At 60.8% G+C, this 57,671-nt stretch carries 43 protein-coding genes and 1 pseudogene (1 of these 44 cut by a window edge); 30 read left to right on the top strand and 14 right to left on the bottom strand.

The genetic code is table 11. From position 1 onward, the window contains the following. Positions 1-1,669: the 5' portion of a stalk domain-containing protein gene (locus BCM02_RS09070; protein ID WP_148928717.1), read on the bottom strand. 56 nt of this gene lie to the left of the window's left edge; only the first 1,669 of its 1,725 coding nucleotides appear in the window; it begins with the start codon at positions 1,667-1,669; the stop codon falls past the left edge of the window. An 86-nt stretch (positions 1,670-1,755) separates the two neighbouring features. Continuing rightward, complete coding sequence (locus BCM02_RS09065) at positions 1,756-2,121, bottom strand: AAC(3) family N-acetyltransferase (protein ID WP_281288162.1); 366 nt, start codon at positions 2,119-2,121, stop codon at positions 1,756-1,758. Between the two features lie 105 nt (positions 2,122-2,226). Between BCM02_RS09065 and BCM02_RS09060 the strand changes: the two genes are divergently transcribed. Beyond that, the gene (locus tag BCM02_RS09060) at positions 2,227-2,694 is read left to right on the top strand and encodes a copper amine oxidase N-terminal domain-containing protein (RefSeq protein WP_148928715.1); all 468 of its coding nucleotides are present in this window, start codon (positions 2,227-2,229) and stop codon (positions 2,692-2,694) included. 508 nt (positions 2,695-3,202) lie between these two features. Here the strand turns inward: BCM02_RS09060 and BCM02_RS09055 are convergent. The 3 genes and pseudogenes from BCM02_RS09055 to BCM02_RS09045 form a co-directional block, all read right to left on the bottom strand. Next, positions 3,203-3,970, bottom strand: a pseudogene (locus tag BCM02_RS09055) (NAD(P)-dependent alcohol dehydrogenase); the annotation flags it as partial. Further along, the gene (locus BCM02_RS35910) at positions 3,906-4,100 is read right to left on the bottom strand and encodes a helix-turn-helix transcriptional regulator (RefSeq protein WP_246183266.1); all 195 of its coding nucleotides are present in this window, start codon (positions 4,098-4,100) and stop codon (positions 3,906-3,908) included. The pseudogene BCM02_RS09055 and the gene BCM02_RS35910, both read right to left, overlap by 65 nt. 1 nt (position 4,101) lies before the next feature. Continuing rightward, entirely contained in the window at positions 4,102-4,548 is a 447-nt protein-coding gene (locus BCM02_RS09045) for a hypothetical protein (protein WP_148928713.1), read from the bottom strand. 278 nt (positions 4,549-4,826) lie between these two features. On the opposite strand from BCM02_RS09045, the gene BCM02_RS09040 reads away from it, so the two are divergent. Further along, positions 4,827-5,273 (top strand): GNAT family N-acetyltransferase, encoded by a 447-nt coding sequence (locus tag BCM02_RS09040; RefSeq protein ID WP_187434090.1) that lies wholly within the window; start codon positions 4,827-4,829, stop codon positions 5,271-5,273. A 195-nt stretch (positions 5,274-5,468) separates the two neighbouring features. Here BCM02_RS09040 and BCM02_RS09035 read toward each other — a convergent pair whose 3' ends face one another. Continuing rightward, positions 5,469-6,686 carry an MFS transporter gene (locus tag BCM02_RS09035; protein ID WP_148928711.1) on the bottom strand — a complete coding sequence of 406 codons (1,218 nt, stop codon included), beginning with the start codon at positions 6,684-6,686 and terminating at the stop codon, positions 5,469-5,471. A 225-nt stretch (positions 6,687-6,911) separates the two neighbouring features. Here BCM02_RS09035 and BCM02_RS09030 point away from each other — a divergent pair, with 225 nt between their 5' ends. The 5 genes from BCM02_RS09030 (at position 6,912) to BCM02_RS09010 (ending at position 11,236) form a co-directional block, all read left to right on the top strand. Then, positions 6,912-7,349 carry a Dps family protein gene (locus tag BCM02_RS09030; protein WP_148928710.1) on the top strand — a complete coding sequence of 146 codons (438 nt, stop codon included), beginning with the start codon at positions 6,912-6,914 and terminating at the stop codon, positions 7,347-7,349. Between the two features lie 199 nt (positions 7,350-7,548). After that, positions 7,549-8,499 (top strand): ring-cleaving dioxygenase, encoded by a 951-nt coding sequence (locus BCM02_RS09025; protein WP_148928709.1) that lies wholly within the window; start codon positions 7,549-7,551, stop codon positions 8,497-8,499. A 45-nt stretch (positions 8,500-8,544) separates the two neighbouring features. Then, positions 8,545-9,498, top strand: a complete 954-nt coding sequence (locus tag BCM02_RS09020) for an alpha/beta hydrolase (RefSeq protein ID WP_148928708.1) — start codon at positions 8,545-8,547, stop codon at positions 9,496-9,498. Positions 9,499-9,619: 121 nt separating this feature from the next. Next, a complete protein-coding gene (locus BCM02_RS09015; RefSeq protein ID WP_148928707.1) occupies positions 9,620-10,219 on the top strand; it encodes a nitroreductase family protein in 600 nt (199 codons plus the stop codon). A 15-nt stretch (positions 10,220-10,234) separates the two neighbouring features. Further along, a complete protein-coding gene (locus tag BCM02_RS09010; RefSeq protein WP_148928706.1) occupies positions 10,235-11,236 on the top strand; it encodes a type I glyceraldehyde-3-phosphate dehydrogenase in 1,002 nt (333 codons plus the stop codon). A gap of 375 nt (positions 11,237-11,611) precedes the next feature. Here the strand turns inward: BCM02_RS09010 and katA are convergent, their stop codons facing one another. Then, on the bottom strand, positions 11,612-13,066 hold the full coding sequence (katA, locus tag BCM02_RS09005) for a catalase KatA (RefSeq protein WP_148928705.1): 1,455 nt from the start codon (positions 13,064-13,066) through the stop codon (positions 11,612-11,614). A gap of 415 nt (positions 13,067-13,481) precedes the next feature. On the opposite strand from katA, the gene BCM02_RS09000 reads away from it, so the two are divergent. Both BCM02_RS09000 and BCM02_RS08995 read left to right on the top strand, forming a co-directional pair. Next, complete coding sequence (locus tag BCM02_RS09000; RefSeq protein ID WP_148928704.1) at positions 13,482-23,210, top strand: fibronectin type III domain-containing protein; 9,729 nt, start codon at positions 13,482-13,484, stop codon at positions 23,208-23,210. Positions 23,211-23,306: 96 nt separating this feature from the next. Further along, positions 23,307-23,486: a hypothetical protein gene (locus BCM02_RS08995; RefSeq protein ID WP_148928703.1), complete on the top strand. Its 180-nt coding sequence runs from the start codon at positions 23,307-23,309 to the stop codon at positions 23,484-23,486. 14 nt (positions 23,487-23,500) lie between these two features. Here the strand turns inward: BCM02_RS08995 and BCM02_RS08990 are convergent, their stop codons facing one another. Continuing rightward, positions 23,501-23,743 (bottom strand): hypothetical protein, encoded by a 243-nt coding sequence (locus BCM02_RS08990; protein ID WP_148928702.1) that lies wholly within the window; start codon positions 23,741-23,743, stop codon positions 23,501-23,503. Between the two features lie 135 nt (positions 23,744-23,878). Between BCM02_RS08990 and BCM02_RS08985 the strand changes: the two genes are divergently transcribed. The 4 genes from BCM02_RS08985 (at position 23,879) to BCM02_RS08970 (ending at position 25,422) form a co-directional block, all read left to right on the top strand. Next, positions 23,879-24,226 carry a hypothetical protein gene (locus tag BCM02_RS08985; protein ID WP_148928701.1) on the top strand — a complete coding sequence of 116 codons (348 nt, stop codon included), beginning with the start codon at positions 23,879-23,881 and terminating at the stop codon, positions 24,224-24,226. A gap of 3 nt (positions 24,227-24,229) precedes the next feature. After that, positions 24,230-24,760, top strand: a complete 531-nt coding sequence (locus BCM02_RS08980) for a hypothetical protein (protein ID WP_148928700.1) — start codon at positions 24,230-24,232, stop codon at positions 24,758-24,760. A gap of 72 nt (positions 24,761-24,832) precedes the next feature. Beyond that, complete coding sequence (locus tag BCM02_RS08975; RefSeq protein ID WP_148928699.1) at positions 24,833-25,129, top strand: hypothetical protein; 297 nt, start codon at positions 24,833-24,835, stop codon at positions 25,127-25,129. Positions 25,130-25,191: 62 nt separating this feature from the next. Beyond that, positions 25,192-25,422 carry a DUF3951 domain-containing protein gene (locus tag BCM02_RS08970; protein ID WP_148928698.1) on the top strand — a complete coding sequence of 77 codons (231 nt, stop codon included), beginning with the start codon at positions 25,192-25,194 and terminating at the stop codon, positions 25,420-25,422. An 87-nt stretch (positions 25,423-25,509) separates the two neighbouring features. Here the strand turns inward: BCM02_RS08970 and BCM02_RS08965 are convergent, their stop codons facing one another. Next, entirely contained in the window at positions 25,510-26,130 is a 621-nt protein-coding gene (locus BCM02_RS08965; RefSeq protein WP_148928697.1) for a hypothetical protein, read from the bottom strand. A 149-nt stretch (positions 26,131-26,279) separates the two neighbouring features. Between BCM02_RS08965 and hfq the strand changes: the two genes are divergently transcribed. Next, complete coding sequence (hfq, locus tag BCM02_RS08960; protein WP_148928696.1) at positions 26,280-26,507, top strand: RNA chaperone Hfq; 228 nt, start codon at positions 26,280-26,282, stop codon at positions 26,505-26,507. Between the two features lie 114 nt (positions 26,508-26,621). Here the strand turns inward: hfq and BCM02_RS08955 are convergent, their stop codons facing one another. From BCM02_RS08955 to BCM02_RS08945, 3 genes are all read right to left on the bottom strand, one after another. Then, positions 26,622-27,092, bottom strand: coding sequence for a DinB family protein (locus tag BCM02_RS08955; protein WP_148928695.1), 471 nt, complete (start codon positions 27,090-27,092; stop codon positions 26,622-26,624). Positions 27,093-27,238: 146 nt separating this feature from the next. After that, on the bottom strand, positions 27,239-30,661 hold the full coding sequence (locus BCM02_RS08950) for an ATP-binding protein (RefSeq protein ID WP_148928694.1): 3,423 nt from the start codon (positions 30,659-30,661) through the stop codon (positions 27,239-27,241). A 4-nt stretch (positions 30,662-30,665) separates the two neighbouring features. Further along, positions 30,666-31,337 (bottom strand): response regulator transcription factor, encoded by a 672-nt coding sequence (locus BCM02_RS08945; RefSeq protein WP_148928693.1) that lies wholly within the window; start codon positions 31,335-31,337, stop codon positions 30,666-30,668. A 221-nt stretch (positions 31,338-31,558) separates the two neighbouring features. On the opposite strand from BCM02_RS08945, the gene BCM02_RS08940 reads away from it, so the two are divergent. The 5 genes from BCM02_RS08940 (at position 31,559) to BCM02_RS08925 (ending at position 38,844) form a co-directional block, all read left to right on the top strand. Further along, the gene (locus BCM02_RS08940; RefSeq protein ID WP_187434089.1) at positions 31,559-35,170 is read left to right on the top strand and encodes a glycoside hydrolase family 44 protein; all 3,612 of its coding nucleotides are present in this window, start codon (positions 31,559-31,561) and stop codon (positions 35,168-35,170) included. A gap of 168 nt (positions 35,171-35,338) precedes the next feature. Next, positions 35,339-36,460, top strand: a complete 1,122-nt coding sequence (locus BCM02_RS08935) for a hypothetical protein (protein WP_148928691.1) — start codon at positions 35,339-35,341, stop codon at positions 36,458-36,460. Further along, a complete protein-coding gene (locus BCM02_RS35195) occupies positions 36,447-36,617 on the top strand; it encodes a hypothetical protein (protein ID WP_187434088.1) in 171 nt (56 codons plus the stop codon). The genes BCM02_RS08935 and BCM02_RS35195 overlap by 14 nt, the downstream gene beginning before the upstream one ends. Positions 36,618-36,929: 312 nt before the next feature. Then, the gene (locus BCM02_RS08930) at positions 36,930-38,060 is read left to right on the top strand and encodes a glycoside hydrolase family 53 protein (protein WP_148928690.1); all 1,131 of its coding nucleotides are present in this window, start codon (positions 36,930-36,932) and stop codon (positions 38,058-38,060) included. A gap of 34 nt (positions 38,061-38,094) precedes the next feature. Then, positions 38,095-38,844 carry an NAD-dependent deacylase gene (locus tag BCM02_RS08925; RefSeq protein WP_148928689.1) on the top strand — a complete coding sequence of 250 codons (750 nt, stop codon included), beginning with the start codon at positions 38,095-38,097 and terminating at the stop codon, positions 38,842-38,844. A 74-nt stretch (positions 38,845-38,918) separates the two neighbouring features. Here BCM02_RS08925 and BCM02_RS08920 read toward each other — a convergent pair whose 3' ends face one another. Beyond that, the gene (locus BCM02_RS08920) at positions 38,919-39,605 is read right to left on the bottom strand and encodes a rhamnogalacturonan acetylesterase (protein ID WP_148928688.1); all 687 of its coding nucleotides are present in this window, start codon (positions 39,603-39,605) and stop codon (positions 38,919-38,921) included. A gap of 127 nt (positions 39,606-39,732) precedes the next feature. Between BCM02_RS08920 and BCM02_RS08915 the strand changes: the two genes are divergently transcribed. Then, positions 39,733-41,979, top strand: coding sequence for a helix-turn-helix domain-containing protein (locus BCM02_RS08915; protein WP_148928687.1), 2,247 nt, complete (start codon positions 39,733-39,735; stop codon positions 41,977-41,979). Between the two features lie 560 nt (positions 41,980-42,539). Here BCM02_RS08915 and BCM02_RS08910 read toward each other — a convergent pair. Continuing rightward, positions 42,540-43,421 carry a carbohydrate ABC transporter permease gene (locus tag BCM02_RS08910; RefSeq protein ID WP_148928686.1) on the bottom strand — a complete coding sequence of 294 codons (882 nt, stop codon included), beginning with the start codon at positions 43,419-43,421 and terminating at the stop codon, positions 42,540-42,542. A 398-nt stretch (positions 43,422-43,819) separates the two neighbouring features. Here BCM02_RS08910 and BCM02_RS08905 point away from each other — a divergent pair, with 398 nt between their 5' ends. The 10 genes from BCM02_RS08905 to BCM02_RS08860 all read left to right on the top strand — a co-directional run bounded on the left by BCM02_RS08905 (position 43,820) and on the right by BCM02_RS08860 (position 57,586). Continuing rightward, positions 43,820-44,677: an ABC transporter permease gene (locus BCM02_RS08905; RefSeq protein WP_281288161.1), complete on the top strand. Its 858-nt coding sequence runs from the start codon at positions 43,820-43,822 to the stop codon at positions 44,675-44,677. 174 nt (positions 44,678-44,851) lie between these two features. Further along, a complete protein-coding gene (locus BCM02_RS08900; protein ID WP_148928684.1) occupies positions 44,852-46,405 on the top strand; it encodes an extracellular solute-binding protein in 1,554 nt (517 codons plus the stop codon). An 87-nt stretch (positions 46,406-46,492) separates the two neighbouring features. Continuing rightward, positions 46,493-47,641, top strand: coding sequence for a glycoside hydrolase family 88/105 protein (locus BCM02_RS08895; protein ID WP_148928683.1), 1,149 nt, complete (start codon positions 46,493-46,495; stop codon positions 47,639-47,641). Next, positions 47,638-49,053, top strand: a complete 1,416-nt coding sequence (locus BCM02_RS08890) for a glycoside hydrolase family 28 protein (protein WP_148928682.1) — start codon at positions 47,638-47,640, stop codon at positions 49,051-49,053. The genes BCM02_RS08895 and BCM02_RS08890 overlap by 4 nt, the downstream gene beginning before the upstream one ends. Before the next feature lie 146 nt (positions 49,054-49,199). Further along, entirely contained in the window at positions 49,200-50,024 is an 825-nt protein-coding gene (locus tag BCM02_RS08885; protein ID WP_148928778.1) for a dienelactone hydrolase family protein, read from the top strand. Between the two features lie 36 nt (positions 50,025-50,060). After that, positions 50,061-51,152, top strand: coding sequence for a pectinesterase family protein (locus tag BCM02_RS08880; protein ID WP_148928681.1), 1,092 nt, complete (start codon positions 50,061-50,063; stop codon positions 51,150-51,152). Between the two features lie 5 nt (positions 51,153-51,157). Beyond that, positions 51,158-52,771: a glycoside hydrolase family 43 protein gene (locus BCM02_RS08875; protein ID WP_148928680.1), complete on the top strand. Its 1,614-nt coding sequence runs from the start codon at positions 51,158-51,160 to the stop codon at positions 52,769-52,771. A 255-nt stretch (positions 52,772-53,026) separates the two neighbouring features. Next, positions 53,027-54,385 carry a hypothetical protein gene (locus BCM02_RS08870; protein WP_148928679.1) on the top strand — a complete coding sequence of 453 codons (1,359 nt, stop codon included), beginning with the start codon at positions 53,027-53,029 and terminating at the stop codon, positions 54,383-54,385. A 116-nt stretch (positions 54,386-54,501) separates the two neighbouring features. Beyond that, the gene (locus tag BCM02_RS08865) at positions 54,502-56,307 is read left to right on the top strand and encodes an ABC transporter substrate-binding protein (protein ID WP_187434087.1); all 1,806 of its coding nucleotides are present in this window, start codon (positions 54,502-54,504) and stop codon (positions 56,305-56,307) included. Positions 56,308-56,347: 40 nt separating this feature from the next. Next, on the top strand, positions 56,348-57,586 hold the full coding sequence (locus tag BCM02_RS08860) for a sensor histidine kinase (protein ID WP_148928677.1): 1,239 nt from the start codon (positions 56,348-56,350) through the stop codon (positions 57,584-57,586). The last annotated feature ends 85 nt before the right edge of the window (positions 57,587-57,671 follow it).

Here is a 57,671-nt window from a genome sequence, read left to right as displayed (position 1 = left end):
CGAGCGACTCGCTAATGAATCGTAGCGGCACATAGGTGGTTCCTTGAATGGATTGGGGCGGAACGGTCAAGTGGACCGATCGGCCCCCGATTTGCGCGGTCGTGCTGCCGACCTGAAGGATGATCGTGCTGCCGTCCTTGACGGCCGTAATGCGCCGGCTCTTGGCATCCCAGTCAACGGGAACGCCCAGGCTGCCGAAAATCGACCGCATCGGCACGAGAAGGCTGCCATGTTGCTGGATGGCCGGTTTCTCCAGGCGGACCTCCCGGCAGTCGATAAGAATCCGGATGCCGGCTGGTTGGCTTGCGGCCGATGCTGCCGTGCAGCTCGACCCCGCGGACGACTGGCCGCCGGTTCCGCCGGAGGCGGCAGGTGCCTTCGGCGGATCCTGCTGCGAAGCGTCCTGCTGCAATCGCGCCAGTTCGGCGGACGTTGGACTGAGCTGGATGATGCCGCGGCGATCGAAGATCAGCAGCTCTCCCGCCGGATTGACGTACAAGGGCGCCGCTGCAGCCATCCCGTCGAGCCCCGTCAGCGTGAAGCGCAGCTTGCCGTGACGGTCGAGCCCCGTCACGCTGCCGTCTTCGTCCAGGTAGTACATATTGCCGTACGAATCGGATACCGGCTGCTGGATGACGCGGCCGCTGCGAGCGCGATAAGACCAATTGACGTCCCCGTTCGGCGCTTCGGACGATACGCCGTTCAGCGTTCTCATATAGACGCTGCCTCTTCCGTCGCCCTGGAGAACGGAGCGTACAGCCGGGTCGGCTGTCGTTTGATCCGTTTCGACTTTGCCGGTGCGCGTATCATATACGTTGAAGGTAGAGTTGAACGGCTCCACGATGAAGCGGTTGTCCGGGGTCAGGAGGAAGTTCATGCCGGGCATCCCGCCCGCGAGTTTCCGCTCCCAGAGGAGTCGGCCGTCAATCGATAGGCCATACATCGTACGCGTCCAATCATTGACCGAGATAATCGTGTTGTCCTTCGTCACATGGACGGCGCCAATGTCGGAAAAGAGGCTGAGGCCCTCCCCTCCCCAGCGATGAGGGTCGAGCTTGGCCACCTTGTCGTTCGTCCAGCGCAGCTTGCCGCCCGAATCGAAGGAGGCGAACCCTAGGCTGGAATCGACGTAGAGGTTCCCGTTACGATCGATCGCGAACTGGCCGGCTTGGCCGGTCGGGACGTAGCGCGCAGCGTCGAGGGTCGCTTCGCTCTGTTTCTCTCCCTTCGTCGTGAAGACGAGTATTCGCGCCGGGAGATAAACGTACTCTTCCGCAGGGTCTGAGCCGGGTATTTGGACCGTCTTGGGGTAACCGGCGCCTTCATAGACGGCTATATTGCCATCCGGCGAGAAGGCCAGATAACGGTCCCGTGAGCCCTTGAACGGGTACGACCATACTTCCGTGCCGGCGGGGGTGAAGGCCGTTAGGCGGTTGCCGTCCACCGCATAGATCTTGCCGTCCGGCCCGACCCGGACGTCGGGAGACTGCCACGAATCGAGCGGGATGGCGGCCTTCAGTTCGACCCGGTCCGTACCTCGCAGCGTAAAGGTCTGGTCGCCGAATTCAAAGGTTTCGCTCCTTCCCGCAGTCGGTTCGGCCGAAGCCCAGGCGGGCAGCACGGCGGCGGTCAGCCATACGAAGATGAGTAAAATGACGAATTTACGCATGATTGGGGCTCGCTTTCTTTCATAGAATAGGTACTCTATTATTATAAAGCGGGACCCATTTTATTTCCAGAAGCCATTTTAAGATGTTAGACCGCACCGTTCCCCCGGTTCCGCTCCATCCAGGCTGCCGCCCAATCCACGAGCGGCGGCTGTGCAAGCAAGCGAACCTGCGCATCACCGATCCTGTGGGGCGTGATGCCGTGCGCCTGCTCGTATTCCGCTCCCAGCTGCACGAAATCGCTGTCGTCTACGTGCTGCGTCCGGTACGTCACCCAGGTGCGCCGGCCTCCGACCAGAATCGCGCTGCTATCCTCTACCTCGTGTTTGGAAGGGAAATCGGCCCGCGTCTCCGCCAAATGCAGGGAGGTGGCCTTGTCATAGCCGACGCCGATCAGGAGCACGTATCCGTTCAGCTCGTACAAGCGATCGAGCGGCGAGTCGTCCCCGAATATATTACGTGGAAACGAAATAAATTCAAACCATTTATTGGAACAAAACTCACCGTTGATGCGTCATAAAAATAGCATCACTTACCTTAAATCATTGGAGGTCAATGTGTGAGAAAAAAAGCTAAGTTTCTATTGTTATGCCTTTCATTTATGTCAATTTTTTGGAGCACTCAGCAAATACCCAGCATCAATGCCGCTAACTCTGATGAATTTACAGCAAAAGTCGTATTGAACGGCAAACAAATGAATTTTGACCCTAATGTAATTGCTTGGAATTCCACAACATTAGTTCCATTTCGTCAACTTTTTGAAGCCTATAGCGCTGAAGTTCAATGGGATTCGGTTACAAAGACAGTGACTGCAAAAAAGGACGATACCACAATTAAAATTACAATGGACAATTTTCAAGCTTGGGTTAATGATAAGGAATATAGACTGACACAGACTCCGTTCATTGCTGAGGGTACTGCATATGTAAACTTGAGATTTGTCAGCGAAGCCCTGGGAGCTACGGTGAGTTATAATAAGAAAGACAATGTGGTTTTGATTGATTGGGTCGATGATGAACAGAAATAGGTCAATCCAACTATAGTTTGTCGGCTTCTGATCGTCTTGCATTTTGGCTACTTTAATCCCTAATACTCATTGCGCTAACGGGAGACGTTAGCGCAAATATCGACACAACAAGGCTGCCACGTATTTGACCGAAAGCCTTGTTATGTCTGCAAAGTCAATGAAGTTTGGAGGTAGCATCAGGGACACCATTGATGGCATTGAATGTACCATCGACTTATGTATCTTGCTGAAGCCGGCCACAAAAATCGGCTGCCTTCTTGAGAGGACTTCGCCATAGAAGAGAGAGCAGTGACGATCCGATACGCCACAAGGCCGCCTCACAGGAGTGCTGACCCTCCCGGAGAAGAAGGACGGCAAATTTGGACTCGTACTTCTTCATCCACGGAGACGGTCCGATTGACGCGACGCTTGACGGCGCCTATAAGCCGCTCTGGGAACGGTTGGTTGCTAGGATACGCATCCTTGCTGTCTCCGTCCATCGCCGATTCCCCCCTGCAGGCTTGGATGATCAGTGGCAAGTTTCTCTTACCGTTACGACGACATTCCCCTTCTTATGTTTTTGCTCGACATAACGATGGGCATCGGGAATTTGTTCCAACGAATAGCGTCTATCGATGACTGGATTAATTTTACCTGCTTCAAGCAGCTCTTGGAGGAAGATAAGGTCTTCAACGCGAGGCTTTTGTGACATATGCACACTTACATATTTTCCGTTCGTACGCAGTGCTTTTTTGAATGTCGATTGTTTGATTTTCGATATCGGTTTCCCGACGGCATCAAAGATTATATCATAGCTTTCTTCAAGCGCCATGAAATCCTGTTTCGTATAATCTATGACTCGATCGGCTCCTATAGATCTTACCATCTCAAGATTGGCAGTACTGCATACTCCGGTTACATCCGCCCCGTAATACTTGGCAAGCTGCACCGCATAAGTACCCACACTTCCAGAGGCTCCATAAATAAGGATCTTCATTCCGCTCGCGATATTCGCCTGCCTTAGAAAGTTCAACGCGGTTATTCCCCCGATGGGAACAGCGGCAGCCTCCTCATAGCTCACATTGACCGGTTTGATGACCACCAGTCCATCTTCAGGCAAACATTTGTACTCGGCATATGCACCGAAACCAAAACCACAAGACGCAAATACTTGATCACCGATCTTAAATCGTGTTACATCTTTGCCTGCGGCTTCAACTTCCCCAGCTAACTCAAACCCCAATATCGTTACTTTTTTGGGCCTTAAGAGACCATTGTACAGTCTTGCAAGGAATGGGTCGGCCTTTTTCAAGAGCAACGATCGTTTGTCGGGTTACACCCACCTTGTCGGCCAGCTGCTGCTGGGTCATTTCATTATGATTGAATCGTAATTTTCTGATGTGATTGCCAACAAGAACTTTACCCATCTTAGACTCCTCTCCTGTAGTGATACAGTCTCGATATTGAACCGGTTACGTCTGAAAGAAATCCAGAGACGATTAGGACGATAAACATCACCTTCAAGGGCTGGTCTATAACTAATGAGCCCATAGCCAGCAGGAAACCAATGACAAACATAGCAAATGAATTTCGATAGGCTAACAAGTCGATACGCTTATCCAGTTCATCCGCGAATGTAGGTTCCTTTTCACCCGTCGTCATTCGGAAGACGAAGTTAAAAATAATGCTGATCATGATATGTGCTGCAATGGAAACCAAGGTCAATACAAGAACGAAAGATCCCCAGTAATGGAAGGTTACTTTTGAATCCAGCACTTCTTTGGGGTACTCTGGGTATTTGTACAGGCAATACACTGTAAAAATGAGTATGGTGCTGATTAGCGATACGATGCTCTTCTTTTCTTGATAAGTCATGTATGACACCGCCTTAATGAGGTAAAATGAACTAATCACATTGTAAAATAAACTATACATTTAGTCAATTTTATTATACATAAAAAGCCGATCACCATCTGAATAGGCAGTTCACGACTAGAGTAATGTTTATGATATGGTTCACACGAACTTAAACATGACCTTCGGCATGGTGGTATGGTTCCCTTACCGGGCAGGAGAACTTAATACTCTATGAGAGAAGGGATCATGAAATATATCCAGAAAATGTATAAGAAAGTATGCTTAGGAGGGAACTAATGCTTATTCGAGAACTCATTGAAGACGATATTGAGCTTTGTATATCCTTATTCATTGAGGTGTTTAACCAACCACCGTGGAATAATGAATGGACATATGAGGTTACAAAGCAAATATTTTACGACTTCTGGAATACACCAAGTTTTAAAGGATACGTAGCGGTTGATGAATCGCAAGAAAAATCCATAGTCGCGACGATTTTAGGGAAAGAAAAGCAATGGTGGAGAGGCAAGGAATTTCTGATCGAAGAGTTTTTCGTTAGAACGGACATGCAGGGACAGGGAATCGGATCCGATATTCTTGATTATGCATGTTCCGATATTAAACTTCGCGGGATCGACAATGTGATTTTGCTTACCAATACTTTTGCACCAGCATATAGTTTCTATTTGAATAGAGACTTCAAAGAAAATCAGACACTGAGGCTGTTGTACAAGAAGATCTAATTAGATCCAAAATTTGCGCTACGTTGGAACGTTATCTCAATAGAACAGCGGTAGTCTAGGACTTTATTTTACAGTCCAAAGCTACCGCTGTTTCTTTATTCAAGGCAGTCTAATATGTGGTGTTGAGTTCGACTGTTAGCGTCAGGCTATAATGGTTGCGATTACAACGTCGGAATACCCCGCTCTACATACGTTTTAAGCCGAATGCTGCGCCTGTCCATGCGCGGCAGTCGGAGCTTCCCCGAGCCGAATGAACAGCGGCACGATCGTGCTCAAGGCGAGCAGACCGGCCAGGATGAGGAACGTGAACAAGTAGCCGCCCAGATCCATCAGGTAGACGGCGACGATCGGACCGAGCGACGCGCCGATGAACAGCATGAACATGTGGAACGACACCGCGATCGCCCGGATGTCCCCCGCGAGCTGGCCGATCAGCGAGATTTGGGCCGGGAGCGCCATGGCGACGCCGGTCGTGAAGACGACGCTCAGCGCGATCAGGAAGGCCAGATTCGGCCAGATCCCGAGCAGACCGAGACCGACGGCGGCTAGCGCGAGTCCGCAGCATAAGACCCTCTTCACGCCGAACCGGGCGACGAGCTTGCCGTCGAAGGGCGAGATGAACATGCCGATGATGCCGACGGCCCGGACCCAGAGAATTTCCTGATGGCTCATGCCGAACGTCGGTCCGGACAAATAGCTGCCGAGCGTCGAGAAATAGCCGACGAGCGCGGTGAACAGCGTCGCCGAGATGATATAGGCGATGGGCAGTCCTTTGCGCTTGAAAATATGGCCGATTCGGGCGAACGGCGCGAAGAAGCTTCCCTTCGCAGAACCGCTCTTGTCGCTCGGAATGCCGAAGACGATCGCGGCGAACGACGCGAGATAGACGGCGGACAGAATGTAGAAGACGTACGTCCAGTCGAACGTCAAGACGATCAAGCTGCTGTACAGCTGGCCAACGATGCTGGCCATCAGGAAGGCCGTGCTAATAAAGCCGATGATCGTCACGCGCTTTTTGGCCGGGAACATCTCCATCGCATAAGCGAGCACGGAGGGCGGGAACATCGAAGCTGCGAGGCCCTGCAGCGCCCGCAGCGCGACAAGCCAAGGCAGCGAATCGACGGCGCCGATCGCAAGCGTGGTCGCGCCGAGCAGCGCAAGCCCCGCCATCATCAATTTCTTCCGGCCGTACCGGTCGGACAGCACGCCGAAGAGCAAGCCGCCGCCAGCGAAGGCGAAGGAGAAGGCGCTGCCGACCCAGGCGGCTTGCGAGGCGGAGACGCGGAAGAGATCCGCGAACAGCGAGATGAGCGGAATCGTTAAATAGACGGCCGACACGACGATCAGGGAACTCCAGAACAGAACGGCGGTCACATGCGGTTTCGGCGCGGATTCGGCCGATGGTTGGCTCACAAGGATAGCCCCCTTCTTGTAGACATTAATCCCATCTTAGGCGCCGCTTCCGAGCCGATCAATATCGCGCTCTCTATACGTCGTATAGCCAACGATTATAGCTAATGTCTATACGATTAAGGCGGAATTCGGTGTGAGAAAAGGTATAGGCAGCCGAGGCGAGGCTGTGATATAGTGGTCCCTGCAAAATACTGCTATTACCTAATTCCGAAAGGGGACACCTGCATGTCTAGTCAATTGCCGCAAGTGCTGAATACGCAAATCGCCAACTGGAGCCTGCTCTTCACGAAGCTGCACAACTACCACTGGTACGTCAAAGGGCCGCAATTTTTCACGCTCCACCTGAAATTCGAGGAGCTGTACACGGAAGCGGCGCTTCACGTGGACAATCTGGCGGAGCGCCTGCTCGCCTTGAGCGGAAGACCGGTAGCGACACTGCGCGAAATTTTGGAGCTGGCGACCGTGCGGGACGCCGAGGGCGGCGAGTCGGCGACCGATATGGTGAGCGCGATCGCGGCGGATTTCGGGCGGATCGTGGACGAGCTGAAGGAAGGGATGCGCATCGCGGACGAGGAAGGCGACGAGACGACGGGGGACATGCTGCTGGCGATCCACAGCTCGCTCGAGAAGCATGTGTGGATGCTGAAGTCGTTCCTCGGCTAATCAGGCGCGAACCGAATATCGACGGGAAAGCCGGGGCTTCGTGCCTCGGCTTTTTTGGCATATCCGGCCCCTCTGGTTCATACCTCAGACTATCTCATCCTATAGCGAATCGTTATATCACGTATAGATAGATCGGAATTGTTCGCGCGAGGCCCATTGACTATAGTTAAAATCAAAACGGCTGGGAGAGATGCGCCACATGCGGCAACAAACGGCAGGCATACACCATATTACGGCTTTCGTAAAACACGCGCAGGAGAACGTCGATTTCTATGCGGGCGTGCTGGGACTTCGGCTGGTGAAGAAAACGATCAATTTCGACGCGCCGGAGGTCTATCACCTGTACTTCGGCGACGAAGCCGGCAGCCCGGGCACGATCATGACCTTCTTCCCTTACGCTCGAGCGGCGAAGGGGCGGATTGGCGGAGGACAAGTCGGGGTAACGACTTTTATCGTCCCTGTCGGGGCGATGGCATTCTGGCAGGAGCGCCTCGCGCGTCTGAACGTGCCGTTCGAGCAAGCCGAGCGGTTCGGCGAGACGTACATCCAGTTCGAGGACCGCGACGGCTTGAAGCTTGAGCTGGTGGAACGGGAGAATGGCGCGCCGAGCACTTGGTCGTACAGCGGCATTCCGGCCGAGCAGGCGATCAAGGGCTTCGGCGGCGCCGTCTTGTACAGCACCGCGCCGGAGAAGACGCGCCTTGTGCTCGAGGACGTGCTCGGATTGGAGCTGGCTGCGCAGGATGAGACCTTCGCGCGTTACAAAGCGACGGGCGACCTCGGCAATCTCATCGACGTCAACCTGGAGGCGATGGCGCATGGCGTCGCGGGAGCGGGCACGGTCCATCATATCGCGTGGCGGGCCAAGGATTATGAGGATCACGAGGCATGGCGCGCGAACGTGGAACGCAGCGGCCATCACCCGACGCCGATCATCGACCGGCAATATTTCCATGCGATCTATTTCCGCGAGGAAGGCGGCATCTTGTTCGAGATCGCGACGGACCCGCCGGGCTTCGCCAATGACGAGCCCGCGGACCAGTTGGGCGAATCGCTGAAGCTGCCGGCCTGGTTCGAGGAGGAGCGCGAGGCGATCGAGCGGAACCTCCCGCCGATCGTCGTCCGCGAGCTGGAAGGCAATCGTTCTTAACGTCATTCATCACGCGATCATTTCATAGAAAAGGAGTTGTTACGCATGACCAAGCAAGTCGTGAGCAAAGTAGTGCTCGAGGAAGCCGCTCGGCAATTCGTGGAAGCGACGGCCAATCCGCCGTATCTGTTCGATCTGGGACCGGCGAAAGGACGCGAGACCGTCGATGAGGTGCAAAGCGGCGATATCGCGAAGCCGGCGGTCGATATTCAGGATCTGACCATCCAAGGCGGGCCGAGCGGGGAAGTGTCGATTCGCATTCTGCGTCCGCAGAACGCGCCGGCGAAGCTCCCGGTCATCTTGTACATCCACGGCGCGGGTTGGGTATTCGGCAATGCGCACACGCATGACCGTCTCGTCCGCGAGCTGGCCGTCGGCGCGGAAGCGGCAGTCGTCTTCCCGAACTACAGCCTGTCTCCGGAAGCGAAATATCCGACGGCGCTGGAAGAAATCTATGCCGTTCTGCAGTGGATCGAAGCAAGCGGCGAAGCGCAGGGCATGGATACGGAGCGCCTGACCGTCGCGGGCGACAGCGTCGGGGGCAACATGACCGCCGTGATCACGCTGCTCGCGAAGGAGCGCAAGGGACCGAAGATTCGCAAGCAATTGCTCTTCTACCCGGTGACCGACGCGGGCAACGACACGGGCTCGTACCACGAGTTCGCGACCGGCTACTTCCTGCGCCGCGACGCGATGGCGTGGTTCTGGGACCAATACACGACGACCGCAAGCGAGCGGGAGACGATCTACGCGTCGCCGCTTCGCGCGACGAAGGAGCAGCTCGAGGGCTTGCCGGAGGCGCTCGTCATTACGGCGGAGGCCGACGTGCTGCGCGATGAAGGGGAAGCGTACGCGAACAAGCTGCGCGAAGCGGGCGTCCGCGTGACGACGGCCCGATTCCAGGGCATCATCCACGACTTCGTCATGCTGAACGCGCTGGCGGACACGGCGGCTGCGCGCGGCGCGATGCTCCTCGCCAACGCTTGGCTGAAGGCATAGTCAGACACGACGCGAGGCATGAACGACATATCCCCCGCGCGGAGGCGGAAGGCTTCCATGCGGGGGATCGTTATGTGATCATCCCCATGAACATAAACATGATTTTTAGGAGGATTTCGCAATGAGCCATGATTTCATGAAAGCCGTCCAAGAAAGAAGATCGTACTACGGACTTAGCAAGGAGCGCGTCGCGTCGGAGGAGCGGATCCATACGATCGTCAACGATGCCGTCAAATACGCGCCGACCGCCTTCAATTCCCAGAGCGCGCGCGTCGTCGTGCTGCTAGGCGAGCAGTCCGACCGGCTGTGGAACATTACGCGGGAGACGCTCCGCAAGATCGTGCCGGCGGCGCAATTCGGCCCGACCAACGAGCGGATGAACGCATTCTCCGCCGGCTACGGGACGATTCTGTTCTTCGAGGATCAATCGATTGTGGAAGGCATGCAAAATCAGTTCGCGACGTACGCCGACAATTTCCCGATCTGGTCCAACCAATCGTCGGCGATGCTGCAGTTCATCGTGTGGACGGCGCTCGAGCAGGAAGGTCTGGGCGCTTCGCTCCAGCACTACAACCCGCTGATCGACGAGGAAGTGCGCCAGTCGTGGGATCTGCCGGCCGATTGGAAGCTGATCGCCCAGATGCCGTTCGGCAAGCCGACGGCGGAGCCGGGCGAGAAGGACTTCCATCCGCTGTCCGACCGCGTCAAGTTCTTCACCTAATTGAAGGAGGCCATCATGGGTAAAATCGCGATTTACGGCTTCGGCCGCATCGGAAGACAGCTGCTGCGCGCGGCGTTGCAAAATGATCTGTTCGTGCCGTATTCGGTATCGGATATTAAAGACGAGGCGACGCTGGCCGCGCTCTTCGAAGTCGATACGAACTACAAGCGTTGGCCGGAGCCGGTAGCCGGTCAAGAAGGGCGCTTCGTCATCGGCGATCGGGAGATCGTCTACTTGAACGCCGCCAAGGAAATTCCGGATTGGGCGTCGCTAGGCGTCGATCTGGTCGTCGACTGTACCGGACGCGCGGTGACGCGCCCGGTCGCGCAGCAGCATCTCGACCGCGGGGCGAAGCGGGTGCTCGTGAGCGGACCGAGCAAGAGTCTAGAAGATTGCGACGCGGTGCTGCTCAAGGGCATTAACCTGGACAGCTTCGATCCGGATAAGCATCGGATCATCAGCATGGCCAGCTGCACGACGAATGCGCTGGCGCCCGTCGTCAAGCTCGTGCGCGAGAACTTCGGGATTCAGTACGGCCTGTTCTCCACCGTCCATTCGTACACGAACACGCAGTCGCTGACCGACCAGCCGATGAGAGACCGTCGCGACTCTTGGGCCGCGGCGGAGAACATCATTCCTTCGTCCTCGGGCGCGGCCAAGGCGCTCAAGTTCATTTGGCCGGATCTCCAAATCACGGGCAAGGCGTATCGCATTCCGACCCGCACCGGCAGCATCGCGGAGCTGAACCTCGTCACGGAGAAGCCGTGCACGGCAGAGCAGATCAACGATATGTTCCTCGCGGCGGCAGTGGAAGGCGAGCTGAAGGGCGTGCTCGACGTGCTGGAAGGCGAGTGGGCGTCCTCGCGCATCGTCGCCGATCCGCATTCCTCGATTATCGATCTGCCGCTTACGCACGTGCAAGGCGGGCTGCTGTCGGTGGCCGCCTGGTACGACAACGAGTGGGGCTATGCGTCCCGGTTGGCCGAAGTGGCGGCATATTTGGCGGAGAAGGGTTAATCGTCAGCGCAGCTTTCATGCCTAGCAAGACCAACGGCGCCCCAGGCTTCATGCCTGCGGCGCTCTTGCGCGTTGTCCGTCAACGCCTCGGGCTAGGCTCACTATCGCCGGACATGCCGAAACAGGGGGAGCCATGCTCCGCCCTGTAAAGTTTCGTTGCTATAGGTATCATAATTGCTCGGACACAGGCGCGAGCGCGAACGCGAACAAGCAACCGAAGTCGATTTGATCCGTAAGAGGCGAGCCTGTCGCAGCTCATAACCCGGTTCAGCCGCTGATAGAGGTAGCGACCGCTTCTATTCGTATACGCTCGAGCATGCAGAACCGGCAGCCCGCATTGACTTGCCGCGCGAAGCTGCCGGTACCCGGCGTCGCTTAAACCAACTGCGGGATGCTCAGACCAAGCCCTTCCGCGACGCGCTGCCCGTAATCGGGATCGGCTTTGTAGAAGTGCGCGAGCTGGCGCAGCTTGATCTCCTCTCTCTCGACCGGCTGCATGGCCAGAACGATGTTGCGCACCAGGCGCGACTTCTCTTCTTCGCTCATGAGCCGGTATAGGTCGCCGGCTTGCGCGTAATGGTCGTCGCGGTCGTAGGCGACGCTATCGGCCAGGCCTTCCACCTCGAACGGCGCCGGCTTGTACGCCGCATTGTCGGCCGCGTCGCCGTAGCTGTTCGGCTCGTAGTAGACGCCGCTTCCGCCGTTGCCGTCCGCCCGCATCGCGCCGTCGCGCTGATAGTGGTGCACCGGCGCGACCGGCTTGTTGATCGGCAGCGTGTTATGGTTGGCGCCGACCCGGTACCGATGAGCGTCGGCATAGGCGAACAGTCGGCCCTGCAGCATTTTGTCCGGCGACGCTTCAATGCCGGGGACGAAGGCGCCGGGCGAGAACGTCGCCTGTTCGACTTCGGCGAAATAGTTGACGGGATTGCGGTCCAGCACCATCCGGCCGACTTGGATGAGCGGGTAATCCTTCTGCGACCATACTTTGGTCACGTCGAACGGATCGAAGCGGTAGGCGCGCGCATCTTCGTAAGGCATGATTTGCACGTACAACGTCCAAGCCGGGAAGTCGCCTTTGTCGATCGCTTGGAACAAATCCTCGATATGGTAATCCGGCTGTTCGCCGGCCAAACGCGCGGCCAGATCGACGTCGAGGTTGCGGATGCCCTGCTCGGTCTTGAAATGGTATTTGACCCATGACGCTTGTCCATTCGCGTTCACCCACTTGAAGGTATGGCTGCCGAAGCCGTGCATATGGCGCAGCGTGGCGGGGATGCCCCGGTCCGACATGAGAATCGTCACCTGGTGCAGCGACTCCGGGGAGAGCGACCAGAAATCCCAGACGGCGTTCGGGTTCTTCAGATGGGTTTGCGGATGCCGCTTCTGCGTATGGATGAAGTCCGGAAACTTGATGGCGTCGCGGATGAAGAAGACCGGCGTGTTGTTGCCGACCAGGTCGTAGTTGCCTTCTTCGGTGTAGAATTTGACGGCGAAGCCGCGCGGGTCGCGCACGGTATCGGCCGAACCGAGCTCGCCGGCCACCGTCGAGAAGCGGACGAACAGCGGCGTCCGTTGGCCGACCTCGGAGAGGAATGAAGCCTTCGTATAGGCGGACATGTTGTTCGTCACCTCGAAGCAGCCGTGCGCTCCGGCTCCCTTCGCATGCACGACGCGCTCGGGCACGCGCTCCCGGTTGAAGTGCCCCAGCTTCTCCAGCAGGTGCACGTCCTGGATGAGGGCCGGGCCGCGGGAGCCGGCGGTCATCGAGTGCTGGTTGTCGCCGACGGGAGCGCCCCAGCTTGTCGTTAACGTTGGTCTTACGTCCATGATCTAACCTCCCAAATCGGATGATTGCATGTCCATCATAGCAAGCTATCGGGATCGCGCAATCCTGCGGAATACGCGCGGATTTACGAGATATAGACAAACATTATAGCTTGCGGATGAGTACGTTTCAGCATCGCCGCGAATTCTGCGTATCGCGTACAATGCGCCGCGATAAATTCGGATCTTGCCAACCTGGAGCTATAGAAAAATCGAATCCGTGCGACTGCCGCTCGTCGTCTCCTCATGCTGCCGAACAATTGTCATCTTTCGTCATGACGGTCGCGGCGGCCGATGACAAAAATGGTGACAGCCGGTCACTGGCTGCCCCTCCTGCGAGCGTTTACGATGAGTAGCATAACAGCGGCATGCGCGGATGACGCGTACATGCCAAGCGTAGACAGGGAGGAACGCGAAAGTGGGCAGGAACGAACGAAAGCGAAGCTTTAAGAATCGATGGAATTGGATCCCGATGTTGCTCATCGGGTGTTTGCTGTTCGGCGCGGTCGCGCAGCCGGATGTATACGGTGCGGAGACCGCGGAGGAAGCGGTCAGTCCGCAGCTGCGGGAGCTGCTGGAAGGGGTGCAGGACATTACCGCGGGCGAAGGGGACGTCATAATCGAACATTCGGAGACGGACGATCCGGCGGCGGGGCAGGCTGGAGGCGAGGCCGAGGCGGAAGATGCCCCGGCCGGGGGCGACGCCGGCGGACAGCCGGAATCGGGCGAACCCGAAGCGGAAGGCTCGGAGGCTGGCGAAGAGGACGGCGAGCCGACAGAAACGGCGCTGCTCGCGAACGTGAACGGCGCGCTGTACAAGGCAAGCCCCGCCGCGGGCGGCGTCTCGACGGGCGATAGCCAGACGGCGTCGGTCAGCGGGGACGGGACGAAATTCGCGTTCGTCTCCAAGGCGAGCAATCTGGTCGAAGGCGATACGAACGGGTTTGCCGATATTTTCCTGCATGACCGGGGGACCGGCACGACCAAGCGGATTAACCTTGGCAACGGCGGACAGCAGGCGGACAACCATAGCTATCTGCCTGTTATCAGTCTCGATGGACGCTTCGTCCTGTTTACGTCGAAGGCGCAAAATATGCCGGGCAATACGGGTTGGCAGGAGGACCTGTACCTGTATGACGACCAGAGCGGCACGATCGAGAAAATCTTCGACAACGTGCAGGCTTCGACGTACGGGGCGGCGGGCAGTCCGTTCCAGATGAGCGCGGACGGGCGCTATATCGCCTTCGCCGGTCCGAAGCCGAATTCGTTCAGCGGCTGGGAAGTGATGGTGAAGGACCGGCTGACCGGCAAGGTGCAGCAGGCGTCGAATCAGGTGTTCGTCTTCGGCCAGCCGCCGCTGCCGCGCGTCTCGATCAGCGCGGACGGCCGCTACGTCGCGTTCGACTCGTATTATAAGAGCCTCGTGAGCGGCGATACGAACGAACGCAGCGACATCTTCCTATACGATACGAAGCGCGAGAGCTTGAAGCGGATTAGCGTATCCGCCGAGGGCATTCAGGGCAACGGCGACAGCCGCTTCCCGTTCATCAGCGCCGACGGCCGCTATGTGGCGTATCAATCGTACGCGTCCAATCTCGCGCCCGGCGATACGGACGGTCAGCAGGACGTGTTCGTCTACGATCGATTGATCGGGCTCACCGACGTCGCAAGCTTCGGATCCGACGGGATCAAAGGGAGGCTGTCCAGCAACGACGCGACGATCAGCGCGGACGGGCGGTTCGTCGCTTTTCATACGGACAACGCGTTCGATCCCGCGGATACGGGCGTGTCCGACGTGTACGTCCGCGACCGCGCGCTCGGCCGGACGTTCTGGGCTAGCCGAGCGGCGACGGGCGGCTCGGGCGACCAGTGGAGCGTGCGCGCGTTCATCAGCGCGGACGGCCGGACGGTGGCGTTCGAGTCCCACGCGACGAATTTGCTCGACCCGGCGGATGCGGACGGGTTCTACGATATTTACGCCGCGGCTCTGCCGGATCCCGGAACTTCGGCGCCGGCTTGGACCGAAGGCGCGGTATTGACGGCGCCGCGCATCGGCGCTTCGTATATCGCCTTATCGTGGCCGGCCGCGGAAGGGGCCGCGCACTACCGGATCTATCGGAACGGAGCGCTCGAAGCGATCACGTCCCGGGCGAGCCACGTCTCGGCGGGCCTCGCGCCGGAGACGTCGTATTCCTTCCGCGTACAGGCGGGAAGCGCCGATTACGTCTGGTCCGCATCCGCGCTCGAACTGACGGACAATACGTCGGCGCAGCCGGAGACGGAAGCGCCGGGGCAAGCCTCGAACGTGCAAGGTACGCCGATTCCGGGCGGGATGCGCGTGTCGTGGCAGGATCCGGACGATCTCGACGTGACCGGCGTCAAGCTGCAATGGCGGAAGGCCGGCGGCGAGCCGCGCGAGACGCCGATGCTGGCCCGCGGAGACGGGTGGGCGGAGGTGCCGGGTCTCATGAACCGGACCGCCTATGAGTTCCGGGTGCTCGCGTATGATGGCGACGGCAATAGGTCAGCCTCGGAGTGGGCAGGCGCGACGACAGGAGCGGGACCGCGCGTGGAGCGGGTCAACGTCCGGCCGTTGAGCGGCAAAATGTCCGCGAGCGACATCGACGAATCGAGCATCAGCGACGACGGACGCTACATCGTCTTCGCGACCGACGCCGCCGACATCGCGGCGCGGGACGACAACCGCGAACAGGACGTGTTTCTGTACGACCGCGAGCTCGGACGCACGACGTTGATCAGCCGGGCGCTGGATAATAGCGGCACAACCGCGAACGGCGCCAGCAGCGGAGTCGAGATCAGCGGCAACGGCCGGTTCATCGTCTTCGGTTCCGGCGCGACCAATCTGACCGCCGCGCCGGATACGAACAAGAACTGGGACGTATTCCTGCATGACCGCGACCCGGATCAGAACGGCGTATTCGACGAGGACGTCGCGGCGCTCGAGAAAATCACGGTGCTGCCGGACGGCACGGAGGCGAACGGGGGCAACTGGCAGCCGTCGATCACGTCGAACGGCGACAGCATCTTATTCACGAGCCGCGCGCGGAACTTGACGCCGGATGCGCCGGACGACTACCACTACGTCCGCTATGAGCGGGCGGATCGCTCGTTCGCCCGGCTGGCGCTGGCCGACGGCACGACCCCGGATCTGTCCAACGGCACGATCAGCGGCGATGGTTCGCATGCCGTGTTCGCCACGATATCGGATATCGTGCCCGGCGACGAGAACGGCAAGCAGGATATTTACGCGTATTCGTTCGCAACCAAGGAACTGACCTGGATTTCGAAGTTCGACGAAGGGTTCCAGCGGGGATGGGCCTCCACCTATGACATGAGCGAAGATGCGCGTTATATCGTGTTCGGCATCGGCGAGCTGGAGAACCGGATGGGCGGCGTCTTCCTGGTCGATCGCGAGGCCGCGCCGGGCACGCCGCCGCAATCCGTCGTCGTCCCTTACGACGGGAGAGCGCCAATGGGCTACAGCGAAGGCGCCTCGATCAGCGACGACGGGCGTTACGTGGCGTTCACCTCGAGCGACCAGACGTTGGTCAAAGGAGATACGAACGCCCAGGCGGACGTCTTCGTGCGGGATTTGGTTAAAGGCGCGAACATCCGGGCTGCGCTGCCGTACGATCCGGCGCAGCAGGGCAACGATTCGGCGGTTCGCGGCGATTTGAGCGGAGACGGACGGTGGATGACGTTCCAGACCAGCGCGAACAACTTCGTGACCGGCGAGCTGCGCAAGCAGCTGGATCTGTTCGTGACGAGCGTCGAAGCGGCGGAGCCGGCGGCGGCCGCATGGCCGTCGGGCAGCGCGCTTACGGTCACGGAAACCGGTCACGACTCGCTTACCGTCGGCTGGACGGCGGCTGAGCGCGCGACGGCTTATCAAGTGCGCTATGGCAGCGTCGTCAAGGACGTACCGGCGGGCACGACAACGGCGAAGTTGACCGGACTTCAGCCGGATACGGCATACGAGCTCAAGGTCGAGGCTTCCGCCGACGGCGGAACGTGGACGACGAACGGTCCGGCGGCAAGCGCGAGGACGAAGGCGGCGCCAGCGCTCGCCGAACTGAAGCTGTCGCTGTCCGCAAGCGGCGGCGTCCGGCTCGAATGGGAGCCGCCGGCGGCGGGGCGGGACATCGCGACGCTTGCGGTCATGCGCCGGGAGGGCGATACGGAGCCGGTGCAGTTGACGGCGCTGGAGGATCTCTCGGTTCGCGCGTATACCGACGATACTACGCAGGCTGGCAAGACTTACCGGTATTCGCTCGTCGCGAAGGATAGCCAAGGCGCATCGGCGCCATACACGCATGAACGCGTCATTACGGTGCGTACGTTGGCCGTGACCGGCGTTCATTATGCGATGCCGCTCTATGCGAATACGTATGCGGGTCTTGGCGACCGGATCGACTTCATCTTCCTGTCGGAGCCGGGGGCCGACGCGGCCGGATCGATTGTCTACGAAACAACCGGCGGCGCGACGCGGGAACTGAGCGTGCCGATCAAGGCGGAAGGCGTAACCGGTCGGTATAAAGGGAGCGTCAATATTCCAGGCGAGGCGGTTCGGCTGCTGAGCTCCGAGGTCTGGGCAGAGAAAGACGGACAGCGCGCGGCGGCAGCGGCGTGGAGCGAGCCGATTGCGGTCGGCGGGTCGCTGCAAATCAATATAACGGGGAATCGGGCGTTGGCGCAGCAGGCGATCTTGACCGTGCGCAGCGAGCAGGCGGAAGCCGTCCGTACAACGCGTCCCGGCGCTAGCGGAGCGCTTCTACTGAAAGGAATGGCGCCCGCAAAGGACTATCAATTGACGCTTCTTCATCCCGAATCGGGCGATCTCCTGCTCGATGCGCCGCCGTCTCAAGTCGCGGTGGCGGCAGGGGAGCGAACGACGTTCGCCATCGAGCCGCAGGATACGGTCCGAGTGAGCATAACGGCGAGCACGCCATCCAATCAGCCGGCGGGAGGCGCCAAGGTTACGATTGCGGAGCCGGGCAGCGGCCGCAGCTATACGGCGGTTACGAACGCGAGCGGCCAGGCGCAGTTCGGCGTATTGGCGGAGATGGACGGGAAGACGGTTCGCATTCGCGTGGAAGCGGGATCGGATCGGCTGCTGCCGTCCGAAACGACGAGCAAGCTAGCTAGAGGCGTGAACGGCGCGGCGGTCGAACTGCCGTGGAACGCGGAAGCGGTCGTTCGCGGAACCGTGAACGGTCAGAGCGGCGAGAAGATCGCCGGGGCGACCGTTACCATTCGACAAGGCGATGCCATATTCACGGCGCAGGCCGATGGCGAGGGACGATATGAAGCGCGCGTCCTTCGGGGCGCGGCCACGATACAGGCGTCCATTCCGCCATATACGCACGGTCCTTGGATTGCGAGAACGTTGGAGAGCGGCGTGACCGAGATTCCGCTTCGAATCGAGGAACCGCTCCCGTCCAAGATTGAAGTAAAGCTGTTCACCCGAGCCGCGGGCGGAGCGTGGATCGGTCCGCATGAGCTGGATTGGCGGACGTTCGCCCATTATCACATCGATTCCCCGCATCTGCTCCTCACGCGAAGCAACCCGCTTGTCGTCAAGGCGAACCCGGGCGAGAAGGTGGAAATTTGCGCGAACGGAGTGGAAGCGGGCATGCCGATCGTCTGCGGCGAGACGGTCATTTCGGCCGAGCGGACCGGGCATATCGAGCTGCGGCTAGAGGAAGCGGGGGCTTTGGCCGTCGCGGACTTGAAGGAGACGCTCGATCCCGAGGCTCTTAATACATGGAAGCTGTTCGCCCGCGGAAGAGAAGGCGCGCGCCGGCTTATCGCGGACGGAACTTGGCATGAACGGCGGATGCAGTGGCAGCTGCCGCAGGCGGGCGAATATGAGCTGGAGGTGTTCGGTCCCGACGAGAAAGGTTACGTCAAGCGGACCTTTAACGCGGCAGCCGATCAGACGGTCAACCTGGGGCAGATCGCTTTCGCGGGCGACGAATGGTTCGGCGGCCGGGATGGCAACGAGGTCACGCTCGACCGCGACGTGCTTACGCCGGGCACCGATATGCTGGTGCGGGCAAGCGTTCGGAATCAAGGCGGCCAGACCGCGAAAGACGTCAAGCTGGTGCTCGACATCCCGGCGGGCACGTCGCTTGTCGAAGGCAGCGTCCTCCACGGCGGACATCCGCGGACGCCGATCCGCGATGGCGGACGAATCGCGTTAACCCTTGGCGATTTGCCGGCGCGCTTGGGCTCCGTCGTGCAGTATCGCCTTCAGGCAGACGAGAACGAACCGGCCGAAGCGCTTGCGATCGTGCCGAAGATCGTCTATACGATCGGCGGCGAGCAGCGGGAAGAGGCGATTGGCACGGTGACGGCCGAGCTGCTGCATCTGACGCTGGACGCGCCGGGCACGATCGGGCGCAAGGACGTCCGCCTCGGCGGGCGGGCTCCTGCGGATAGCCGCGTCGTCGTGCTCGAAGGGGCGCGCGTGCTTGGCGAGACGATGGCGACGCCGGGCGGCTTCTGGTCGCTGAAGGCGGAGCTTGCCGGAGAAGGCGCGACCGCGATTCATCGCATTCGGGCGGAAGCGGTCAAGGGCGAACGGCATTACGCAAGCGATTCCGCGATGATCCGCTACGACGAGGGTCATCCGGAGATGATGAGCTTCACGATGAAGCAGGCGGACGGGCGGGAAGTGCAGCTCGATCCGGCCGACGGCACGGGGCGATTCCCGTATGTCTACGTGCCGGGGCTGCCGTTCTCTTTCGCGCTCAACTTCAACAAGCCGGAGCTGGTGCGCGACGTGGTGTTCCGTTTCGGGGACGCGAGCATGCCGGCCGGTCAGGATGACAAGGGCGTCTTCCGCGCGGTCATAAGCGGCGCGCATGCCGGTCGGGTTAGCGTCTCGTACCGGACGATCCAAGCGGCCGGCGCGCAGACGCCGCCGCCGGCCGAGGAGCTGGAAGGCCAGCTGCCGCCGGCTTTCCAGGATCTGAAGGATAAGGAGCTGGACGTGTCGGAACGAACGCCTGGCGCCACCAGGCAGACCGCCAAGCTGAAGGGAACGATTCCGACCTCGGGCGGCGATGTCGACATGAGCCTCGGCGTCACGATGGAACGGAAGCAGTACGTGCCGACGGCCGCCGATCTGGCGCGCGAGCGGGAGACCGGCGTGGCGTTATACGGTTTGCAGATGAGCCACGGCTTCCGGGACGGCAAGCTGACCATAGAGCTGTCGGCCTACATGCCGGATACCGGCGAGGGGTTGACGACGCAGCGGGCGATGGCGCTGCTGACCGAGGGAGGACTCGGGATTCGGAGCGGCACGTCCGGCTCGCCTCGCACCGCGTCCTTATCGGGCGCGGCGTTGAACGCGGCCGTCAACGTCGTGGCGACGCGGCTCAGCGCGGCCTTCGCCTCGCGGGCCGGAGACATGACGTGGAAGACGATCGATGCGGGCTACAGTCTCGTCGACGGATTGGGCGTGAACGATACGCTCTCCGAAATGAGCGCGATTCTGGACCAAGTGACGGACGGCTGTTCGACGTCGGCCGTGAACCGTTACGTGAACGAGCTGGATTCGCTGTATACGCGCCTCATCGTCTATGAATCGACGAAGGCCGCCATGATGATCGTCGGCGTACTCGCCGGACCGGAGACGTTCGGGCTCGGCACGATCGCGATGTTCATGTTGACCAACGCCGCGGGCAAGGTGCTCGACGGCGAGATGGCCGGACGACTGCAAGGCTTGCGCAACGCGATCGCCAATGACGCGGAGTGTCGGGACGAGGAAGACGACGATGATGACGATCGTCCGGACGACGATTTGGCCGATCCGGAGTGGATTCATGATCCGAGCGGCTACGTGTACGAAGTGACCGAAGATAACCGCATACCGGATGTGCAGGCAACCGCGCTGCGATGGAACGAAGAGGCGGGCGCTTGGCAGGTGTGGAATGCCGAATGGTACGGCCAGCTGAACCCGATGTACACGAACGGCGCCGGCCGCTATGGCTGGGATGTGCCGGAGGGCAAGTGGAAGGTACGGTACGAGAAGGAAGGGTATTTACCGGCCGAGAGCCGGGAGCTGATCGTCCTCCCGCCGCATTTCGACGTGAACGTGGCGATGGTATCGACGCAGCCGGCTAGCGTGACGCGCGCCGTCGCGGCGGCCGGCGGCGGATCGGTCGACGTGGCATTTAACCGTCATGTGATGACCGACGACGTGAATGGCCAGCTGTTCACGATAAGCGATGCCGCGAGCGGCGAGACGGTGCCGGGCGAGTGGGCAGCCGTAGACGTCATTGCCTATGACGGCAAGCAGGTCGCGCTCACGGTCCGGTTCACGCCGGATGCCCCTCTGACCGTCGGCGGAACGTATGCGCTCGCGGTCGACGCCGCGGTCCAAAGCTATGCCGGCGTGCCGATGACTGCCGCTTATGAAGCGGAGTTCCTCGTCACCGAAGCGGATGAGACGCCGCCGCTGGGCGTAACCGAGGTGAACGCGACGGCCGATGCTTCGCAGATTATGCTCGGCTGGCAAGAAACGGCCGATCCGGACTTGCTGCGGGTCGACGTTCAATACCGCGTCAAAGGATCGACGGGCGAGCCGAGGACGGCATCCGCGGAGCCGGGCGCGGAGTGGATGCTGCTGAACGGCTTGGCCAGCGGCACGGTCTACGCGATCGACGTGCTCGCGGTCGATGCGGCAGGCAATGCGTCCAAGACGGCCATCGAGGCGAGAACCGCCGGCGAGCAGCTAGCGGGCGCCGACGTGTTGGCGCCGAAGCCGGCAGCCGAGGTAAGACTGACGCCGGGCAGCGGCAGCATCGCGGTGACGTGGACGGACCCGGCCGATGCCGATCTGGATGGCGTCATCGTGAGCTGGCGCAAGAGCGGCGATGGGGAGGCGGCAGATACCGCGCAAGTCGCGAAAGGCGCGCAGCGGCATGTCATCGATGGCTTGGCGGCGTCGACAGCATACGAAGTGACATTGTATGTCGTCGATAAGTCAGGCAACGAATCGTCCGGCGAGACGCTGACGGCGCGCACGTCCGCCGGCACCTCCGGCGGACCGGGCGGCAATCCGGGGCCAGGACCGGTGACGGGCGGCCAGACCGGGGAGCCGGACGACAAGCCCGACGCGGAAGGCAGCGAGAGCACCGAGCTGACGGTCGAGGGCGGGCAGCATCGCTTGCTGGATGGCAAGCTGACCTTGCAGCTCGCGGCGAATTCGGTGCGCGCATCGACCGAATTGACCGCCGAGCAATTGGCGGCCCCTACGACGCCGGCTGGATGGACAGTCGCATCGCCGGCTTATCGGCTGCATGTGGGCGGCGGCTCGCTGCTGAAGCGAGCTGCGCTCTCGGTAACGTATGACGCCTCCTTGCTGAAGGGAGCCGATCCGCGCAAGCTTGGCGTGTACCGGCAAGATGACGCGGCAGCATCCGGATGGTCGCACATGGGCGGAATCGTGGATACGAAGCATCAGCTTGTAACGGCGCCAATGACGGATTCCGGCACGTACGCGGTCATGGCCTACGAGCCGTCGTTCCAGGATCTGGCCGGCCATTGGGGCCGGGAAGCGATCGAGCTGCTGGCCAGCCGCCATCTGGCGGCCGGCGCGCCGGATGGGCGCTTCTACCCGAACCGCGGAATCACGCGGGCCGAATTCGCCAAGCTGCTCGTGCTGCTGGCGCGCGCGCTGCCGGAGACGGAAGTTGGCACGAATGCCGGCGATTCCTTACCGAAGCCGCGTCCATTCGCGGACGTCCCGGGGGGCGCCTGGTACGCCGTCTACGTGAACGAAGCGGCGGCGCTCGGCTTCGTCCGGGGCGCGGACGGCAAGTTCCGGCCGAACGACGCGGTCACGCGCGAGGAGATGGTCGCGATGCTAGCGCGCGTCATGGGCGCCGCGTCGGCGGGATCGTCGAATGCGGCCTCCGTGCTGACCGAGTTCCGCGATGCCGATTCGGTATCCGGCTGGGCGAAGGAAGCCGTCGCGGCCGCCGTCCGGGAAGGTTGGCTGACCGGTGCAGCCGGACAGCTGGCGCCACAGCGCACCGCTTCCCGCGCCGAGGCGGCCGCGCTGGTCGCGCGCGTCATGGAGCGGTCGGGGGCGGTCATCGCCGACAGCCCGATGTAAGCAAGACCGCCCGGAGGGAAGCTGCGGCTTTCTCCCGGGCGGTTTTTAATTAAATGCAGTTTCGTAAATTGTGTCAACGATAGGAGGACGGAGGAAGTGAAACGAACGATCGATGTCAGACTGGTTATCGCTCAGCTGGGCTTGGAGCATCAATATCCGGAGCTGCGGCGGCATCTCGATGATTGGATCGCGAACGGCGAGTTAACGGGCGGGTGCGGGGAACTTGAAATGCATTCGGCGGAACAGGGCCCGCTTATTCGACGAGATGCGTCTTGATGCAGGTATGATGGTCATGGCGTCCATTGGATGGAGAAGAGCAGCTGATCTGGGATCTGCTGCTCTTCGTATTGGAACGCACGCGTACATTGGCTACTTTCACCGTTGTAATTTCCCGGTATTTCGCGTGCAGCTGCAGCACCGTCCGCCAAATGCCGGTCGCGCGTCAGGACGTAGGCATAATTCCACACGTCGTCGCCGTACGCTTCAACCGCCAGACGGAAATCCGTTATACTAATCTCGGATAGATATCTCATATAATCGCCCTGCACGTTTCGCCGGCCTCCTTTCTCCACATGTATATAGACTAGGCAAACGGAAAAAAGTGTCAGGATGGGCGAGTGCATTCATTCGGGATATCTGCTAGGACAGGATGGAGGAGATAAGCGCCTATGCATAGCGATACAAACTACATCATACCGCCTTTGCTCGACGAGTTGATGAAATGGGAGAAAGAGATCAAGCCGCACGTTCCTTATTTGGAGACGCCGACCGGCTACTTTCTGAAATTCGATCCGGCTGACAACGGCGGTTATCAAAGTTCACCGGTCGATGCGATCGTGTTCGCGAATACGGGGATGGACGGCACGCACTATGCGTTCTTGACGGATTTCGGCGCCGTAACGGATTTGAGCGAAGCGCCGATCATTTGCGTCGACCCAATGGATTTCGGGAACTGCACGCGTATCGTCGCCAACAATATTAACGAATTTTTCGCGTTGCATTTCTCGGATCATTAAGGATTGCTGCTGAACGATTTCGATTCGGAGACGCGATACTTGCAGTATTTGAGAGAGCAAGAGGAAGAAACAGACGAGGAAGAGGAGGGCGAAGAAGAGTCTGGCGGTTATTTTAGTCGGGCGACGTGGAAGCGGGAGCGTGGCATCGTTCGAGACTCGGCTCTTGCGCGCTTCGGCTTCCGGCTGATTCCGAACGGCTATGCTTACATTCAGGAGGCGCGGCTGGCGCGTTCGAACAACGTCATTCTCCCTACAACCGATGGGTTAGGCGTTGCGTCACGCGGCGAAAGGGCTGAGGCATCGAAGAAACCGGCGCCGCACCCATGGCATGGCAAGCCGATCCCGGAGCGGGAGTCCGAGCAGCTGGTTGCGTACATCGAGACCGCGGAGCAAGCGGGCTTGTTCGGCTTTATCCGAGACTGTCAGGCGCAGGGCGCGGACAATTACGAGGTTATCCGGGCGATCTGTACGCGGCTGTTCGCGCTCGGGCTGCCGCTGGAAGCAAGGCGGCTGGAATATTGCATGAATATTTGACGGAATCGCCGACATAGGGCAACATTGTAAATAATTATACGTTCAAGATACTAGGCTAAGGAGGGAATCCATATGAAACTGTTACAGCTTGCGCTGTTGTTCGTGCGCGGAGATTTCGGCCGATTGGCGTTCAAGCTGAAAGACCGGATGCCGATCTGTTTTCTTCTCGCGATCGAGTGCGCCGGCGTCCTGCTTGTGCCGGTTCGGTTGGCAGACCCTCCTACCCGGGTCGAGTCCGGGGCAAGCCGTTCCAATCATAGCGTCCAATCGCTATCGATTCTCTGGAAGGAGACCGAAGCGATCCTGTCCCGCTTTCAACGGTGGAAGGAACCGTCTGCCTTCATCGGCCGCAGCTATAGCACCAGCTGATTATGCGGGATCTACGTGCCGAACGATCGATTTGGCACCGTGGCCGAGAAGGGGACGATTAGATGGACTTCAGCGTTTATATGATACTCGGAGCTACAGGCAGCATCATGCTGTTAGTCGGGGCCGTGTTCATCCAGGTCGTGCGGAACAAACGATGGCCTTCGAATGATTACACGCCGTTCGACTACATTACCGCGCAATCCAAGATCGAATTCCACGACGTCAGACAGGACAAAGACGACGATGACGATCATGGCGACGACAAGAACAAGAATGTAGCGAAGCGTAGATAGTGGCAAAGCCCCTTTCCCGCATGGACCGGTTTGAGCATGGCGCGCGGGTAAGGGGCTTTTTATCGGGCATATTGAGCGTGGCAAGCGCTATCGACGCCTTTTTCCGCGAAACCGCCGTACCCCGACGACCGCCAGCGCGACGACGAGCACGGCAGCGCCGACAACGATCAGCAAGTCGAGATCGGTATCCGTCATGAACCACATTTTGTAGGCAAGATTCACCTGGTCCCCCGGCGGCAAGCCATTCCCCAGCAGCTGCGTCGCCTCGGCCAAATCGTTTAGCATATAAGTCGGACTGCAAGGATCGCTCGCTAAGCGGCCGTGATCGTCGTACACATAGATGAGATAGGATTGACCTTTCTTGAAATCAAAGCCCCAGGTGAAATCCGTCGCCACGATGACTTGGGAATCGAGCGCCAGGTTCCAGCTTTGTTTCACATCCAGAAGCACGTTCCGCACGGTTTCTATGGTCCCGACAAATCCTTCTTGATCGTTCTTGACCTGCTTCACCTCGCCGAATACCGCTCCGCCGTATAGCTTCAGCGTTTCCTGCGGGCCGCCTTCCCGCTCGACGCAAGACAACGCATGCGCGGTCGAGCCGAATGAGACGAGCGTCGACAGGGCAAGCGCCAACAGGGCAAGCGCCAACAGGGCAACTAAGCGCAGCTTGAAATCCAGATGAGAGGTCGCCTCTCGATTTTTTGGCATGTTCAACCTCTTGTTCCTCTTTCGAGTAAAAATATCGTTCTTGACGTCCGACTGTGATTGGACGGGGGCTTGACGGCTGTTGTTATAGTAAAGTTGACGCCGAGCCCTAATGCGTAACCAAATCCTGACAAAGAAAGAGAGGGATATTCGTGAACGAACTGGACCAGAAAAAGCTAGTCGACCAAGATGCGCGGCTGACCGCCTTACGGATCAATCGCACGCCCTGCACGATTATTACGACGAACGGGGTACAGATGAAGGGAACGATCGAGACCTTCGATCGATACGTCGTGCTGGTCCGCTCAGCAACGGGAAGGTCGAGCATGATCTATAAGCATGCGCTATCGACCATCGTAGTCGAAGCTCCCGCAACCTAACGGTTGCCGTGAAAGGATGCGACATGCCGTCAACCGCGCAGCCGCCGTCCGTCTGAAGGGACCGCGGCTGTTTGTCGTGTCCGCAAACGCGCGTCTATGCGCCGAGAGGATTAATTACGCCTTGTCGCCAAGCCGGGCAAACAGTATGTAATCCACGGCCGCGGGTCGGAACCCGCCGGCGCGCAGCGCGGCGTTGATCTGACCGCGGTGATATTGGCCGTGCAGGGCGACGTGGGTCAAAATGTCCCGCGCGGTCGTCTCGAACGGATCGCCGGCCTGACTGCGATAAGAGACCTGCTCATCCAGCGCCTCCTCGGGCAGCGAGTCGAGCAAGGCACGGAAGCCGTCGCCGTTCGCGTCGATTAGCGACGCGCAAGCGTCGAGATCGACGTCGTCGCCCCAGAGCGGAAGATGGCGGCTATCCTCCCCGTTCAGCCGAGTGAGCCAGATGCGCTCGGCTTGCAGCACGTGCAGAAACAGCGGCGCGGCCTTGCCGGCCTCGTCCAGCCGAGCGGATCGCAGCGACTCGAGCAGCTGGCGGTTCGCCCAATCCAGATGCGCGAACATCGTTCGAATGGTATGCATGATGGTTCCACTCCCTTATTGATATTCTTTTCTAATAGACGCCATTTCTTCCCATATAGTTGCTGGCAAGGGCCGGCTAATGCAACAAAATAAAAACCGAAGGAACCCGGCTATCGCGGTCGGGTTCCTTCGGTTCAACAATACGATTACCGTTCGTCCGATAACGGCAGCGCGATGGCCAGCCGGCACCCTTCGGGCGCGCCGGCATCCTCGCCGCTGCGGGAGCCGATGCGGACGGAGCCGCCGAGCAGATGGACGCGCTCCATCATCGACGTCAGGCCGAAGCCGGGGCGGGCGGTGCCGTACGGGTCGCCGTCGTTGCCGAGATCGAAGTAGATCCAGCCGTCCTCGGCGTACAGTTCGAAAGCGAATGTCGTGCAGCGTCCGTGCCGGATGCCGTTGGTCATCCCCTCCATGAGCGCGTGATAGATGACGCGTTGCGTCAACCCGCTAAGCGGCGGCAGCGGTTCCGGTTTGTAGAAGATCGTGACGCCCGCGTTGTCGCGGGTATCTTGGATCAGCTCGTTCAACGCCGTGGACAGGTCGAACGGAGCGCCTTCGTCGCTAAGCATGCGCACGGCGCGGCGAATTTCATCCAATCCTTTGCGCACGAGCTCCTTGGAGACGTCGAGCCGCTCGACCGACTTGCCGAAATCCCGGTCGGACAGCTTCTTGGCCGCCTCCAGCTGGACGATCGCGGCCGTCAGCGTATGGCCGACGACGTCATGCATTTCGTGGGCGATCCGGTTGCGCTCCTCCAGTACCGACACTTCGGTGAGCGCTTCGGCCGTCTCGCGGACGGAGCCGGCGAGAATGCGATTCGCTTCCTCAAGCTCGCGCGTCCGCAGCACGACCTGTTCTTCGAGCGAGTGGTGGAACTGCGCCAGCTTGAGCTGAATATGGACGCGCGCCAGCAGCTCGCCTTGCGAGAACGGCTTGGAGAGATAGTCGTTCGCACCGGCGTCGAAGCCCTGCGTCATGTCGACGATCCGGTTGCGCGCCGAGAGCAGGATGATCGGCAGCTCGTTGGGCGTCCAGCGCTCGCGAATGCGCTGGCAGACTTCGTAGCCGGTGAGGACCGGCATCATGACGTCGAGCAGGACAAGATTCAGCTTCTCGCCGTCTTCCAGCAAGCGAAGCGCCTCCTGTCCGTCCTTGGCTTGCACGAGCCGATAAGGCTCCCCGCGGAGAAAATGCTGCAGCACCTGGAGATTGATCGGCTCGTCGTCGACGAGCAGGATGGTCGGCGCGCCAGAGCTGCCTTCGACCGCGGTCGCGGCGTCGATCTCGCGCGCCTCCTGCCCGGCATGGATGCGCTCTTCGGCTGCATCTGCGTCATCCGGCGCTACGGCGGAGTTCCAACCGGACTCGCTGCCCGCGGCGGCATCGTCCCGGGCGTCGTCGAAGGCGGGCGCGAGCGGCAGCACCGCCGCCGGCTCGCGCGCAAGCGTAGCCAGCTCCGTCAAGGCGGCCGCGGCGCCTTCGGCAGCCGATTCCTCCGGAGAGGCCGGCGCGGCCGGCAGGGTGAAGCTCGCTCGCGTGCCGCCGCCGGGGCGAGGGCCGATCGCGAACGTGCCGCCTTGCATCTCGACGAGCTGCTTCGTGATCGACAGGCCGAGTCCGGTTCCGCCGCCGGAGCTGCTCTCGGCCGCGGCGAACGGCTGGAACAGCGTCGCCATCCGCTCCGGCGTAATGCCCGGTCCGGTGTCCTCGACGGCGACGGTGACCATGCCGCCTTCGGCCGGTTCGGCGACGACCGTAATCGAGCCTTCGACCGTATACCGGATCGCGTTGCCGATCAGGTTATACAGAATTTGCTCCAGCCGGTTCGGATCGGCGTAGATCGCCAGACCGTTATTCGCGGGGATGCCGACATGCGTGGCCAATCCTTTGCGCCGCGCAAGCGGAGTCAGAGCCGCCGCGACGACGCCGGCGGCTTGGCGCGGATCGACGGGTTCGGGCTTCAGCTTCAAGTCGCGGTGCATCATATGGTACAGGTCGAGAATGTCGTTGACGAGCCGCAGCAGCCGGTTCGAACTATCTAGAATGAGCTGGAGATTGCCTTTCATGTGGCCGTCGACCGGCCCGGCCGCCCCGTCGAGCAGCGACTCGGTCAGGCCGGCGATGCCGTGCAGCGGCGTGCGCAGCTCGTGCGACGTATTGCGCAGGAAGTCGTCCTTCAGCTGATCGTACCTGGCCATCTCCTCGTTCTTCGACGCAAGCTCCCGAGCATAACGCTGCAGCTGCCGGTGCACCTCGGAGAATCGTCCGAAGATGACCATGGCGAGCGAGAAGAGGAACAGCAGAATGCCGATCGGGAGCATGTGCGGGCTGAGCTCCAGCACGAGCCGCGGCCATTGGAAGCGGTCCTGCAAGAACGCGAAATAGTTCATCAGCACGTGCAGGAACCCGAAGATCAGCAGGAACACGTACCCGAAGCCGAGCCAGAACGTCTCGCGCGTCCGTTTGTGCCGGATATACCGGGCCAGCGTGTAGGTCATGACCGAGAACAGCGCGAGCATGATGTAAGGCAGCCACTGCACGATTAGGCTGACGTAAAATCCGGGATGGATGAACGACGCCGCGACGGTAACCGCCGAATAGGCGCCCATGACGCCGATCAGCACCCGGTACGTCCGCTGGTATTCCTTGCCGAGCGCGACGGTGTAGAAGCCGATGTTCGCGGTAACGCCGATCGTCAGCAGCGCGTCGCGGAAATAATACAGCCGGTAAATACCGGGGAAAAACCACTGCATGGAAATGATGAGCGTAATCATCCCGATGCCGGCGCAGTAGGTGAGCATCGTAAACCAGAAGTACAGCAGCTCCTGGCGGCGCCGGAGGAACATGAAGAGCGAGACGGTGCCGCTGACCAGGAAAATGACGCTGTACACGATAAGCTTCCAGTCCCGCCCGATCATCGACTTGAAGATCGTGAACCGGTCGCCGATGTTGTTCCAATAGGAGGGCATCGGCTTATGGTCCCACAGCAGCTTGATCGCCACCGTCTTGCCCGCGTCTTCCGGCGACAGGCGGACCGGCAGCAGCGCGGCGGCCGGGTTCATGTACTTGTCGGGCTTGCGCATGTTGAATTCATAAACGGACTTGCCGTCCACGAACACTTCCACGTGCTTGAACTCGAAAAGAAAGAGGTAGGGATCGCGAGGCGGGAGCGCGGGCAGCTCGCGCTTCAACCAGAGCGTGCCTTCATATTCGGCCAGCCGCTTGCCGGCCGCTTCGTCGAGCGGCTGCCATTCGGCGTCCTGCCCGGGCTCTTCCCCGAGGTACAGCTGCCAGTTGATCAAATACCGGACCGGATATCGATCCCAATCCAGTCCCGACGACTTGACGGGGCGATTCGCGGCGGTCGGAGCGGCCTTCTCCCCATCTCCGCCGATCGAGGACGAGCCCTTCGTGCCGTCGGCCGTCGCCTCCGCTGCCGATTCCGCCGCCATCTCCGACGCATGCGCGATCGCGGTACCTTCCCCAATCCAATGCAAGCCCCATCCGCCCAGCACCGCCAAGGCCATGAGCAGTCCCGCCGCTCCGATCCGGCCCAGCCGTCTCATCGGCTTACGGCGCCTCGCCAAGCAGCAGGTCCTTTAGCTTGGCGATGGCGGTTTTGCGATCGTTCGTGCCGATCTTGTTATAGACGACGCTGATATAATTCCGGACCGTCCCTTCGCTCATGAACAAGGCCGAGGAGATTTGCCGGTTGGAGTAGCCCTCGATCATGAGCAGGACGATTTTACGTTCCCGTTCGGTCAGCACGAGGCCCTGGCGGCGCAGCTCCGTCTCGTCGAACGCGTCGGCGCCCGTGTCCGAGAGGACGGACAGACGCGCGGCCAGCTTGGCGGCGATCGCCGCCGGCAGGATCAGCTGCCCTTTGACCGCCTCCCGCACGGTTTGAATGACCTTGTCCGCGGGCATGTCTTTCAACAGGAAGCCGTCCGCGCCGCCGGCCATCGCGTCGACGATGAATTTGTCCTCGGCGAACGTCGTCAGAATCAGCACGACCGTGGACGGAACATCCCGCTTGATCAGCTTCATCGCCTCGATCCCGTCCAGCACCGGCATTTTAATGTCCATCAACACGATGTCGGGCCGCTTCTCCCGCACGGCTTCGTATGCCTCTTGGCCGTTCTCCGACACGCCGACCACTTCGAGATCGTCTTCCAGCTGTAGAATCGTCTGCAGGCCGTCCCGAAGCAGCCTTTGGTCGTCGGCTATCAATACTCGTATCATCCGTACCCATCCTCTGCGTTAGTAAAAGTCATAGAGCGGCCGCGCCTTGCCATCTTCGCCCTCGCGATCCGCCGCTGCTCAAATTCTAACAAACTATGCCGCGCCCGCATAGTGACGAGAGCGTCCGATGACGCGCTGTGACAAATGTTGTGACAGGGCGTCACTAGTGCGCGGGAGCGCGGCCCCATACGATGAGAGGGAACACAAACAGGGAGGGAACGATGATGAATCTAGCAAAACGATGGAGCGCCCGGCGCGTGCTGACGCCATTGACGCTCGCCGCTGCCATGCTGCTCGCGCCGCTGGCGGAGATGCCGGCGAAGACGTACGGCGACGCGCCGCAGGTGCTCGCCGTCTACGACGACGCGCTGTCGGCCGATTTCGCCGACTACGGCTGGGCGGACAAAGATCTCGCGGAGAGCGGCACCGTGCACGGGGGCGGCCGTTCGATCCGGATGGAACCGGACGAAGGCCAGGCGCTTTATTTCTATAAAGACCGGGTCATGAACGCGGACGAGTACGAATCGCTGCGCTTCTGGGTGCACGGCGGCCAGACGGGCGGCCAAACGTTCAAGCTCGTGCTGTCGCTCGGCGGCCAAGGCGTGGCCGAGATCGACTCGAGCCGGCTGCTGCCGGAGGGAGCGCCGGCGGACGAATGGCGCCAAGTCGCGGTGAAGCTGGCGGACTACGGCGTGCGCGGCATTATCGACGGCATCTGGATCTGGGGCGGAAGCGGCGATCAAGAGGCGCTCTACCTCGACGACATCGCCTTCTACGCGAAGGGCGGAACCGAGCCGAGCGGCGAGGAGCCGGATCCGTCGCCCGTGGCGGCGGTCTTGTTCGACCAGCCGCAGCTCGTGCTGAAGGCGGGGCAGCTGCGCGCGGCGGCGCTGACGGCCGTTCACGAAGACGGTACGCAGAAGCCGGTGAAGGAAGGCGCGCAATGGAGCTCGACGAACGATGCCGTCGCGACCGTATCGGACGGGCTCGTGTCGGCCGCGGCGCCGGGCGAGGCGGTCGTCCGCGCGTCCTATGCGGGCTTCGAGGCGCAGCTGCAGGTGACGGTCGTCGAAGGGACGCCGGCGCCGCCGATCGAGCCGGTGGAAGGCGTCTATCTGTTCGACGACGCGCTTGGCCAGGGCATGACGGATTACAGCTGGGCCGAGCATAGTCTGTCGGAGACGGATACGGTGCATACCGGCGAGCATTCGATCCGGTTCGCGCCGGACGGCGACAAAGCGCTGTACTTCTATAGCGACAGGCCGCTGACGACGAAGGAATACGAGAAGCTGCAATTGTGGGTGAACGGCGGCGCGGCAGGCGGGCAGGAGTTGCGCCTGGAGTGGAAGGCCGGCGGTCAGACCGTCGCCGCGAAGCAGCTTAGCGAGCTGCTCCCCGAAGGAATTCCGGCCGGGGAATGGGCGAAAGTCGAGATTCCGCTGGCGGACTTGAAGCTGCCGGATGGCTTGTACGATGGCCTCTTCATCGCCGGGACGGGAGGCGGCGACGCTCAGCCGGACGTGTATCTCGACGACTTGGCGCTCATCGCCAAGGCCTCGGTTCAGGCGAAGGTGGCGGAACTGCGCACAGACCGTCCGCAGCTGGTCATGCTGCCGGACGAAGAGCAGACGCTGCAGGCCGAGACGTTCCTGAGCAACGGCTTGACGGAGATCGTGACGAACGCGGCGGAATGGACGGTCGATCGTCCGGAGCTGCTGGAGGTGCTGCCGGGCGGTAAGTTGAAGGCGCTCGCGCCGGGCATCGCGAAGGTAACGGCGACGTACAAGACGTTCGCGGCCGAGACGTACGTCCAGGTGACGGAAGTCGAGGCGGAGGCGGTGTACGGCGAGGAACTGGCGGAAGGTTTCCGCAACCTCAGCTGGCATGAGAAGGACTTCGCCAATCGGGAGCAGGCCGCGAGCGGCGAGTTGTCGATCAAGTTCGAGCCGGACGGCTGGGACGGCGTCTGGATCGCAGGCGATAACAAACGCAGCGTCGAGGCGTACTACGGCGTGCGGTTCGCGATTCACGGCGGCAGCCAGGGCGGACAGCAGCTGCTCGTTCACGTCTATGACGGCAACAGCGGCGTCGGCGCCATCGACCTCGGCCATTATTTGCCGGAGGGCGGTTTGGAGTCGGGCGAATGGACGACCGTGACGGTGAATATGGCCGATCTGGGTCTATCGTACGGCCAATTCGACGGGGTTATTTTCCAGGCGGCGACGGAAGCGAATCAAGGCGCGGTGTATATCGACGATATTGCGCTGCTGCGCAATCTTCACGCGGGCGAGCTGCCGGAGCCGCAGCTGCCGGCGGTAAGCGTGGGCGTCGACGCTTCGGCGGACCGTAAGCCGATCAACCCTGAAATTTACGGCATCAACTTCGACGACATGCATCCGACCGAGTCGGAGCTGCCGTTCCCGGTTCAGCGGTGGGGCGGCAACCAGATGACGCGCTACAACTGGGAACTCGACACCTCCAACCGGGCGAACGACTGGTACTACATCAACTACCCGAACGATAACGCGAATCCAGAGCAGTTGCCTTCGGGCTCGACGAGCGACCGGTTCATCGACGGCGTGCGGAGCAAAGGCGGCAGCGTGCTGCTCACCGTGCCGACGATCGGCTGGACGCCGAAGGATAGAACGGTCTCGTACGGCTTCTCGCAGCAAAAATACGGCGCGCAGCAGAGCGGCGCGCAGGAGCTGCCGGACGCGGGCAACGGCGTCCGGCCGGACGGATCGCTCGTCACGGGCAATGATCCGACCGATACGTCCAAGCAGATCGGACCGGAGTTCGTCACCCGCTGGATGGATCATATCGCTTCCCGCACGGGCGAGGACGGCGTGAACTATTACGCCTTGGACAACGAGCCGGAGATCTGGTACGTGACGCACCGCGACGTCCATCCGGAGCCGCCGACCTACGACGAGCTGTGGAACAAGACGCTCGAATACGGTACGGCGATCAAGGACAAAGATCCGGACGCTAAGCTGTTCGGCCCGGTCTCCTGGGGCTGGTGCGCGTACTTCTATTCCTCGGCGGACAACTGCGCCGACGGTCCGGACCGCCAGTCGCACGGCGGCACGCCGTTCCTGGCGTGGTACCTGCAGCAGGCCGCGCGGCATGAAGCGCAGACCGGCACGCGGCTGGTCGATTACCTCGACGTCCATTATTACTCGCAAGAAGACGTCGTCGGCTCGGGCGAGGAAAGCCCGAACGCGGCGAAGCGCCGCTTCCAGGCGCTGAAGTCGCTGTATGATCCGAACTTTATCGATAACTCGTGGATTCAAGAGCCGGTGCGGCTCATCCCGCGCATGAAGGAGATTATCGCGGAGAACCTGCCGGGCACGAAGCTGGCGATTACCGAGTACAACTTCGGCAACGGCGACGGCATTAGCGCCGGGCTGGCCCAAGCCGAGGCGCTGGCGATCTTCGGCCGCGAAGGCGTCGATCTGGCGACCCGGTTCGGCACATTGCCGGCCGGCACGCCGCTCGAGGACGCGTTCAAGCTGTACTTGAACTACGACGGCCAAGGCTCGCGCATCGAGGGCACGAGCGTCAAGGCGGCATCGAGCCTGCACGACGCGGTCGGCTCCTACGCGATCGAGGGCGACGACGGCAAGCTGTATCTCTTGCTCTTCAACAAAGACACCGTCTCCCGCGAGGTGAACGCCAGCGCGGGCGCGGACCGCGGCGGCGCTTCGGCGGAGCTGTACCGGTTCGACGCGAAGTCGAGTCTCGGCGCGATCGGCCCGGCGCCGATCGGCGCAGCCGGCGAGCTGTCCGTGAAGCTGCCGGCCCGCTCGGCGACGCTGATCGTGGTGGATTAACGCGTAAGAGGAACGGAACCAACGGGGAATCCCCCGGCGGTTCCGTTTTTTGTCGTTGGAGGGACATGGCGGGAGCCGTAATCTGCTTGACCGGATCATCCAAAAAGATGGACAAAATAGACATATTGCGCCTGTTTTGTTTGTATATTGGACAAGGGTGAGGATGAAATGATCGTCAAACAGATCCAATCCAATTATCACAGCTACCTGAGCGAGCTTAAATTCGCGCTGGATCCGGTTATTAACTTGATGAGGTCCCAACATGGCCGACCGTGGCGAGGCACGGCCTGGATGGGGCCGCTCAAGACGTTTATGGGCTACATGAAGCACCTCAAATTCATACAAGCGATCAAATGGGCTTCGCTCCCGATAATCGGACCTTTCCTTGCCGGGTTCGCGGCCGGTGTATATGGCCCTTGGTCCATCTGGATCTCCGCGGCCGGCGCGCTTCTGATCGCGTTCGGGGTTTACTATCTCCACGTGCGTTCGTACATGGGCAAGATGGCGACGATCGGGCGACCGGAATTCCACGTGGAAGCGTTTAAGGAGATGCGCCCAACCGAGTACGAGCAGACCTGGGCCCAATTCGTCCATAAGAACGACTTCACGTTCGAAGGTCTCTACGACATCGTCAATACGGTGTTCAGCCAAAATAACCACGACCCGTCGAGCGTCGCCTACGTTGTCGCCTATTCGCAAAGTCAGCACGATTACATGCAGCGGACGGTCGAGGACCTGAAAAGAAAAATCGAGGAGCAGCAAGCCGACATGAACAGCCTGAACGATCTGCTGGTCGAATCCGATACGAGTATCGCCGACCTGGTCGACCTGATCAAGAAGATCAATCAGAATCTTTATCGATACGTGAACGGCTGTTTCAACCTGCACGACATGGATTTCGTAACGGGCTTCTCCCTGTATCGGCGAGCAGGGGATACGCTTGAGCCGATTATGGACAAGGGTACGTCCGGCAATAAGCGCCCTCTCGATATGAAGGCTGATACCGGTTATGCGGCGGTATTGGCCGCGGAGGACCCGCAAGGGAAGGCGCACCTCAACGCCCCGTATGAGGGCCGCGAAGTGATTGCGTTTCGCATGGACATGCTGGACGGCGAGTCTTGGGTGTGGTGTTTTCACTTCGATACGGACGATAAGCGAGCCTTGTCTCTGTTAAAAGAGAATGATACGATAGAGGCGAGAGAGATTCGCAGAATGGTTCACGCATTTTGCCTCGTTTATCAGAAAAGCCAGTTAACCTTGAAGGAGGTTGCCCAAGATGAAACAGCTTGACGAGTTACCTTCCGCGGTTAAAGTGCTGGAGGATGTTTCCCAGCAAAGCATTATCGAAAAACGTCGGAAGCTGCGCGAACTGAAGTTGAAGCAGATTGGCCAACGTACTTCCTTGATCGAACGCGATATTGAGCGCCTTGCTCAATTAACCCGTTAAGGGCATAACCCCCGCCTGGAGCTTCCAAGCGGGGTTTATTTTTTCTCTACTTGTCAAAACTAGTTCTATTCAACTCGGAAAAGGTGAATAGAAATGAAGAGTGGCAAGAAGGTTGTGCCGTTTCGGACAAAGCCTGTCCCGCTCAAGGACCGGACGCAGGATGAAATCATGGCGGATAGGAAGAAAAAACGGGAAGCGATCATGAACAAGTATCGTCCGAAAGAATAGATTCAACATGGTATAGCGGACGGCAGTAATAGGCAGCCTTGGCCGACCGGCCGGGCGGACGAACGAGCAGAAGGGACTTGCGGCATGAACCAACCATTCATTAAAGGCGCGGATATTTCGATCGTCAAGGAAATTGAAAGTTTGGGCGGCGCGTATTTCCTGGACGGGGAGCGCAAAGATTTGTTCGACATTCTTCGGATCAAGGGGCTGAACGTCGTTCGGCTACGTCTGTGGGTTGATCCATACGCGGAGGACGGCACGCCGTATCTGGGCGGGACGAACGACCTGGCGACGACTCTGGAGGTGGCCAAACGGGCCAGAGCGCACGGCTTGCAGGTGATGTTGGATTTCCACTATAGCGATTTCTGGGCCGATCCGAAGAAGCAGTACAAGCCGAAGTCATGGGCGGCGTTGACCGGCGCGGCGCTGGAGGAGCAAGTGTACCGCTACACGGCGGACGTGCTGGCGCGTTTCAAGGCGAAGGGCGCGCTGCCGGAGCTCGTGCAGATCGGCAACGAGACGACGAACGGCATGCTGTGGCCGGAGGGCCGGACGCCGAAGTACCATTTTGAAGAGAAACGGTTCGTGGAGACGGAAGCAGGCGAGTGGAAGGCTGCGCTCGATCGGCTGGCGCGACTGCTGCAAGCGGGCATTCGGGCGACGCGGGAAGCGGGCGACTCCAACATCATTCTTCATCTCGATGCTGGCGGCTCCAACGTGCTGTACCGGACTTGGTTCGATGAAATGCAGGCGCGGCAAGTCGATTACGACATTATCGGTTTGTCCTACTATCCGATCTGGCACGGCAGCTTGGACGAGCTGAGCGCCAATATGACGGACATTAGCGCGCGCTACGACAAGGACGTGCTCGTCGTCGAGACGGCGTACGGCTTCACGGCGGATAGCAAGCACGGCGCGGATATCTTCACGGCGGAGTCGGCGCGGATCGGCGGCTATCCGGCGACGGTGGAAGGGCAGGCGCGGTTTCTGTCCGACCTGATGACGACGGTGCAGCGCGTGCCGGACGGCCGCGGACTCGGCATCGTGTATTGGGAGCCGGCATGGCTACCGCTCGATGGTACCAGCTGGGCGAGCCCACCCGGCATGGAATACGGGCACGACGTCGGCGCGATGGGCAATCATTGGGGCAACCAAGGACTGTTCGATTTCGAGGGCAACGCGCTCGATTCGTTGAACGTCTTCGCGCGATTCTAATGAATCCGCGCGCAAGCGCGAGGAGGAGAATGCGATGCTGAGCAAGCTGCTAGCCGAATCGCGCCGGACGATCGTCTTCACCGGAGCGGGCATGTCGACGGAGAGCGGACTGCCGGATTTCCGTTCGGCGGACCGGGGGATGTGGAATAACCGCAATCCCGCCGAACTGGCGTCCACCGAAGCGATGGCGCGCAACCGGGACGAGTTCGTCCGCTTCTACCGGTGGCGGATCGAATCGATGCGAAGCTGCCGGCCGAATCAAGGCCATCGCATCCTGGCGGACTGGGAGCGGCGCGGCAAGGTTCATGGCATCATTACGCAGAACGTGGACGATTACCACGAGCAGGCCGGGACGCGGCGCATCGCGAAATTGCACGGCGATCTGGGGAGTCTGCGATGCATGGGCTGCGGCAAGCAATACGAAGCGGCGCGTTATCTGCCTCCGGATGCGATGACGGCTTGCGAATGCGGCGGCTTCGTGCGGCCGAACGTCGTGCTGTTCGGGGAGCGGCTGCCGGAAGAGGCGCTTGACCTTGCAGAGCGGTGGGGTTCCGGCGCCGACCTGCTAATCGTGCTCGGTTCCTCGCTGGCGGTCAGTCCGGCGAACCAAATTCCGATGTTGGCCAAGCGGAACGGGGCGAGGCTCGCGATCGTGAACCATGACCCGAGGCCGCTGGACGGCTTCGCGGATCAGGTCCTTCGTGCGTCGATCGGCGAAGCATTGAGCAAGGCGGCGAAGGAGCTTAGCGAGAACGAAGGGCACGAAGGCGGCTCGGTTCTCTAGGATTATAGTAAGCCGGTCATGCCAAAAAGGCTGCCCGCGGGCAGCCTTTTTGGCATGCGCTTCTACGATTTCGCTCACTCCGCCAACAGACGCGCCGCCAGCGCATCAAGCGCTGGATGGCGGCGAATCTCCTCCGCGACAAGCCGCGCAATCGCGCGGGCGCCCTGCTCGGAGAAATGCGTATCGTCCGTCAAGCCGTCCGGATAGTTCGGGTGCGCGCCGGGAGCGAGGTGGACGAACAACGACTTGGAAGCCTCGACGCCGGTCTCCGCGTACAACCGCTGCGAACGCGCGAACAAGTCGAGCAGCGGAACGCCCAGCTCCGCGGCCGCCTCCCGCATCGCTTCGGGATAAGAACCGACCGCGAGCGGATCAAGCTCCCCGTCCGGATTGAACCGGCGGCGGCTGACCGGCGTCAACAGCACCGGGACGGCGCCGGCTTCGCGCGCGGCGGTGACGAACCGGCCCAGGTTCGCCTGGTAATCGTCGGCATCGCAATACCGCGACGGGTCCTCGGTCTTGCCGTCGTTGTGCCCGAACTGGATGAACCAATAATCGCCCGGCGCGATCTCCCGCGCGATCGCGGCCAGGCGCCCCTCCGCGATGAACGATTTGGTGCTTCGGCCGTTGATCGCCCAGTTGCGCACGGCCACGCCGGATTGGAAGCGGAAGGGGAGAAACTCGCCCCAGCCCGCCATCGGTTTCTCGGCGCCGCCCTTCTGCGCGGCGGTGGAATCTCCTGCAAGGTATAAGCCGATCATCTCTGTTATGACCTCCTCGAACGGTGAAATGATATAGATAGCATGGATGCTAATCTATTTGTCAAAAGCTTAAAGCTGCCTATATAATGGGGCAAGACCCAAATATACGGCGGCAAAGGAGTTCGCGATGAAAAGAGGAACCACGTTCACCCGCATATTCGTGTCCATTCTCATCTTGGGAATCGGCCTTGTGGCCAGCTTCGGCACGTACATCTATATGACGACGAAACAATCCGTTCTGGAGCGGGTCGCCGTCAGCAAACAAGCGTTCATCACCCAGACGAAGAACAGTCTGGAGCAAAAAGTGAAAACAATTGAATACGCTTTCAGCACCTATAGCACGACCAGCTCGTTCCGCGACGTCATTAAGAATCCGATCACGGTGCAGGATTTCGAAGCCTACCGGAGCGTGAACACGCAGCTGAATTATATCGCCTCGATGGGATTGGAGGGCGCCCAATATACGCTGATCAGCCTCGTGAAGAACTGGGAGATCGCAAGCGGCAAGCTGTCTCAACTGTCCTCCGCCAGGCGAGAGGAGTTGGTAGCGGCCTATATGAACAGCCGCTCGCGCGGCCTGTTCTGGCAGCGGACGGACAGCGGGCTGCGATTCGTCTACACGCTGCCGGCCTTCTCGAGCAAGAAGGAGGCGATCGCGCTGGCGGACCTGTCGCTCGCCGGCTTAAACCGCATTCTGCGGACGGAAGACGAATCCGCAATCGTAATTCTGAACAGCCAGGGCGAGCTATTGTACGAGAATCGCGCGCTCGGGCTCTCCGAAGCGCAGTTGTCCGGCCTTGCGACCGCGGCCGAGGAGAGCGGGGCCCAGCGGAGCGGCCTTGTCGAGTTCAGAACCGAAGCGGAGAAGAAGCCGAGCGTCGTCTTCGCCCGTTCCGACTACAACAACTGGATCTATGCGACGCCGCTCGAGCCCGGCGAGACGACGGAGGCGCTGCGGACGGCCCGTTACGGCCTCGTCGTCATGGGACTGGTCATCACGGCGCTCATTGCCGTCGTGGCGTACTTCATCTCCTATTACTTCGCCAATTCGATTCGCCGCATCCAGCGTCGTCTGCCCGCCGCGGCCGCCGGTCCGAGGGACAACGAGATCGATTGGATCATCGGCTCGATCGACGCGATTCTCGACGAGAAGCAGGGGCTTGAGCAGATGATCGAAACCGAGCTGCCGAAGCTGGAGACGCAGTTCGCGCAGAACCTGCTGCGCGGGCGCATCGCCCTCGAAGAACTCGATCATCATCTGCACCGGTTCGGCTATCGGCCGGCAACGGGCTGCCGCTACGCGGTCATGCTGATCCAGCTGGACAGCTACGGGGGGCGGGACGCCGCCGACAAGGACATGCTCCTGCTGGCGATAAGCCAGCTGATCGCGGAGCTCGTGGCGCCGGAGCGTCGGCTCATCCCGATCGTCCTGAACGATACGACCCAGGCGACGATCCTAATGCCTGGCGGAGAATCGGAGGATGACATCCGAAGATGGCTGCTCGATACGGCCAAAGCCGCCGTGCGCCGCGCGCGAGACGTGCTCGGCGTATCGGTGAGCGTCGGCTTCGGCAACTTATACGAGGATCTGGCGCTCGGCAGCAGAGAAGCGTGCGAGATGGGCAAGCAGGCGCTCCACCAACGGCTCAATCTCGGCAAGGAATCGATCATTTTCTACGAGGACGTCTCGGGCGTCGTCTCCGGGCCGGTCGTGCTGCATTATCCGGCCCAGCTGGAGAACGCGTTGTTCGATGCCATCCGGCTGGGCGACGAGCAGGGCGTCTCCCGCGCGCTGTATCCATTCCTCGCCGAGATGATGAAGACGAGCAAGGATTCCGCCGATTTCGAGATGACGCTCATCCGCCTCGTCAACAACCTGATCCAGCTCGAGCAGCTGCTCGGCATTCAAGTGCTGCTGACGCCGGACAACCGCACGCTCTTCCAGCGGCTGCTTCAAATCCGCAACCCGGAGGAGATCGAGCGCATTCTGATCGAGGAAGCGATCCAGCCGATGGTGCGCGTCATGAAGGAGAAGACGAACCGCCAATTCCGCTCGCTCTCCGATCAGGTCGCGGCCATCGTGCGCGAGGAGTACGACAAGGAACTGTCGCTCGAGCTGATCGCCGACCGGCTGCATTACAATCCGAACTACTTAAGCAGCATTTTCCGCAAGGAGTTCGGCATTACGTTCAGCGAATACTTGATGAACTACCGGTTGGACATGGCCAAGAAGTGGCTGATCGAGACCGAACTGTCCGTGAAGGATATCGCGGAGCGGCTGCAGTACCAGAACCCGCAGAACTTCATTCGTTCCTTCCGCAAGAAAGAGAACGTGACGCCAGGCGCCTACCGGAAGGAGCAACAGAGCTCCTAGCCCTCATCATATACCGCCGCATGACGAAGCCGCACATCCACACGGGATTGCGGCTTTTCTTTGCTAAGGATAGGTAAAGCGCGTCCGCGCAAGCGGACGAAAGCGAAGGTCAGCACGTAGCCGCATCAAGCCCCATCCCCCTACAGGACACTACCCAAGGCAAAACGTAACGAACGAAGCTCGAACAAGAGCCAGTCCGGAGGACTAGCGGGCTTTCCTCGAAAGGGGCAACCTTCTGGTTCCCCTCGGCGGGGGCAATGCTGTTAGGTTAAGGAAAAAACGTCCGGTGAGCCACCCGGGGCCCATAGTTGACAGGCTGATGACTTAGGATTGCCTTCAAAACCAATTGAAGCTTTGTCCGTCAGGACAAAAGCGTGCCCCGCTCAAGCCCAACCGCCGACCGCGAACAAGTGCGACAGCACGAAAAAGGGAGTCCAGAGGGCAAAGCCCTATGGTTCCCCTCAGCGGAGGGGGAAGGGGGAGGGAGCAATAAAAGTCGGGTCAAAGGGCGAAGCCCTCTTAACCTGACAGCATTACGGCGGGGGTAAGGGGGAGCGCCACTACCCTTTTACCGCCCCGATCAGCGCGCCTTTCACAAAATGCTTCTGTACGAACGGATAGGCGATCAGCATCGGGAGCGTGGCGACGACGATGACGGCCATCTTGATCGTTTGCGCGGGCGGGATGACGTCGACCGAGGTGCCTTCGGCCTGCATGCCGCTCGAGACGAGCACGATCTGGCGCAGGAGTACCTGGATCGGCCACTTGGCGGAATCCATAATGTAGAGAATCGCGTTCATGTATGTGTTCCAATAGGTGACCGCATAGAACAGGGAGATCGTCGCGATTGACGGAATGGCCAGCGGCAGCATGATGCGGAAGAAGACGCCGAAGTCGTTCGAGCCGTCGATCTTGGCCGATTCCTCCAAGCCTTCCGGCAGCGCCTGGAAGAAGTTGCGCATGATGATCAGATTGAAGGCATTGACCGCCACGGGCACGATCATCGACCAGTACGAATCGATGAGGCCGAAATATTTGACGACGAGGAAGGTCGGAATCATCCCCCCGCTGAACAGCATGGAGAAGACGACGACGAAATTAATGAAATCGCGGCCGTACAAATATTTGCGGGACAGGCCGTACGCCATGAGGGCGGTGAGCGCCATGCTGACGACCGTGCCGACGACGGTGACGCCGATCGAGACGGCCAGTCCCTTGAACAGGGTCGGCGTGGAGAGCACGTACCGGTAAGCGTCGAGCGAGAACGTCGTCGGGAATAGGATGAACTTCTTGGCGACGACCTCCTGCGTGGATGCGAACGAGCTTGCGAATACATTCAGAAACGGGACCAGGCAAATGAGGGCGATCAGCGTCAAAGCCGTATTGTTCGCGGCGTGGAACAGCCGGCTGCCCGCGGACGATCGTTTGCGAGATGTCGACATGCGGTTGTCCTCCTTGGGATGTAAGATATCTCGACTGTACCAAGCCGCTCGCATTCCGTATATAATCCGCAGCCGAGGTGTTCCTCTAGCGGGACTTGCAGGGGGCGGCGAGGGTGGCCTGAGGGCGATAATCATGAGCTCAGGCGGTTGTCATCAGCCCAGATGCGCTTGTCCGAAACGTTGCAACGGCGGGCTGCGCGGCGGTGCGTGTTCAAATGATTATGTACGGAACGCCGCTTACGCTCTACGCTTAGGACATGAACGGCAGCGCTTACAAGGAGGAGTTACGAATGCAGGAAACCGTCGCGCCGCAGGTCTCGCTCTCGCCTGCCCGCATCCGCAAGAAGAGAGCCGCCATCCCGTGGAAGGAGATCCGGCGCAACAAGCTGCTCTATCTGATGATACTGCCCGGCTTCCTATTTTTTATCGCGTTCAAGTACTTGCCGATGGGCGGACTCGTCATCGCGTTCCAGGATTACCAGCCTTTCCTCGGCATCAAGGATAGTCCGTGGGTCGGCTTCAAGCATTTCGAGCGGCTGTTCACCGAACCGACGTTTTGGATGCTGCTGCGCAACACGCTCGTGTTGTTCTTCATGAACATCGTCTTTTTCTTCCCGCTGCCGATTATATTGGCGCTCATGCTCAACGAGGTCCGGCATCGGTTCTTCAAAGGCGCGGTGCAGACGATCATTTACATTCCGCACTTCCTCTCCTGGGTCATCATCGTCTCGATCTGCTACGTGTTCCTGACCGTGGACGGCGGGGTCGTCAACGAGCTGTTGGCCGCCATGGGCTTCGCCAAGATCAACTTCCTTACCTCGGCGGAGTGGCTGCGCACGATGTACATCGGCCAGATCATCTGGAAGGAGCTCGGCTGGTCGACCATCATCTTCATCTCGGCGATCACGGTCGTCGATCCGCAGCTGTACGAGGCGGCGGAGATGGACGGCGCGGGGCGTCTGCGGAAAATGTGGCACGTGACGCTGCCCGCGATTCGTCCGGTCATCATCACGCTGCTTATTCTGAAGATCGGCAGCACGCTCGACCTCGGGTTCGAGCATATGTATCTGCTGCTCAACTCGCTGAACCGCGAGGTGGCGGAAATATTCGATACGTACATTTACACGGCGGGCCTCAAGAACGGGCAGCTTAGCTACAGCACGACCGTCGGCTTGTTCAAAGGGCTGGTCGGCCTCATTCTCGTCATCCTCGCCAACAAGCTGGCGAAGAAGATGGGCGAGGACGGCGTGTACTAAGGGGAAAGGCTCGCTTCCGAGCGTGAACGCCTCGAATTCAACCCGCAGGCCGGGCCTCAATGTTTTAATCTTAACCAAGACAACATGGCCGACGCCTGGCGGGAGGAAGATAGCAGGACTACGACGGCATGACATGACATAAGGGCGCTTATTCAATCAAGGGGGAATGGAACAATGACGAAGAGAACGTGGAAGCAAACGGCGGCCCTGCTGCTCGGCGGCGCGATGCTGCTCAGCGCTTGCGGCGACGGCGGTAATTCGGCCGGCAACGGGAACTCGGCCGAGCCGGCCAAGTCGAATAACGGGGCGAATGGCGCGAACGCGGACGACAAGCAAGCCGAGAAGGCCAAGATCACCTGGCTGAACATCCTGCATACCGCCTCGCCGCCGACCGATACGGTGCTGAACAAGATCGAGGAGCTGACCAATACCGATCTGACCTTCTCCTGGGTGCCGGACGCGTCGAAGGAGGAGCGCATCAACACGTCGCTCGCCTCCGACTCGCTGGCGGATATCGTGACGCTGACGATTCTGGACAATTCGTCGGTGCGCAGCGCGCTCAAATCCGGCATGTTCTGGGACGTCGGTCCGTTCCTCGACGAGTTCGAGAACTTGGCGCAGATTTCCCCGGATACGCGCACCTCGGCCTCGATCGAAGGCAAGCTGTACGGCATTCCGTTCCAGAAGGCGATGGCCCGCAACGGAGTCGTCATCCGCAAAGATTGGCTGGATAAGCTGAGCTTGCCGGTGCCGAAGACGACCGACGAGCTGATGAACGTCGCCAAGGCGTTCACGGAGCAGGATCCGGACGGCAACGGGCAAAAGGATACGACGGGCTTCGTCGACCGCAGCGATCTGGTGTTCGGTGCGTTCAAGACGCTCGGCTCCTATTTCGGCACGCCGAATATCTGGAAGGAAGAGAACGGCAAAGCGATCGCGGAGTTCGAAACCGAGAGCTACGTCAATACGATGAACTACATGAAGCAGCTGTACGACAACGGGTATATCAACCAGGATTTCGCGGTCACGGCCAAGACGGACCAGCAGCAGAAGTTCGCCCAAGGCAAGGCGGGCATCTACGTCGGCGCCTTGTTCGACAGCAAGAACCTGCTCAACATGGCTAAAGGCGTGCAGGACAACATGGAGCTGGTCATGGTGAACGATATGACGGCGCAGGGCCAGCAGCGCGCGATCTGGAGCGGCAACAACGGAATCGGAGGCCTGCTCTCGTTCCCTCGCTCGGAGGTGAAGGACGAAGCCGAGCTGAAGCGCGTTCTGCAATTCGTCAACGATCTGATGAGCGAAGAGGCGTACGCCCTCATGACGTACGGCATCGAAGGCACGCACTATACGAAGGATGCCGAGCAAGCCGTCACGATCAGCAACACGGATCTGTGGCAGCAGGAGGTGCAGCCGTTCGCCGCGTCCCGGCCGAAGGAAGTCGGCTACAAGATTCACGACGCGGACCCGCTCAAGAAAGAGGCCGACAAGCTGATCGCGGACAACGCGAATTACGCGGTGCTGAACCCGTTCTACTCGCTGGAAGCGCCGACATGGTCCTCGCAGGGCTCCGAGCTGCAGAAGATCATTACCGACGCGACGTACAAGTACATTCTGGGCAAAGCGACGCTGGACGACTTCAAGGCGGCGATCGAGAGCTGGAAGAAGGCCGGCGGCGCGAGCGTCGTCAGCGAATACGAAGCGGCTTACGCCAAAGTGCAAGGTTAACTGAAGACGACGTAATGAAGGGGGTCCTGCCCGCCCGCGGCTGCGATGGGCGCGGCGGGACCTGTTTACGAGAACGAGGAGGTTATCATGGAGAGATCGAAATGGGCGATCCGCACGGCGGAGACGGTAATGGCGCGCACGCCGCGCCTGGACGAGGGCAAAGGCTACGACGGCAAATGGTCGTACGATTACGGCGTCGTGCTGCGAGGCTTCCGGCAGTTGTGGAAATTCACCGGCGAGCAGCGGTATTTCCGTTACATCCAAGACAACATGGACGCGTTCGTCGGCGAGGACGGCACCGTTCGCGGCTACCGGGCGGACGAATACAACATCGACCATATCAATAACGGCAAGCTGCTGATCGACCTGTGGCGCGAGACGGGCGAGGAGAAGTATAAGCTGGCCGCGGCGTCGCTTCGCGAGCAGCTGCGCACGCATCCCCGCACGTCGGAGGGCGCATTCTGGCACAAGCAGATTTATCCGTATCAAATTTGGCTGGATGGCTTGTATATGGGCGCGCCGTTCTATCTCGACTACCTGCTGACGTTCGAGAACGGCGAAGGGCAAGGCGACGTGACGAAGCAGTTCATCCTGTGCGAGAAGCATACGCGCGACGCGCGGACGGGGCTGCTCTACCACGCTTGGGACGAGAAGCGCGAGCAGCCGTGGAGCGATCCGGCGACCGGCTTGTCGCCGTGCTTCTGGGGGCGTTCGATGGGTTGGTTCGTCATGGCGCTGGCCGACGTGCTGGAGCTGCTGCCGGAGAGCCATCAGGACCGAGGCGAGCTGGAGCGGATTCTTCGCGATGCGCTGACGGCGCTGCGTGGCGTGCAGGACGCCGATTCGGGCGTCTGGTATCAAGTGCTGGACCAAGGAGGACGCAAAGGCAATTACCTGGAGGCGTCGGCGTCGTCGATGATCGTGCTGGCCATCGCCAAAGGGCTGCGTCTGGGCGTGCTGGATTCGCATTGGAACGAGACGCTGGAGCATGCCTTCGCCGGGCTCATCGCGGAGTTCGTGCTGGAGACGAAGGAAGGCTGGGTCAACCTGAACAAGAACTGCATGGTGGCGGGGCTCGGCGGCGCGGACCGCCGCGACGGGACGTACGCGTATTATATCAGCGAACCGATTATCGCGAATGATCTGAAGGGGGTCGGCGCGTTCCTGCAGGCATGCGCGGAATACGAGCACGGCCGATCCGTGCCGATGCCCGCGGGGGAGGCCGGCCAAGCATGACGATCTACAATATCGCCGACTACGGCGCGGTCTCCGGCGGCGAAGCGCCGGCGACGGGCGCGTTCGCGGCCGCCATCGAAGCGGCCGCCGCGGCTGGCGGCGGCATGGTCGTCGTGCCCGCCGGCACTTACTTGAGCGGGCCGATCCGCATGCGCAGCCACGTCGAGCTGCATCTGTCGCCAGGCGCGGTCATCGCGTTCAGCACCGATCCGGCGGATTACGCGCCGGTCGACTCCCGCTGGGAGGGCGTCCGGCGTCCGGTCTACGCGTCGTGCATCTATGGGTCGGACCTTACGAACGTCGCCGTGACCGGCTTCGGCAAGCTGGACGGCCGCGGCGAGCCGTGGTGGAAGCTGCACCGGGAGCGGCGGGAGGCGCTCGCCTTTCCGCGTCCGAAGCTGATCAGCTTCGACCGTTGCCGTCGCGTGACGCTGCGCGATCTCACGCTCGTCGACAGCCCGAGCTGGACGGTCAATCCGATCGAGTGCGAGGACGTGACGATCGACAACTTGAGCATCCATAACCCGGCGGATTCGCCGAACACGGACGGCATCAACCCCGAGTCGTGCCGCAACGTGCGCATCAGCGGTTGCCATATCGACGTCGGCGACGACTGCATCGCGATCAAGGCGGGTACGGAGGATACGGCCGACCGGATCCCGTGCGAGAATATCACGATCACGGGCTGCACGATGGTGCACGGACACGGCGGCGTCGTGCTCGGCAGCGAGATGAGCGGCAGCATTCGCCGGGTTGCCATCTCGAACTGCATCTTCATGGGCACCGATCGCGGCATCCGGCTCAAGTCGCGGCGCGGGCGGGGCGGAATCGTGGAAGACATCCGGGTCAGCAACGTCGTGATGGAGGACGTCATCTGCCCGTTCATTCTGAAGCTGTATTACTTCTGCGGGCCCAAAGGCAAGGACCAATATGTCTGGGACAAAAATCCATATCCCGTTACGGAGGAGACGCCTTGCTTCCGGCGCATTCACTTCAGCGGCATCACCGCCCGGGGCGTGCGCGCGTCGGCCGGCTTCCTATATGGCCTCGCCGAGCAGTATATCAGCGAGATCACGTTCGATAACATCGACATCTCCATGGCGCAGGATCCCGAGCCGGAATACCCGGCGATGATGGACGGCATTCCGAAGATGAGCCGGCGCGGCTTCTATCTCGGCAACGTGCGGGATATCCGGTTCAGCAAGGTGACGGTGGAGGATCACGACGGTCCGGCCTTCTATCTGGAGCATGCCGAGGGCGTGGAGCTGGACGGCTGCCGATCCGTGCGGACGCGCAAGCCGGAGCCGCTCGTGCAGCGGGCCGAGGAAACAGGCGGCGGCATCGCGGCTGAAGCGACGCAAGCGGAGATCGCGGCGGGCTCGCAAGGTGCCGGCGGCGGGGAGCCGTCTTGAGCCGGCGGGCAGAGCTGCTGCGGCTGCTCGGCATCGCGGGCCGATCTGGCCAGCGGCCGGGCGATTGGAGCGGAGGTGCCGGATCGGAAGGGCACGACGAGCCGGCTGCCCCGAATCAAGGCGGCCAGCCGGGGCCGCGTCTTGAGCTGCTGCGCAGCGAGACGCGCGCTGATTATCGCCTCGACACGCTGCTGCTCGAGGTCGGCGATGACGAGTTTGCCCCGATTGACCTGGCGCTGCCGCTGCAAGGCGACGGGCCGTTCCCGCTCGTCATCGTGAACCATTCGCACGGCGGGGACTATGAGCGCGGTCGGCGCGAGATGAGCGCGAGCGGCTCATATTTGCAGCAGCCCTCGTACGCCGAAGCGCTGACGGGGATGGGGTACGCGGCATGCTGCATGGATATGCGCCTGTTCGGCGACCGCGGCGGAAGGACGGAGAGCGAATTGTTCAAGGAGCTGCTCTGGCGCGGCCAAGTATTGTGGGGGCTGATGGTCGGAGATACGCTCCGTCTTGTGGACGCGATGGCGGCCCGCGAGGATATCGATGCGTCGCGCATCGGCACGCTCGGCATGTCGATGGGCGGGCTGATGGCCTGGTGGCTGGCCGCCCTTGATACGCGCATCCGCGTCGTCGTCGATATTTGCGGCCAAGTGGAGGCGGAGACGCTGATCATGAAACGCGGTCTTGACCATCATGGCCTGTATTCCTATGTGCCCGGTCTGCTGCAATCGTTCGCAACGCTCGATATTCAGCGGCTGATCGCGCCGAGGCCGCGCATGAGCTTGAACGGCCGGAGCGACCGTCTCTGCCCGCTCGAAGGCGTGAGGCTCTTGGACGCGGGGCTTCGGGAAGCCTACGCGGAAGCGGGGGCAGCAGACAACTGGCAGTCGATCGTCGGAGGCGGCGGCCATCGGGAGACGGCGGAGATGCGTGCGCGCTGGCAGCGGTTTCTGCGGGAGCATCTATAGACAGGGAGCCGCGCGAGAAGGAAGGAGAGGCGCTTTATGCTTGTAGGGCCTTATCCCGGCTGCGATTACGCCACCATTCAAGCGGCGGTCGACGAGCTGGAACGCCGGACGCCTGCGGTGACGGACACGCTGACGATTCTGCCCGGCGTCTACGAGGAGAATGTTCGCGTCTACCGCTCGGATCTTCGCATCGTCGGGATCGGCAAGGTGGTGATCCGCGGCCGCTTATCGGCCCGGCAGCCGGATAAGCGGGGCGAGCCGCTCGGCACGTTCGGCACGGCGACCTTGTTCCTCGGAGGCAGCCGGATCGAGATGGAGAACGTGACGGTCGAGAACGCCGCCGGCTGCGGCGATCTCGTCGGCCAGGCGGTGGCGCTGTACGCCCACTGCGACGAAGCGGTATTCCGGAACTGCGCGTTCCTGGGCTGCCAGGATACGCTGTGCACCGGTCCGCTCCCGGAGACGTCGGCCGAGGGGAAGCCCTTCGGCGGCATCCCGATTCGGGAGCGGCATTCGCGCTGCCGCCAGCTTTACATCGGTTGCCGGATCGAAGGCACGGTCGATTTTATTTTCGGCGGGGCGACGGCCTTGTTCGAGCGCTGCCAGCTTCATGCGCGCAAGCGGCTCGGCGGCGGACCCGTGTATGTCACGGCCGCTTCCACCCCGGCCGGCGGGGAGCATGGCTACGTGTTCCGCGATTGTCTATTGACGGCGGAGGAAGGCGCGGCGCAGATCTATCTCGGCCGGCCGTGGCGGGAGGCGGCGAAGACCGATTACGTTGGCTGCTTGTACGGTGCGCCGCTCCATCCGGATCGCTGGGACGACTGGGAGAAGCCGCATGCCCGCGTCGCCGCGAGGTATCGGGAATTCGGCTGCCGCTCGCTCCTCGATGCGTCATCCGGGCGTTCGGACGAAGGAACGGACGGCCGGTTGGATGAGCGTACCGCCAATGCGGGGCCTCCGGATCGACATCGTCTGCCAAGCGCAGCCGCGGTGCCCGAACGACTCGCGAATGCTCCGCACGGGAATGACGACTTCGGCCTGCGCTCGGACCGAATACCGGCTGGGTTGGAGGCTGCCGATCTATTTCGGGACAGCGCATTTCTAAATAAGAATAGAGAGGGATGAGCGAGATGAACGAGCAAACGGCCGCGGGCATCGCGAAAGCCGCGGAAGGAAGAGGCGTGATCGCCAACCCGGTGCTGCGCGGCTTTAATCCAGATCCTTACATGCTGCGCGCGGAAGGGAAGTATCTCATCGCGGTATCGTCCTTCGAGTGGCTGCCCGGCGTGAGAGTGTACGAATCCGCGGATTTGAACAGCTGGACGCATCGAGCGGATTTGCTGACGGACCAGGTCGACCTGCGCGGCAATCCGAAGAACGGCAGCATTTGGGCGCCGCAGCTAAGCTGGAACGAGGGACGTTACTATCTGGTCTATACCGACGTGAAGAGCACGCGGCGTCCCTTCAAGGACAGCCACAATTACCTGATTACCGCCACGTCGCTGGACGGCCCATGGTCGGCGCCTGTCTATCTGAACAGCAGCGGCTTCGATCCGTCCTTGTTCCACGACGATGACGGCCGCAAGTGGCTGCTGAACGAGATTTGGGATTACCGGCTCGAGACGAGCAACAAGTCGGCCGGCATCGTCATGCAGGAATACGATCCGATCGGGCAGGCGCTGATCGGCGAGCCGGTGAGGCTGTTCGACGGCACGCACCTGGCGAAGACGGAGGCGCCGCATATTTACAAGCGGGACGGCTGGTACTACCTCATCACCGCAGAGGGCGGGACAGGTACGGGCCATGCCGTGACGGTGTTGCGTTCCCGCCAGCTGGCGGGGCCTTACGAGGTCGACCCGGCATTCCCGATGATGACCGCGAGCGACACGCCGGACTGGCCGCTGCAATGCGCGGGCCACGGCAGCCTTGTCGAGACGCCGGAGGGCGAATGGTACATGGCGCATCTATGCACGCGGCCGGTGGACGGGAAATACGCCATACTCGGCCGGGAGACCGCTATCCAGAAGGTGGAATGGACCGAGGACGGCTGGCTCCGCCTGCATGGCGGCGGAACGCTGCCGCTGCTCGAGACGCCTGCCCCTGCGGGAGACGCGCATGCGCCGTCCTCCGCGCATGCGCCTTCCCTGTTCGAAGACCGCTTCGACGGGCCATCCTTGCACAACAATTGGAACACGCTGCGGATTCTGAAGGACGAGAGCTGGTGCTCCCTTGCGGCGCGTGCGGGCTATCTCAGAATCATCGCCGGCGAATCGCCGCAGACGTTGTTCCGGCATCATATGGTGGCGATCCGCCAGACGGAGATCTCCTTCCGGGCGGAGACGACGTTGGATTACGCGCCGTCCTCCTATTTGCAAATGGCCGGATTGCTGCTCTATTTGAACGACGAGAATTACGTGTACGCCTGCGTGACGCATGACGAGCGACAAGGCCGCGTCGTCCGGCTCATGCGCTGCGCGGCCGACGTCTTCACGCTGCTGCCGGATGTTATCTTGGTGCCGGGCGACGGGGAGGTTAGCCTCGCCGTGGAAGCGGACGGCATTCAAGCGAGGTTCAGCTGCCGCGCGGACGGCGAAGCTTGGCAGCCGCTCGGCGAAGAGCTCGCGATCGACTTTCTGTCCGGCGGCTTCACCGGCAACTTCATCGGCATCGGCGCGCACGACATGTACCGCACCGGCGGCAGTCATGCTGATTTCGCGGAGTTCCGCTACGAGGGCCGGGCTTAGTACGGCAGGCTTTGGTTGTCCGCATGGAGGACGGCGCTGGCGAAAGTCTCCGTGATCGGGGGGCTTTGCCGTCGGCCGCGAGTCGCGGAATTGTGAACGGAATAATCATGGAAGAGCGTACGCGAAAAGCCGCAGATTTGCGGTTTTTTGCCGTTCTCCCCTTACCACGTCACTTCTGTCCCATTCGCGCCAGGTTGTAGAATAAGCCAGCGCCCGAATATAGTCAGATGACGTTTTCTAAAGGGAGGGACGCAGATGGCGATAAACCTTGGAGGATTGGAAAGGCGCGCCAAGAGCGCGATAAACGACGTGACGAACGCCACGACGACGCTAATTGACAACACCGTACAGGACGTTGACTTCATTCTTCGGCGCGTCGGGGATTGCGCGAGAGCGGTGGATAGCATTCGCGTGCGGGTTGCGAATCGGGCGATTCAGTACCAGACGACGGCCATGCGCATCTTGATTCAGAATCAGGTGCTCCCCGTGGAGACCATTGACCAAGTGTTCCGCCGGATCGCCCGGCAAATCCAAAGGGATCCGAATCCGCGGGTGTTTCATTACAGAAATCCGGAGGCGGCGATCTGGTTAAGGACCCAGCGTCCGGATGTGGTGCAAATTAATCCGAACACGCACAACTTTCCTGCCAATCGCTGGCCCTATATCTTCATTCATGGCGCGGGAAGGGGCGGAACGGCGGAGGAAGCTCGTTTCTTTTACGAAGACTTCGAGATCAATGCCCGCATGTTCAACCCCGTATTCGCGAATAGTCCCAATTATAGGGCGAATGCGGACATTTATCTGGTCGCCTACGACGCGCAGATCGAAGGCGAGGATGAGTTGATCATCCGGCGAGCCCTAGCGACCGTATTGGGCCAAGCGATTACCGGTTCGAGCCCCGATTTATTCCTGGCCGTCATGTGGAAGGAGTTCGAGCGGCGGGCGATCGTCACCGCCGACCGCGCGCTGCTGCCGATGTTTAACCGAATGGCTGGCCAAACGTTCCGCAATGCCGGTTTGATCACGCACTCCTTGGGCTGTCTCGTAGGCGCGCAGGCGGCGGAACGCTTCATCCGGGCTCAGCCCAACGCCAATGTGCTGACGTTCTGGTACTGCATGGCGGCCGCGCTGCCGTCCGATGCGTTCACGACGACGGGCGCGTTCAACAACGCGCCGAGGATCGCGGGGGTCGCGGATGGGATACGACAAGGCACGAGCGTATGGTTCTCCTACTTGGATGCGGTGCTGCTGTTTGCCTACACGCTCGCGAACAAGCATTTGGCGCTCGGCGTAACGGGCGCGCTGGAGTCTAAAAATCCATTAACGGATTTCAATGTGACCGATATTGTCGGGCCGGTCCACGATTTGAATATTGCCGACCCTTCGCGCGGCTATTTCAATTTGCTCGCATCCGAGATCCAGCGGGCTCTCTTCACGGGCAGCATCCGATCGGCGGCGGGCGTCGGCCGGATCGTGGCGAAACGGCCAAGCAAGCGGATCGCCGCGAAGCGGCCAGTCAAGCGGTCAAAAGCGCCTAAAGGCATCGCGACGCGGAAGACGGTGATCAAAAGAGGGAAGAAGCATTCCGCCATATGGAGTCCGCAGGAAGAATAAAAGCGCGTCGCCCTTGTTCCCGAATCATGTACTGTTCAAAAGAGGATTAACCATGTATACTCTCGTCAATAGACTTCCTCTTTTAGGAACGACTCGTATGCGTGGGAGGGCTCTCCGTGCAGCTATTGACGACGGAACGTTATTTGACTTTGTTTAACCGATTCTCGCCGGGGTCCGCAGCCGGCATGCCGATCGAAGCGACGCTGGATGAAGTCGCGGAGACGCTGTTCTGCACGGCGCGCAACGCGCGGCTCATCGTGCGGAAGCTGGAGGAAGAGGGGCTGATCGAGTGGCGGCCGGGCCTTGGCCGAGGCAACCGGTCGCAGATCGTCTTTCGACGAGACCAAGAAGCTTATCTGCTCGAGATCGCGCGCGGGCAGGCGGAGAGCGGGGATTATAAGCAAGCATTCGACTTGCTGGAGACGCACGGGCAAGGCGCGGAGACGCGGGAGAGTTTCCTGGCCTGGCTGAACGGGCAGTTCGGCTATCGCAAAGAGGCGCGCGGCGAAGGAGGCCGGGCGATGGACGCCCTCGTCTTCCCGATTAACCAGCAGACGAGCACGCTCGATCCGGCCGAGCTCTATTACGCCATGGACGCGCAGATCATTCGCCAAGTGTTCGACCGGCTGCTGCATTTCGACGCGGACGGCAGGCGGATCGTCGGCGGGCTCGCGCATCATTGGACGTCCGGGGCGGACGCGACCGAGTGGACCTTCTACTTGCGCAAAGGCGTACGGTTCCATGACGGGCGGGAGTTGACGTCGGCCGACGTCCGCTACACGTTCGAGCGGCTGCGCGGCGCCACGAGCAACCGTTGGCTCATGCGCGGCGTCGCGGCAATCGAGACGGCGGGGACGCTCGTCGTCCGGTTCCGCTTGCATCGGCCGAACCGGATCTTCGACCGCTTCGTCTGTTCGGCGGCCGCCTCCATCGTGCAAGACGGATCGGGCGGAACGCTAGGGGGAGGCGAATGGCGGGGGCAGCCGGCCGGAACGGGGCCGTTCCGTCTCGCGCCGGGCACGCCGTTCCGGATCCGGCTGGAGGCGAATCCGGATTATTTTCATGGCCGCCCCTACCTCGACCGCGTCGACATGATCGTGATGCCGGATTATTGCCGTTCCGAATCGTTCGGCGTGCCGGCGGACCGGCATGGCGCGGATGCCGATCCGTATAGCGAAGCAACGGATGACTGGCAGAATATCGAGCAGCTGTGCAGGGGAAGCACCATGTTGAGCATGAACCTGGGTCGTTCGGGGCCGCAGCGGAGCGAACGATTCCGCCAAGCCGTACGGATGATTCTCGATGCCGGCGCTCTAATCGCCGAGATCGGCGGGGACCGGGCGATGCCGGCCTACGGATTCTGTCCCGAGACGAGCAGCGCTTACGAGCCGACCGCCTACGGCGAGGCTGACATTCGCGCCGCGCTGCAAGGCGCCGGTTACGACGGCGAGCCCTTCCGCCTATCGATTCACGAGAAGCATCGGGGTGACGCTCGCTGGATATGCGACCGGCTGGGCCGCTGGGGCATACGGACGGAGCTTGTCGTGCCATCCGGGGGCATTTGCGGCGCGCTCGACGAGGGCGCGGACGGCACGCTGATGAACATCGTGCTCGCCGAGGACGAGGTGTGCGAGATCGAGACGTACGAGCACGAGTCCGCCACGCTGAAGCGCTACTTGGACCCGGAACGCATGGCGTGGATCAACGGCCGGATCGACGAGGCGCTCGCGGCGGACACACCGGACGCGCGCCGCCGGATTTTCCGCGATATCGAGGGCAGACTGCGTGAAGAAGCGTGCGTCGTGTTCCTCTACCACCGCAGGTTGAACACGCTGCTTCACCCGTCGGTGCGCGGAGTCGTGCGGCTGAACGCGCTCGGGTGGATCGATTTCAAGGATGTATGGATGGAGCAGGCGGAATGAGCGGAACACGAGAACAACATGAGGAAGGTCAACCGGATCGATGAACGTCATTAAAGATTTTTTATTGCAAGTCGCGCTGATCGCGATGCCCGTCTTCGGCCATCAGATGCCGTGGGAGAAGAACAAGAAAGCGATCATGACGGTCTTGTGGGGCATTGCGCTCGTGGCGTGCATGACGTTCCCGGTCGGTTACGGGATGCAGTTCAGGCTCGATATCCGCATTATCCCGCTGCTGCTCGGCTTCCTCTACGGCGGAATCGGTACGGGGCTTTCGCTGACGGCTTTGCTGCTATTGTTTCGTCTATACTTGGGACTGGACGTCGGTTTCTATACGACGATGCTTACGGCGCTGTGCGGCATTCCGCCCATGGTGCTGTTTCGTCAAGCGTTCCTGAAAGGCGATTTGCGGCGCAGAATGCTAATCGCCTGCTCGCTGGCTGGCTTCTATTGCCTCATGGGCATCGGATGGTCGGCGCTGCTGCGCGGTTTCGCGCTCGACAACTTGAAGGTTCAAGCGGTCCAGCTCTTGTGCGTGCTGCTCACGACGTGGGTCGCGGTACGGCTGAACGATTTCGTCCATGAGGTCCAATTCGTGCGGATGGAAGCCGAGCGGCTGCGGACGATTAGCGCGCTGACCAGCCTGTTCGCGCACGAAATCCGCAATCCGATGCAGGCGACGCGCGGATTCCTCCAGCTGCTGGACGATCCGTCGCTATCGGAGAAGAAAAAGCAGTACATCCGGCTGTCGATCGGCGAATTGGACCGGGCGAACGCGATCATCGGCGATTACCTCTCTTTCGGCAAGCCGGCTTCGGCCCAAACGAGCATCGCGGAACTGGCGCACGAGCTGAACCGGGCCGCCAACGTCATGCAGCCGTATGTGGCCAATCAGGGCGTCTCGATACGAACGCTCGCGTATCCGGCGTGCAAGGCAAGCGTAAACCCGCAGCAATTCGGCCAACTCGTTATTAATTTGCTGAAGAACGCGATCGAATCGATGCCCGAAGGCGGCGAGATCGAGCTGAGCTGCATGCCGGACGGGGACAGCGCCGTCATCCGGGTCAAGGACGAGGGCGTCGGCATGACGCCGGAGCAGCTGGAGAGGATCGGTTCGCCGTTCTATTCGCTGAAGGAATCGGGGACGGGGCTGGGCATGATCGTCTGCTACCAAATCGTGAAGCAGTTCGGCGGCAAAATGACGGTCGAGAGCGAATACGGTAGCGGGACGGATGTAACCGTGCGGCTGCCGCTTATCGAGGAAGAGAAGCGAATCGAGTAGCAAAAGGGAGACATGCCGCATTGCGGTGGCTGTTTTTGTCGACTTCACGATCGCGAGCGAGCCTAAGGGGCGACAATGATGAGGT

It is taken from the genome of Paenibacillus methanolicus (assembly GCF_008124765.1).
GTDB lineage: Bacteria > Bacillota > Bacilli > Paenibacillales > Paenibacillaceae > Paenibacillus_Z > Paenibacillus_Z methanolicus.
The sequence above is the reverse complement of the archived record's forward strand: the minus strand, read 5'-3'. Positions and strand labels throughout refer to the sequence as shown.

What these genes read in the sequence shown, in the direction of transcription:
- BCM02_RS35910 (WP_246183266.1), bottom strand. Translation starts at nt 4,100, where the DNA reads ATGGGTAAAGTTCTTGTTGGCAATCACATCAGAAAATTACGATTCAAT.
- BCM02_RS09045 (WP_148928713.1), bottom strand. Translation starts at nt 4,548, where the DNA reads ATGACTTATCAAGAAAAGAAGAGCATCGTATCGCTAATCAGCACCATA.
- BCM02_RS09040 (WP_187434090.1), top strand. Translation starts at nt 4,827, where the DNA reads ATGCTTATTCGAGAACTCATTGAAGACGATATTGAGCTTTGTATATCC.
- BCM02_RS09030 (WP_148928710.1), top strand. Translation starts at nt 6,912, where the DNA reads ATGTCTAGTCAATTGCCGCAAGTGCTGAATACGCAAATCGCCAACTGG.
- BCM02_RS09025 (WP_148928709.1), top strand. Translation starts at nt 7,549, where the DNA reads ATGCGGCAACAAACGGCAGGCATACACCATATTACGGCTTTCGTAAAA.
- BCM02_RS09020 (WP_148928708.1), top strand. Translation starts at nt 8,545, where the DNA reads ATGACCAAGCAAGTCGTGAGCAAAGTAGTGCTCGAGGAAGCCGCTCGG.
- BCM02_RS09015 (WP_148928707.1), top strand. Translation starts at nt 9,620, where the DNA reads ATGAGCCATGATTTCATGAAAGCCGTCCAAGAAAGAAGATCGTACTAC.
- BCM02_RS09010 (WP_148928706.1), top strand. Translation starts at nt 10,235, where the DNA reads ATGGGTAAAATCGCGATTTACGGCTTCGGCCGCATCGGAAGACAGCTG.
- katA (WP_148928705.1), bottom strand. Translation starts at nt 13,066, where the DNA reads ATGGACGTAAGACCAACGTTAACGACAAGCTGGGGCGCTCCCGTCGGC.
- BCM02_RS08990 (WP_148928702.1), bottom strand. Translation starts at nt 23,743, where the DNA reads ATGAGATATCTATCCGAGATTAGTATAACGGATTTCCGTCTGGCGGTT.
- BCM02_RS08985 (WP_148928701.1), top strand. Translation starts at nt 23,879, where the DNA reads ATGCATAGCGATACAAACTACATCATACCGCCTTTGCTCGACGAGTTG.
- BCM02_RS08975 (WP_148928699.1), top strand. Translation starts at nt 24,833, where the DNA reads ATGAAACTGTTACAGCTTGCGCTGTTGTTCGTGCGCGGAGATTTCGGC.
- BCM02_RS08970 (WP_148928698.1), top strand. Translation starts at nt 25,192, where the DNA reads ATGGACTTCAGCGTTTATATGATACTCGGAGCTACAGGCAGCATCATG.
- BCM02_RS08965 (WP_148928697.1), bottom strand. Translation starts at nt 26,130, where the DNA reads ATGCCAAAAAATCGAGAGGCGACCTCTCATCTGGATTTCAAGCTGCGC.
- BCM02_RS08955 (WP_148928695.1), bottom strand. Translation starts at nt 27,092, where the DNA reads ATGCATACCATTCGAACGATGTTCGCGCATCTGGATTGGGCGAACCGC.
- BCM02_RS08950 (WP_148928694.1), bottom strand. Translation starts at nt 30,661, where the DNA reads ATGAGACGGCTGGGCCGGATCGGAGCGGCGGGACTGCTCATGGCCTTG.
- BCM02_RS08945 (WP_148928693.1), bottom strand. Translation starts at nt 31,337, where the DNA reads ATGATACGAGTATTGATAGCCGACGACCAAAGGCTGCTTCGGGACGGC.
- BCM02_RS08940 (WP_187434089.1), top strand. Translation starts at nt 31,559, where the DNA reads ATGATGAATCTAGCAAAACGATGGAGCGCCCGGCGCGTGCTGACGCCA.
- BCM02_RS08935 (WP_148928691.1), top strand. Translation starts at nt 35,339, where the DNA reads ATGATCGTCAAACAGATCCAATCCAATTATCACAGCTACCTGAGCGAG.
- BCM02_RS35195 (WP_187434088.1), top strand. Translation starts at nt 36,447, where the DNA reads ATGAAACAGCTTGACGAGTTACCTTCCGCGGTTAAAGTGCTGGAGGAT.
- BCM02_RS08930 (WP_148928690.1), top strand. Translation starts at nt 36,930, where the DNA reads ATGAACCAACCATTCATTAAAGGCGCGGATATTTCGATCGTCAAGGAA.
- BCM02_RS08925 (WP_148928689.1), top strand. Translation starts at nt 38,095, where the DNA reads ATGCTGAGCAAGCTGCTAGCCGAATCGCGCCGGACGATCGTCTTCACC.
- BCM02_RS08920 (WP_148928688.1), bottom strand. Translation starts at nt 39,605, where the DNA reads ATGATCGGCTTATACCTTGCAGGAGATTCCACCGCCGCGCAGAAGGGC.
- BCM02_RS08915 (WP_148928687.1), top strand. Translation starts at nt 39,733, where the DNA reads ATGAAAAGAGGAACCACGTTCACCCGCATATTCGTGTCCATTCTCATC.
- BCM02_RS08910 (WP_148928686.1), bottom strand. Translation starts at nt 43,421, where the DNA reads ATGTCGACATCTCGCAAACGATCGTCCGCGGGCAGCCGGCTGTTCCAC.
- BCM02_RS08905 (WP_281288161.1), top strand. Translation starts at nt 43,820, where the DNA reads ATGATACTGCCCGGCTTCCTATTTTTTATCGCGTTCAAGTACTTGCCG.
- BCM02_RS08900 (WP_148928684.1), top strand. Translation starts at nt 44,852, where the DNA reads ATGACGAAGAGAACGTGGAAGCAAACGGCGGCCCTGCTGCTCGGCGGC.
- BCM02_RS08895 (WP_148928683.1), top strand. Translation starts at nt 46,493, where the DNA reads ATGGAGAGATCGAAATGGGCGATCCGCACGGCGGAGACGGTAATGGCG.
- BCM02_RS08890 (WP_148928682.1), top strand. Translation starts at nt 47,638, where the DNA reads ATGACGATCTACAATATCGCCGACTACGGCGCGGTCTCCGGCGGCGAA.
- BCM02_RS08880 (WP_148928681.1), top strand. Translation starts at nt 50,061, where the DNA reads ATGCTTGTAGGGCCTTATCCCGGCTGCGATTACGCCACCATTCAAGCG.
- BCM02_RS08875 (WP_148928680.1), top strand. Translation starts at nt 51,158, where the DNA reads ATGAACGAGCAAACGGCCGCGGGCATCGCGAAAGCCGCGGAAGGAAGA.
- BCM02_RS08870 (WP_148928679.1), top strand. Translation starts at nt 53,027, where the DNA reads ATGGCGATAAACCTTGGAGGATTGGAAAGGCGCGCCAAGAGCGCGATA.
- BCM02_RS08860 (WP_148928677.1), top strand. Translation starts at nt 56,348, where the DNA reads ATGAACGTCATTAAAGATTTTTTATTGCAAGTCGCGCTGATCGCGATG.